This window comes from Bdellovibrionales bacterium (genome assembly GCA_041662785.1).
In the GTDB taxonomy this organism is placed as follows: domain Bacteria; phylum Pseudomonadota; class Alphaproteobacteria; order UBA9219; family UBA9219; genus UBA8914.
In genome coordinates this window covers 1-57671 of the sequence record JBAZRW010000008.1, presented here as the reverse complement: position 1 = coordinate 57671, position 57671 = coordinate 1, and the positions used below count along the sequence as shown (strand labels likewise).

Here is a 57671-nt window from a genome sequence, read left to right as displayed (position 1 = left end):
GCCAAGCTTGAGTCTTTGGTGGATGAGCTAGTGCAACGCACCGTAGAACCCTGCCGCAAGGCGCTGGCCGATGCGGGGCTTAAGGCCTCTGAAATCGACGAGGTCATTCTTGTCGGCGGCATGACGCGCATGCCCAAGATCATCGAAACCGTCAAAAAGTTCTTTGAGCGTGAGCCGCATCGCGGCGTGAACCCTGATGAAGTCGTCGCGATTGGTGCAGCCATTCAGGGCGGCGTTTTGAAGGGCGATGTGAAGGACGTTTTGCTTCTTGACGTGACTCCGCTTTCGCTGGGCATTGAAACGCTGGGCGGCGTGTTCACGCGCCTGATTGAACGCAACACGACAATCCCGACCAAGAAGAGCCAAGTCTTCTCAACCGCCGAGGATAGTCAGAACGCCGTGACGATCCGCGTGTTCCAAGGCGAGCGCGAGATGGCTGCCGATAACAAGATGCTGGGCCAGTTTGACTTGATGGGCATTCCGCCCGCGCCGCGTGGCGTGCCACAGATTGAAGTGACGTTCGACATCGACGCCAACGGCATTGTGCATGTCACGGCCAAGGATAAGGCGACGAACAAGGAACAACAGATCAAGATCCAAGCCTCGGGCGGTTTGTCGGATGCCGACATCCAAAAGATGGTGCATGAAGCGGAAGCCAATGCGGCGGACGACAAAAAGCGCCGTGAGGCCGTGGACGCTCGCAACCATGCGGACGCGCTCATCCACTCGACCGAAAAGTCGCTGACGGAAGTGGGCGACAAGGTTGCGGCGGGCGACAAGAGCGCCGTCGAGTCCGCCATTGCGGATTTGAAGGCCGTCCTTGACAGCGGGGACGCGGCTTCGATCAAAGCCAAAACCGATGCTCTGACGCAAGCCGCCATGAAGATCGGCGAGGCGATGTACAAGGCGCAGCAAGAAGCGTCCGCCGCACCAGCAGGCAACGAAGCGCAAGCCGAAGCGCCATCGGGCGAAGGCGTCGTTGATGCGGACTTCACGGAGGTGAAGGACGAGAAGTAAGTTGTGAGACAAACCGAAACCCTTTTCTATGATCGTCGTGGCGCCCTTGTGGCGCCACAGACGCATTCAGTGATCAAGCCAAACTAGGCTCATTGGTTGGCGGTTGAAGCTTTGGTTCCCGATATTTTTGCGAAGAGAAAGACTATCTAATGTCTAAATCCGATTACTACGACTTGTTGGGATCCTCACGCGATGCGTCGGCGGATGATTTGAAAAAAGCCTATCGCAAGATGGCGATGAAGTATCACCCTGACAAAAATCACGGCGACAAAGAGGCCGAGCACAAGTTTAAGGAAATTAACGAAGCCTATGACGTGCTGCGCGATGAGCAAAAACGCGCAGCCTATGATCGCTATGGCCACGCCGCGTTTGAGCAAGGTGGCATGGGCGGCGGGTTCGGTGGCGGCGGCTTTGACTTCGCAGGCGGCTTTGGCGACATTTTTGAGGAAATGTTCGGCGAGATTTTGGGCGGTGGCGGCGCGCGTCGGCGCGGCGAGAGCCAGACGATGGGCCAGCGCGGCGCGGATCTGCGCTATGACATGACCATCACGCTGGAAGAGTCCTTTAAGGGCTGCGAGAAAAATATCAAGGTCGCCTCGCTGGTGACCTGCGAGACATGCAGCGGCAGCGGCGCGGCGGCAGGCTCTTCGCCCGTGACTTGTTCGACCTGCGAAGGGCACGGACAGGTACGGATGCAACAGGGTTTCTTCACGATCCAACGCACCTGCCCGACGTGTCAGGGCGCGGGGCGCGTGATTAAGGATCCTTGCCGGAATTGTCATGGCACAGGCCGCCTGCGCAAGGAGCGCACGCTGGCGGTGACGATACCGGCGGGCGTTGAAAGCGGCACGCGCGTTCGTTTGTCGGGTGAGGGCGAGGCGGGCGCTCATGGCGGCCATGCTGGTGATTTGTATGTCATCCTTAGCGTCGCGGGACATCCGCTTTATCAGCGCGATAGCGCGAACCTTCATGTGCGCGTCCCCATTCCGATGACGATGGCGGCGCTCGGCGGCTCGGTTGCTGTTCCCGTGATCGATGGGACGAAGGCTGACGTCGAGGTTAAGGCGGGCACGCAAACAGGCCATCAGGTTCGCCTGCGTAGCAAGGGGATGAGCATCCTGCGTTCTTCCTCACGCGGCGATTTGTATGTCGAGCTGATGGTGGAAACGCCCGCGCATCTCAACAAACGGCAAAAGGAATTGCTGGAAGAATTCGCTATCGAATCCGAAAACAGCAAGACTCACCCCGAAAGCGAAAGCTTCTTTGCCAAGGTCAAGGATATGTTCGGCGTGTAGCTCGTTCATCGCTATAGTTAGGATTCAGGATTCAGAAAGCGGCACGGCCTTTCCCTATTCGTCATCCCTCACACCAATCTCGTCATCCCAAGACCCCGCTACGCCAAGGCTTCGCAGGGCAGGCATTTTCTCTTCGCGCCCCTTGCGCGAAAGAAAATGGACGTGGGATCCAGCCTCGCTCTCCATAAGCGATAAACAAAGACAGTGAGGATGGAAAAAGAGGCTGGATCCCAGATCAACTTTCTTTCGTCTCACAAGAGTGAGCCGAAGAGAAAGTTTTCTGGGATGACGGGGGGAGCGACTGAGCGCACATGATCAGACTTTCATCCTGTGACCGGATAGCCTTCAGCCAAGCGGCACTCCCCACCTCCATAACCAGCCAACGGAGGCTTGGAAGGGACGCCTTGCACACAAAAGGTGCAGAGGCCAACAGGGTTAATTTTGGGGTCGGGTTTTAATAGAAAAGTGACTGTTGCTATAGCCCACATTTTAAACGCCTCTCACGACGCTTAGGATGAGCGTGGGTGCGTTATTTCGATGTCTCGGCTGGGTATATAGCCAGCGAATTTCACCGAACTCCACGGGCTCCTATCGCGCTCTGTGGCCATGTTCAAAAATGCCTAAAAAACGAGCAGGATAGCTCCACTTTTACATATGCCGGACTTGCATTTTGATGGGCCCTTCGGCGCGGCCATGAATAAACTGCTCGATATAGGCGTTACCGGAATTGTCGATCTCGGACTTATGACCCTGCCAGATAATCTTGCCCTCATGCAACATCGCGATGCGATCCGCGATTTTGCGGGCACTAGCCATATCATGCGTGATGGACAGCGCCGTAATGCCGCGCTCGCGCACACATTTGACGATCAGCTCATTGATCACGTCGGCCATGATGGGATCAAGGCCCGTCGTCGGCTCATCAAAGAAAACGATTTCAGGGTTGGCAACGATGGCACGCGCCAGCGCCACGCGCTTTTGCATGCCACCTGATAACTCGGCAGGCTCCAACTCACCAACATCGGCGGCAAGGCCTACAGAGGCCAGCGTTTCAATCGCGCGTTCTTTCGCCTGCGCGCGCGGCATATGTTCAGCCCGCAACAGCTTAAAAGCGACGTTCTCCCATACCAGCAAGGAGTCAAACAGGGCGGAGCCTTGAAACAACATCCCGAACTTGGCCAGATGCTCATCGCGGGCCGCACCGGAAAGGCCGACGGTTTCCTGCCCATCGATTTTGATCGAGCCTTTATCGGGGCGAATAATGCTAAGGATCGATTTCAGCAAAACGGATTTGCCCGTGCCCGATCCGCCGATAACGACCACAGACTCTTGCGGCGCGATGGAAAGATCGATGCCGCGCAAAACCTTTTTGCTGCCAAACGATTTGGTGACGTTTTGCAGCTCAATCTTCGGGGTGAGGGCGTTAGTTTGTGGCAAAGAGAATCCCCGTCATCAAATAGTTGGTGATCAAAATCATGATCGAGGCCGACACGACGGCATTCGTTGTCGCCGCGCCGACGCCTTGCGCCCCGCCTTGCGAGTTGAAGCCGTTATAGCATCCCATCAGCGCGACAATCGCGCCGAACATCGCCGCCTTCCAAAGGCCAGAGGTCACGTCGCGGAACTCCAGATACTCCCATGTTTGGTTGAGATAGTTGGCGGCGTTGAAATGAAGCCCGTAAACGCACACCAAAAAACCGCCGAAAACGCCGATAATATCAGCCACCAGAACCAACAGCGGCATCATAAGGGTGGCAGCGACAAAGCGCGGCACGATCAGGTATTTGTAGGGGTTTGTTGAGAGCGTGGTTAAAGCATCAATCTGCTCGGTCACGCGCATTGTGCCCAGCTCAGCGGCAATCGCCGCGCCAATGCGTCCCGCGACCATCAGGCCCGCCATAACGGGGCCAAGCTCTCGCGTGATTGACAGGATGACAACAGTCGGGATGGCGCTTTCGGCATCAAAGCGCGAAAAGCCGGAGTGGCTTTGCAGCGCCAGCACCATGCCCGTGAACAGCGCCGTCAGCCCCACGACAGGCAGCGAGTAATAGCCGATATCGACAACCTGACGGCCAATTTGCCCCCAGTAAAAGGGACGCGTGACCGTGTGGCGCAAGGTCTTGGCCATAAACCAAGCAAAATGCCCCGTCGCGTTAAAGAAGCGGATAAGCGTACGGCCAATAAGAGCGAGAAATTTCATGGCAGGGAGAAGCCTTCGCCGGTGATTCTGAAAGGATTACTGGCAGTATAGCGGGCTTCTTAACCGTGTCAATGCGGTGCAAGGGGAAGGGGGGGAAGCATTTAGGATTCAGGATTCAGGGAGGATAGCGTCACCATTTTCCCCTTTATCGTCATCGCGAGGAGCCGAGCGTAAAGCGAGGTGACGTGGCGATCCATCTCCTGAAACGGCGGATAGGGACATGGGTAGAAAGCATAGGTGATGGATCCCGCCCTCCGGCGGGATGACTGAGGGGTAACACTAAAGGGGGAACCGCGCCGCGATCCCCCCTAAATCCTGAATCCTAAATGCCGAATGCTAGAGCTTACGCAGCCTTAGGAGCCTTAAAGTTGCCCTTGTTGCGGGGCTTATTGACTTTCCAAGCGGGCTTGGCGCTGCCGCCATCTTTCTTCTTAAAGTCGCCGCTCTTGCCCTTATAGCCGCCTTCAGCGCTCTCTTTGCCCTTGTAGCCGCCTTCGGCGCTCTTGCCTTTGTAAAAGCTGCCGCCGCGACCTTTATAGCCGCCGCCAAACTTCTTACCAGCTGGCTTCTTATCGTCCGTGGGGATCGACGGATCGTCATGGCCGTGGATCAAACGATGGATCGCCCGCCACTTGCTGCCGTCCGCAGGGGTCAAAAGGTTAAGCGCACAACCTTCCGCACCCGCACGAGCCGTGCGTCCAATGCGATGGATGTAATCTTCGGGGCATTGCGGCAAGTCATAGTTGATGACGTGTTCGATATGCGGGATGTCAAGGCCTCGCGCCGCAACATCCGTGGCGACAAGAATACGATACTTCTTGTCACGGAAGCTTTGCGTGACGCGATCTCTGCGACGCTGTTGCAAATCGCCATGAAGGCAATCGGCCTTATGCTCTGAAGCGTTGAGCTTCTTGGCGAGCTTTTCCGTCCCGTACTTTGTCTTCACAAAGATGATGACCGAACCCACGCGTTGCTCCAGTTGCGTCAGCAGATGGCCATACTTATCGGTGTCCGTGGTGTGAACCAACTCCTGCTTGATATTCGCGGCGGGCGTGGTGGTTGAGCCTACGGCAACGCGCATAGGATTACGCATATACTTGCTCGATAGCTTGACGATGTTGGCGGGCAGCGTGGCCGAGAACAAAAGCGTCTGGCGGTTGGACGAGACATGCGTCAGGATCTTATCGATCTGAATGCCAAAGCCCATGTCCAGCATGCGATCCGTCTCATCCAGCACAAGGAAGTCCGTGTGGTTGAGTTTAAGCGATTTGCGTTCCAGATGGTCGTTGATGCGTCCGGGCGTGCCGACGATCAGGCGCGGCATATGGCTAAGCTGCTTAAGCTGCTTGAACATGGAATCGCCACCGATCAAAAGAGCGGTCTTGATGTTGGGGACGGGGATCATCGGCAACAGGGCCGCTTCGACCTGCGTCGCAAGCTCACGCGTCGGCAGCATGATCAGCGCCGTCGCTTCGGGGTTGTTCATCAAATGAACGATGAGCGGCAGGCCAAAGGCTGCCGTCTTGCCCGTTCCCGTTTGGGCGGAACCCAGCACGTCACGCCCTTCAAGCGCGAGCGGAATGGTTTGTTCCTGAATGGGCGTAGGGGTCGTGAAGTTCATGCGCGCAAGCGCAAGAAGAAGCTTGGCCGGAAGGCCAAAGCTGTTGAAGTCTTGAGTCATAGGAGTTCCTTTGAGTAAATGTATGTCTTACGTGTTGATGTTTGCGTCTTATAAAAACGATAAGGGGGAAGACCTGCTGGCGCCCAGTGCGAGAGCCTCTTATGCAGGAGTCCCATTTTTAAAATCGAAAAAACAGAACTCATTTTCCTTCTATACTACGTCAACTTGAAACCCCCCAAAGGGCAAAAGCCTTTTGGGGCTTTCAAGCGGACGGACTATAAAACACTTAAGGTGACCTACAAACTTTCCGCAAGCGGAAAGCCCATAAGCCACCTTAAGCGATAATCGTTTCGAAAAATCCGAAAACGGTCTCTTAGCCTTCGATAACCTGAAGGTTCGCAGCCGAAGTCTTGCCGCGCTCTGTTGCCAGCTCGAAGCTGACTTTTTGACCTTCGCGAAGCTCGCGAAGACCGGCGCGTTCAACGGCGCTGATGTGAACAAAAACGTCCTGACCGCCTGCTTCTGGTTGAACGAAGCCGTAGCCTTTAGTGGCGTTGAACCATTTTACTGTACCTTGAGCCATAGTGTGTATCCTTTAGTGTTGCGTGTGCAAGCGTCACCATAACGCCTCGAGTGAAAGAGACTACTGCGGCAAACGACGCTCTTAAAGGAACGCATAGGCAGAGAAGTCAATTTTAAACTCAACAAGGGTCTTAAAGGATTTGTGGATAAAGCGCAAGAGGATTCCTTTATTCCGCAGGAAAGAGACTGGCGTTAACCTTTTATGCCTCGCGTTTTCCATAAAGAAACACCAATTCCACTGCCCAAAATGGCGAAAGTGATGCCCAAAGACCAGCCTACAGGGAACTTTTCCCAGCCCAGCATATCGGCAATAAAGATTTTGCCGCCGATAAAAATGAGCACAACAGACAGGGCATACTTCAAATAGTGGAAGCGTTTGATAATCGCCGACAAGACAAAATACAACGACCGCAACCCCAAGATGGCAAAGATGTTGCTGGTGTACACGATAAAGGGATCGGTGGTGATAATGAAGATGGCTGGCACGCTATCCACGGCAAAGATCACATCGGCAAACTCGATCATCACAAGGCAAACAAACAAAGGAGTCATCCACCAAACATTGCGGCCATGCTTACGCGAAGGCTGCTTTACAAAAAAATCATGCCCATGCAGCTTTTCCGTGATGCGAAAATGACGACGCATAAATTTAAGAAGGAAGTTGTCGCCGATGTCAGCGGGCTTATCCCCCGTAAACAGCATCTTAACGCCTGTCCCCATCAAGAAAACGGCAAAGACGTAAAGAATCCACTCAAACTCATGAACCAGCGCCGCGCCGATGCCGATCATAAGCCCGCGCATAATAATCGCGCCCAAAATGCCCCAAAATAGCACGCGATGTTGATACAGGCGCGGAATGTGAAAAAAGGAAAAGAGCATCGCCATCACAAAGACATTATCGATGGAAAGGGTCTCTTCGACGATATAACCCGTCATATATTCGATGGCTTTGGCTTGCCCCATCTCATGCCAAATCCAACCGCCGAACAGAACGGCAATGATCAGATAAAAGGTGGAGAAAAGAAGGCTCTCCTTAACCTCTATTTCATGCTCCTTGCGGTGCATGACGCCTAAATCAAAAACCAATAGCGTCACAACAACAGCCGAAAACGAAAGCCACATCCAGACAGGCTGCGAAAGGAACATCATCGAAAAAAAATCAGGAGAGATCATGGGGAGACTCGCTGGCTGTTAAAGGTTGGGTGAGAAGGTTCTATAGGCCTTTCCCATTTTGCTAAAGACCTTTCTTTGGCCTTTACTTTCGTTTATCCTCCGCCCATCTTCTTAAGATACTTTTAATCATTGTTATGAATGCGTTACACCCTTCAAAGGAGCACAGTTAATACCGCAAGAGTTTGCAACAAAAAAGAAACCAAATGGAATCCCCGCCTTCGCGGGGATGACGCTAAAGGGAAATATCGCCTTAAAAACCCCGTCATGCCCGCGAAGGCGGGCATCCCATTTTCTTGTTTTTCTTTTCCATAAACCCAACTCTTGAAGTGCGATGAGTATAGAAATCACTTCAACCCCAAGAAATCCTCTAGCCAGTGAATGTCATAGTGGCCGTTGATGAAGTCGGACTGGGAGATGATGCGGCGGTGGAGGGGCAGGGTGGTGTCCACACCGCCAATCACGAATTCCTCTAGCGAGCGGCGCAGGCGCAGCAGACACTCATTGCGAGACGCGCCATGCACGACCAGCTTGGCAATCATGCTGTCGTAATAGGGCGGGATTTTATAGCCATCATAAAGGGCGCTATCGACGCGCACGCCAAGCCCTCCGGGCGCATGAAAGCCTTTGATCGTGCCGGGGGACGGCATAAAGGTTTCCGGATTCTCGGCATTAATGCGGCATTCAATCGCGTGACCCGTGAAAACGATTTCCTCTTGCTTATAGCTAAGCGGCAGGCCAGCGGCGACACGGATTTGCTCACGCACCAAATCGATGCCCGTGATCATCTCGGAAATCGTGTGCTCAATTTGCAAGCGCGTGTTCATTTCGATAAAATAGAACTTACCGTTTTCGTACAGAAACTCCATCGTGCCAACACCACGATAGCCCATATCACGCACAACCTTGGCCGCAATCGCGCCGATCTCGGCGCGTTCATCGGCGTTAAGGCCCGGTGAGGGCGCTTCTTCGATAACCTTTTGGTGACGACGTTGCAGCGAGCAATCGCGCTCACCAAAATGGACAGCGTTACCATGCGTATCGCCGATCAGCTGCATCTCGATATGGCGCGGCTTGCCTAGATACTTCTCCATATAGACTTCGTCGTTGCCGAACGCGGCGCGCGCTTCGCCACGCGCCAGCCTATAGGCCTCTTCCAATTCATCGGGGCTATTCGCGACCTTCATGCCCTTGCCGCCGCCGCCCGCCGATGCCTTGATCAAAACCGGATAGCCCGTTTCTTTCGCGACTTCACGGGCTTCCTCAACCGTTGGCACAGCGCCCTCTGATCCCGGAACCGTCGGCAAGCCCAGCGCCTTGACGGTTTTCTTGGCCGTGACCTTATCGCCCATCATGCGGATATGCTCTGGCGTGGGGCCGATAAAGGCGAAACCGTGTTCTTCCACCATCTCGGCAAAGTTGGCGTTCTCGGACATAAAGCCAATGCCGGGATGGATCGCGTCCACGCCTGTGATCGCTGCCGCCGTCAGGATGGCGGGAATGTTGAGATAGCTATCGCGAGCGGCGGGCGGCCCGATGCATACGCTCTCATCGGCCAAGCGCACATGCATGGCATCGGCATCCGCTGTCGAGTGAACGGCAACGGTATGAATGCCCATCTCGCGGCAGGCGCGATGAATACGAAGGGCGATCTCGCCACGATTGGCGATCAGGATTTTTTCAAACACAGGGCTAATCCTTTTATGATTATCCGATCACAACCAGCGTCTCGCCGAACTCGACAGGCTTGGCGTCGGTGACGAGAAGCTCAACAATCGTGCCGCTGGCGGGGGCTTTGATCGGGTTCATGACCTTCATGGCCTCAATAATCAAAAGCGTGTCGCCCTGCTTGACCTTATCCCCGACCTTGATAAAGGCGGGCGCTCCCGGCTCTGGCGACAGATAAACTGTGCCTACCATCGGCGAGGTCACGGGCGTTCCCACTGCCACCGCGGGGGCTGCAACAGGGGCAGGGGCAGCCGCAGAAGCGACGGGCGCGGCAGCGGCGGCCATAGGCGCAACAATCTGCTGCACAGGCGCATGAGCGCCCACGCAACGGATGCGCTTGTCGCCTTCGGCGAACTCAATTTCCGTCAAGCCAGTTTCCTTAAGAAGCTCAGCCAGCTTGCGAACAAATTTCATATCCAAATCAAAAGTGCTCATTTTTTCTTTCCTCGTTTATTGAATAATCTTGCTGGCTAAAGCGCGTAGCGCCAGCATATAGCTATCGGCGCCAAGACCACAAATAACACCCGTTGCGACGGGCGAGATGTAAGAATGATGGCGGAACGTCTCACGCGCAAAGACGTTCGATATATGAACCTCAACAATCGGCACGCCCGTCATCTTCAAAGCGTCCATAATCGCCACCGACGTGTGGGTATAGGCGGCGGCATTGATTACAATGCCATCAAAAGACGCGGTGATCGCTTCTTGAATCCATGTCACAAGCTCCCCTTCATGATTGCTTTGGCGGCAATCAACGGAGAGACCGACTTCATCTGCCGTCTTGGCACAAAGCGCCTCAATCGCGGCTAGGGTGAGCGAGCCATAGATCGCAGGCTCCCTCACGCCAAGCATGTTGAGGTTAGGGCCATTTAAGACCAGAATACGCGGTTTCTTGGACACAATATCCCGCCTTGATAAGGTTACTTCTTGGCCTTGCGCATATCGGCAACGGCTTCCTTCAGTTGCTCAGGCGACAACACCCCCGGATAAAGCTTATCCCCGATGATAAAGGCAGGCGTTCCTTGGATATGTAGAGATTCAGCCAACGCATGATTGGTTTTGAGTATCTCTTTGATCTTGTCGCTTTCCATGTCCTTGATCATTTTATCAACATCTATACCGACACCTTTGGCCAGCTTCTTGATAACTTCTTCGGACAGACGTTCCTTTGACCCCATCAAAGCGTCATGAAGGGCTACATATTTTCCCTGCGCCACGCTGGCCAACGCGGCCTTAGACGCAACGACGGAACCCTCTCCCAAAATGGGGAAATCTTTGTAAACAAGGCGGACATTCTTATCTTCGGCAAGGAACTTGACCAAAGTTGCCTGTCCCATTTTGCAATAGCCACAGGTGTAATCGAAGAATTCGACAATGGAAACATCGCCCTTGGGATTGCCACCAACAGGAGAAGAGGCATCGCTATAAATCTTGTCATGGTTCTTGGCGATAGCGGCTTGACCCTTGGCTGAGCCTTCTTTTTCCATGCGCTTTTGAAGCTCTTCAGCCGCTTTCATGACAATTTCCGGCTCTTTGTTGGTGAGCAGATTACGCACCACGGCCTCAATCGCCGTCTTTTGGCTATCGGTAAAGTCGGGGGCAGCCTCTGTTGCCATGCACAAAGAAGGCAGAACGCTGAGTGACAAGGCAAGAAGGAGGGTTTTGAAGGAAGACATGAAGAAGCTCCGCTAAGAGTTAACGATCAAACCGTGGAAGGGGCACAAGACCAAGTTTTTAGGCATAAGTCAATCGTTGCGGTTATGCTCGACATTAAGCTTAATATCTTGAGCCCTTAGCCAATAAGGAGAGCCTTTTGACAGCGTTTTCAAGGCTCTGGCCGCGTATTGTCCAGCCTCTTTGTCTTGGCCTTTTGAGATAGCCTCTTCGGCAAGAGCATAGGAAACAAGACCTTGATACTGGGGATCCTTCGTTATTTCGGCTTTGCGAGTCCACGCCGCCGCCAAGAAGCGCCATGTCTGCCCGTCGCGTTCCTCTAGGCGGTTGGCCTCGGTCAGCTGCGTGATCACTAAATCAAGAACGCTGTCCTTTTTACTCTCAAGCAAGGCATGCGCATAAGCGACATGCAGAAGTGCTGAATCTGGCACAAGATCAACCGTTTTTTTATACAAAATGACCGATTCAGCGACGTGCCCATTTTCAAACAGCATTTGGGCTTTAAGCTCAATGAAAAAGGGGTTCTCCGGCTCCTCCTTCAAAAGCGTTTCTACAACAGCCAAAGCGCGGGGCAGCTGGCTGGTGCGATAAAGCGCGATGGCGCGAGCATAGCGAGCGGGAAGGCGCGGATCCTTATCGGTATAGCGCAACAAAGCCGTTTCAGGCTGCAGATAGCCAAGGAGCTTCGCCTTCATCCGCTCATGCATCATAAGAAATGCGGAGCCAAGGGTCTTGTCCGCCAGATCGGGGCGAGATTGAAGATGATGTTCGACATTGTTGACGCGGTCTTGGGAAAGGGGGTGGGTGCGAACATATTCGATTTGACGGTCAATGGGCAAAATATCCTGCCCCGCCAACTTCTTCATAAACTCTAGCATTCCCTTAGAGCTTTGCCCCGTGCTGTCCAAAAAACGCAGCGCCGCCGTGTCGGCAAAAGACTCCTGCTCACGCGAATAACTCATCAGGTTGCGCTCGGCTATCTCTTGCGCGCCGCCAATCGCGCCCACAGCAACCTCGCCCTTGCCGCTGGCGATCCCCGCCGCCAAGCCAACCAGCATCCCGATAATGGCCTGCGCCGAGGCGTTTCGCATAGCCTGTGCGCCACGCGCCAGATGGCCTCCCGCAATGTGGGCCGTTTCGTGGGCGATGACGCCTTGCAATTGCTCTGGCGTGTCACAGGCTAGTAAGAGGCCTGTATAAATGAAGATATTAATACCACCCGCCACAAACGCGTTAATCTCGCCGTTTTGAATAATCAGGATGCTAACGGCTTTGGGATCAAGGTCAGCCACCCGAAAGATAGGCGTGCCAAGAGCGCGAAGGTAATGCTCAATCTCCGCATCGCGAATAAAAATCATCGATTCTTGTTCTTCCTTCGCGAACAGCCGCACAGGCGCAAGCGTCAGGCACACGATGAGGGCGACGGCGACAAGACGGCGGGCGACACTATAGAGGGGGCAGGATGGGTTGTTCTTTTGCATCATTCACACCTCCGAAATTCGACTTTAGGGAGTCTTAGAACAAGACTTTGTCAAGAAACGGGCAGCCACAGAACATCATCAATGACTTCTGTTCCCGCACAGAGCATCACAAGGCGGTCGATGCCCAGCGCTATGCCAGCCGAGGGCGGCATGCCCCATTGTAGGGCGGCGATAAAATCAGGATCAATAGGGAAACGCTCGCCGTGGAGTTTTTCCTTAAGGTCCATGTCGGCCTGAAAGCGGCGAAGCTGCTCATCCGCATCCGTCAACTCACCGAACGCATTCGCGATCTCATAGCCCGCCATATACAATTCAAACCGCTCAGCTAAACGCGGATCGTGGGGCAGGGGACGCGCGAGCGCCGCCATGCTGATGGGATAGTCGCACAAAAAGGTCGGATGATCCTTGCCTAAGAACGGCTCAATCTTTTCGCCCATGACGCGGAAGAACAAATCCTCCCAAGTGTCATCGGGCGCGGTGCGGATATTTAAATGAGCCATCGCTACGCGAAGCAACGCCGCATCCGGCGCGGATGGATCGGGCGCGGTTGCCAGCAAATCAATCCCTGTATAACGCATGAAAGCATCGGGAACGCTCAGGCTCTCCCACGCGGCAAAGGGATCACACGTCATACCGTTTGCCGTAAAAACCGTTTTGCCCGATGCGGTCGCGCAGGCGCGGGTCAGCGCGATACAGTCGTCCTTGATCGTAACCGTGCCCGCGTTTGCGCGATACCATTCCATCATCGTGAACTCAGGGTGATGGCGGCTTGACCGCTCGCCGTTGCGATAGACGTGCGCGATTTGATAAAGCCGAGGCTCTCCCGCGACCAATAGCTTCTTCATCGCAAACTCTGGGCTGGTGTGCAGATAAAGCGTTTGCGACGGATCGCCATGCGGGCTTTTCAGCTCAGTCTTAAAGGCCTGCAAATGGACTTCGTTACCGGGGGAAACTTGCAGCGCAGGAGTGTCCACTTCGGCAAAGTCTTGGCCTTCGAAATAACGGCGAAGGGCGCGGATGACCTTTTGCCGCACGTCCAAATACGGTCTGCGCCGCGCATAAAGATCAGGATGCCAAGAGGGGGTCGCCATTTAGGCTTCTTTGGTCAGCAGCGATAATTCGCATTGTTGGCCTTCGCTGTCATGGTCAGTCAGGCTGATAGGATACTCGCCGGTAAAGCACGCATCGCAATACTGGGGCTGCGCGTTATTCCGGCCATTTTCGCCAAGGGCGCGATAAAGCCCTTCGGTAGAAATAAAGGCCAAAGACTCCACCCCGATAAAAGCCGCCATTTCCTCCACCGTATGGGCATGAGCAATGAGCTTGTCCGACTCCGGCGTATCGATGCCATAATAACAGCTATGCTTGGTTGGCGGGCTAGAGATGCGCATATGCACCTCGCTAGCGCCAGCCTGACGCATCATCTTGACGATTTTAACCGATGTCGTGCCGCGCACGATGGAATCGTCCAAAAGGACGACGCGCTTACCTTCGATCAGCTTGCGGTTCGCGTTGTGCTTCAGCTTCACGCCGATATGGCGAATACGATCCGTCGGCTGAATGAACGTGCGGCCAACGTAATGGTTGCGGATAATCCCCATCTCAAACGGAATGCCGCTTTCCTGCGCAAAGCCAATGGCTGTCGGCGTTCCCGAGTCAGGAACAGGCACAACAATATCCGCCATAACAGGGGATTCCTTAGCCAGCTCACGACCGATATTCTTGCGCGCCTCATAGACAGACACGCCATCAAGGTAAGAATCGGGACGCGCAAAATAGATATATTCGAAAATGCAGAAGCGGCGTTTGATGTTACCAAAAGGCTTGATGCTTTCGATAGTGTTGCCGTTCAGGATCACGATCTCGCCCGCCTCAACATCGCGCACAAAGGTCGCGCCGATAATGTCCAAAGCACAGGTCTCACTGGCCAGAACATAACCGCTTTCCAGCTTGCCAATCACAAGCGGACGCACGCCATAAGGATCGCGCACGCCGATAATCATACCCTCGGCAAGACAAACAAGAGAGTACGCGCCTTCGATCTGTTTCAACGCGTCAATAAGGCGATCAATAATCGTGGCTTGCTTGGATAGCGCAACCAGATGGATAATGACTTCGGTGTCCGTCGTTGCATGGAAAATGCAGCCGCGCTTCACAAGGTCTTTACGAAGGGCATAAGCGTTGGTGAGGTTCCCGTTGTGCGCGACGCCAAAGCCACCGAAATCGAAATCGGCGAAAAGGGGCTGCACATTGCGCAAGCTTGTCTCGCCCGTGGTGGCATAGCGCACATGACCGATAGCCGCGGAACCTTTAAGCTTGCTGATCGTGGTTTCCGAACTGAAATTCGCACCGACTTGACCCAGCGCGTGCTTGGCGTGGAAATGCTCGCCGTCAAAGCTGACGATGCCCACGGCTTCCTGCCCGCGATGCTGCAAGGCGTGAAGGCCGAGAGCCGTCATGGCGGTGGCGGACTCGTTGCCGATAATGCCAAAGATGCCGCATTCCTCATGAAGCTTATCGTCATCAAAAGGATCCGTCGTCAGGGAAAGGGTCATGGATTTGCGTTCCGATCATAGAGATTATTCATTTTATCGCGTGTCTCGTCGCCATAGGAAGCGCCGTTGCCTTGTTCCTTGCTGACGGAAGGAACAGGGACGGAAATGTCCTCAAGACGCTTGGCGTTCTCGGTCGCTTTTTTTGCCAACTCACGTCCTTTTTGAAGCTGCTCCGAGGCTGCCTTTTCTGGATTTTCCGGAGTCATGCTTTTGATAACATCGACGCCATAGGCCAGCGCCGGTTTGGCCTTGGCCTGCGCCAGCCAGACGGGCTGCTTGGCCTCGTCATTGCTCCAAACATAGGTCGCCCCCAAATAAAGAAGGCACATAATGACAAAGCCACGAATAAGTCCAAACACGAACCCCAGCGAGCGATCAATGGAGCTAAGGGTCGGCGTTTTGACAAGGCTCGTCAGATAATCGCCCAGCGGAACCAGCACGACAATCGCGATGCAGAAAAGGCCGATAGCGGTTGCCGCATCGGCCAGCATAGCGTTCTTGATATGCTCTTCAAGAAAAGGCCTTGCCATCGGATAAAAGGAGAAAGCAAAGACCGAGGCCAAGACCCATGTGCCCAGCGAGAGAACCTCACGGATCAGGCCACGCCTGAAGGCAAAGATTCCGCTGGCCACCAGCACAGCGGCGGTGAGCATATCAAAGATGTTGAATTGTGTATGTTCCATGGGCATCTCGCTCGTGATTAAGACCTTAAGTAGACGCATCACCATTTTCGTCATTCCGGCGAAGGCCGGAATCCAGTGCGCGGCAGATGCCGCGCATATGAGTCTAATACCTCGCAGACGCTCGGCGTCGGTCTACGCTGCTACGCAGCTTCGACCCGACAGGCTGGATCCCGCTTTTCAGCGGGATGACGGCTTTGGTTCTGTGGATCAACCGACGGCTCATGCTCTACCACATGATTCCCGCTTTGCTAAGAGCGCTTATGAAGAAATTACTTTCTTTTGTCCATTTTTTCGCTCTGAAACAGCGGTAACAGGCCTGACAGGCGGTTAATCTCGGTTCTCCCGATGCCGCTGGTGGGCTTGGCTTTGCCCTTATCATCCACTTTCGGCAAAATAGCCTGTGAAAACCCAAGCTTAGCGGCTTCTTTTAACCTAAGTTCCGGCTGGGCGACGCGGCGCACCTCACCCGACAGGCCTACCTCGCCAAAGACCACGGCTTCGGCAGGGACAGGCACGCCCGTCAGCGAAGAGAGCAGGGCGGCAGCCACGGCTAGATCGGCGGCTGGCTCCGTCACTTTCAGGCCTCCAGCTACGTTCAGGTACACGTCATTATTGCCAAACGTCACGCCACAGCGGGCCTCTAGCACCGCCAGCACCATGGCGAGCCGTCCGGCGTCCCAGCCGATCACGGCTCGGCGCGGCGTGCCATAGGAGGACGGGGCGACCAGCGCCTGCACCTCTACCAAAACGGGGCGCGTGCCCTCTAGCCCTGCAAAAACGGCGGCTCCCGACGTATCGCCGTGGCGATCCGCAAGGAACAAGGCCGAGGGATTGTGAACCTCTAAAAGCCCTTCCTCTTGCATCTCAAACACGCCGATCTCATCCGTAGGGCCAAAGCGGTTTTTGACGGCGCGAAGGATGCGGAACTGGTGGCCGCGCTCACCCTCAAGGTACAGGACGGTGTCCACCATATGCTCAAGCACGCGGGGGCCCGCGATGGTTCCCTCTTTGGTGACATGCCCCACCAGAATAACGGCAATATCGCGCTTTTTGGCGATACGGATCAGCTCTTGCGCCGAGGTGCGCACCTGCGCGACCGTTCCGGGGGCGCTGTCAATCGTATCGACATACATGGTCTGAATGGAGTCAATGACAAGAATATCGGGCGCGTCCGCGTGATCCATAGAGGCGGCAATATCCCTCACCGCCGTCGCACTGGCCAAATCGCAATTCACGTCGGCAACGCCTAGGCGCTCGGCGCGAAGGCGCACCTGATCAATGGCTTCTTCGCCAGAGATATAGGCCACGCGCGCGGCCTTCGCCAGCCTGCACACAACCTGCAAAAGAAGCGTGGATTTGCCGATGCCGGGATCGCCGCCCACCAACGTGGCAGAGCCCGGAACCAGCCCGCCGCCGACCACGCGATCAAACTCGCCCATACCAGAGAGATGGCGGGGCAGGTGGCGCTTCTCGCCCTTCAGCGGCACAAAGGCGATGGTGCGCCCCTTGTGCTTGCCCCTTGCGCCGTCATGCAAGCCCTTGGGAGGGCCATCAGCCACGGCCTCTTCGACAAGGCTGTTCCACGCGCCGCACGCCTCGCACTTGCCGCCCCATTTGGGGAACGACGCGCCGCAAGTCTGACATACAAAATGAGAGGATGATTTGGCCATGGGATGATGATGTTCTTTTTATGGTTTTTTTTAAGACTACAGCTATGTGCCTGCGAAAGAAATATATATGGTTTACCCCCACCAAAACAAGGTGTTAACCATAATGATGAGTTGCGCCGTGGGTGTTTTTGGCGTACTCCAGAAAGGTTGAGAGAATGATTCTAACGATCAAATGAGATGACACGCGCGGAAAAAACTGGATCCCCGCTTTCGCGGGGATGACGATAGGGGGATTAAGTTAAACACAAATCCCGTCATGCCCGTGAAAACGGGCATCCCGTTTGTTTTCTTGCACCACAAGTCACTTCATTCGCTCGGTGGTATGATTCCCATTCAACTTCCGCCGCCCTCGTTGACAGAAAAGTGGTCCGCCATGCAGCATTTAAACCCCTATCGCTTTTATGAGCTTGCCTCAAAGCTTCATGGACTCTTTCTCAATACCACGCAAAACCGCGTGACGGAGATGTTCACGCCTTTGACGGATGCCCAAAACGTGCTGGACGGGTGGATTAAGGGCGAGTCCTTCGCTCTTGAAACCTCGAAAAGCGATGCGGCGCGTCTTCTCAGCAAGATCAGCAACCTTTTCAGCAAGTATTATATCGACGCTTCCTCTAAGCAGCTTAAGACTCCCTCTGGCGAAGACCGGATCGACGCGCATGAAATGGCGCTTTTGTACAGCTTGGTTGAGAAGTTCGAGCATGCCTTGGCGGCAGAGTTGACGCACGCCCCGACCTATATGGCCAGCAAGCGCGGCATCTATTCGACGTATGACCTCATCGAAAACGCCTATGAGTGTTTTTCCCCCGCGATGCGCGATGTCTTGCCAGAAGCGTCTTTGACCGAGTTTAATCTGGCTGGACGCGCCTTGGCTTTTGGCCTTGGAACCGCCGCCGCCGTGCATTTGCTGCGCGCGATTGAACTTGTTTTGAAGCGCTATTTTGAGATGTTCTCAGGAACGACCGTTGCGAAAACAGAGCGATCCTACAGCATTTATCTCAAGAAATTGGCCATCCTTTCAGATGACGAGAATAACGAACACCGACCTAACAAGCGCCTCCTTCAAATGCTAGCCCAGATCAAAGAACATTACCGCAATCCCCTCATTAACCCCGACAGCGTCATTACCGTTGAACAATCCACCTCCCTGTTTGCCCTTGCGACAGCCGCGATCACACTCATGGGGGAACAGATTACTTTCTGTCTCACCCATAAAGAAGAACCTCAACAAGCGCCCCCCTCCAAGGCAAAAGCCGCCAGCGCTCCTTCCGAAGAGAAAAAGCCTGCCAAAGAAAGTAAGGACGATGCGGATGAGGAAGAGAGCTATGACTTCCGCCCCAGCAAAGCTGGCTAACAAAAGCAGAACCGACAAACATTTAGTATAGAAGGATTGCTATGACGAAAAAAGAGCTTGGAGCATTGATGATTGCAATAGGTTCAGCTTTTGGAGGAGGTTTCCTGCTAAATAACATTCTCTATCAAGACGGTTATTTAGTATCCAAAGCGGCAGAAAATAAGTTCAAAGACGCACAACAACAGATCAATAATCACGTCTTGCAGTCTGGTTCTGGCGTGTGGACTTGTTTTATAGCTGGAAAGAAGCTTACCATTGACGGTGGGGTCGCCAACAATCAGGCAGACCTACGCAAAGTAATTGAGGCGGGATTGACGGATGGCTCCTGCCGCGCACGCCTTACCGCCCAAAATGTCAAACCAGCAGAAACGGCTCCTTCCCCACGTTAGGGAGAGAATAAACAGCTTGTGTATCCCACTCAACACGAGCGTCATTCCCGCGAAAGCGGGAATCCCGTTTGTTTTACGAATTCTCCGTCAGTGCAGCCCCTTTTCGTCAAACATCTTCAAAAAAACGGGATCCCCGATCTTCGCCTTGCTGACGCAAGGCTCGTCGAGGATGACGATAAGGTAGAGAAGGGAATACTGGATACTGAAATCCCTATAGCTTCCTTGCCTCTTCGACCAACAAAAGCGGGATTCCGTCTTTGATCGGGAAGGCGAGGGCGGCCTTATCGCTAATCAGCTCTTGCTTAGCCGCGTCATAGCGAAGCGTCGTTTGCGACACGGGGCACACCAGCATCTCAAGAAGCTTGGGCGATACGGTGCGAATGTTGGTGGGCGCGTCATCGTTCATGGCCTTGAGCCTCCTGCAGTTACGAAAAGAGAAGGGTGGAGAGTTTCTTGCGTCCCTCTACCGTCGCGGGGTGATCAAAGCCCAAAGCCTCAAACAGTTTGACCACTTGCTGACGTGCGCCATCGTCCTTCCACTTTCTATCGCGCCGGACAATCTCAAGAAGTTCATCGATAGCCGTTTGAACGTCCTGCGCGGCATAGGCCGCCATAGCCAGATCAAAACGAGCCTGATGATCGTTGGGGGCTTTGGCTAGTTTGTCTTTTAACGCTTGCAGTGAGCCTCCGGTCTTTTTCGCCTGTGCTGCCAGATCCAGCGCCGTGCGAATTGGATTCAGTATTTTATGGCCAGCCAAGGCAGGCGCGGCGCTTTCAAGCACCATCGACGCCTTTTCCGTTTGGCCGAGCGCCAGCATACAGCGCAAGATTCCCGCAAAGGCCTCAACCTGATCGGGGGCCTCATGAAAAATATCCGTATAGATAGAGAGAGCGGTTTCAGCGTCACCCTCTTTTAATAGCGTGGCCGCTTGTAAAAGGGCTTTATCCAAACCATCACTGTCCCCGCCACCCGCGCCCGTTGTTTGGATAAGCTGCGCCAACCACTGCTTGATTTGCGATTCAGGCAGAGCGCCCATAAAGCCATCAACAGGCTGACCTTTATAAAAGGCGAAAACGGCAGGAACAGACTGAACCTGCATTTGCGCCGCGATTTGCTGGTTCTTGTCGATATCAATCTTGGCCAGCTTGACCGCGCCCTTTGTCTCACGCACCACTTTTTCCAACGTGGGCATAAGCTGTTTGCACGGCCCGCACCAAGGCGCCCAAAAGTCCACAATCACAAGCTGCGTGCGCGAGGCGTCCAGCACCTCGGCCTTAAAGTTGCTAAGCGTTACATCCACGCTGGTAGGGGCGGTGGTTTCTGTCACAAGCGTATCATTCATAAGTTAATCCATAAGAATAAGGGGGAGCATTCGAGGGATTATGCGCTAGGCCTTTGCCTTTTAGCAAATAAGAAGCCTTTAGGGTCAAAAAACATCAAAAAAGGGTCAAAAAGGGGTATCTAAAGGCTTGCAATGTCCGTTTCATTCTGTATTATCGGCGCACTTTCAGAAGCGGGTGTAGCTCAGTGGTAGAGCACGACCTTGCCAAGGTCGGGGTCGCGAGTTCGAGCCTCGTCACCCGCTCCAGTTTGGACTCCGGCCTTCGCCGGAGCGATAGCTTTCCTAGGCTCGTCACCCGCTCCAAAAGACATAAAAACATCATAAAACGGGCGCACAAATCAGGCGCCTTTTTTTGTGCTTATATCCTTCGAGAATGAAGATTTGGTTTTTGCAGACAAAAAAGAAACAAGAAAACTGGATCCCCGCTTTCGCGGGGATGACGCTAAAGGGAAATGCGGCCACAAAAAACACTGTCACTCCCGCGAAAGCGGGAGTCCCGTTTGTTTTCTTTGTCGCTCCCTCACTCTTGAAGAGTTTTGAATATAAACAGAAAAACCCCATGCGCATTCACACAGCCCTTTTCTTTCTTTCCTTGGTCCTGATTCCAAGCACGTCATGGGCGCAAGGCGATGCGCCTTTAGTAGGCTTGTGGGAAACGGAAGATCACGATGCCGTTGTGCAATTCTATGCGTGCGAAGATCGCTATTGTGGACGCTTTTACTGGCTGAAAGACGATACGGCAGAGAATCCCTCTCTTGACGATCATAACCTTGACCCCGACAAAAGGAAAAAGCCGCTTTGCGGTCTGACGTTCTTGGGCGGTTTTTCTCCGCAGGAATCGGACAACTATACAGGTGGGTGGATTTATAGCCCGCGTCACGGAAGCACCTATAGCGCCGCCCTGCATTTAGTGGATCAAAACACATTGGCAGTGCGCGGCTATATGTTCTTTTCTTTTCTGGGTGGCGGCCAAACATGGACGCGCACTGAATCGATTTCCCCATGCCCTCTCATTCATAAGTCCCGCCCTTAAAATTTATGACAAATTGTTTTTACTTCCCTATTGAGGCCAATTTTTATTGCGCATGTATGACAAACATCGTTTTTCTTATATAAAAAACGATGAAAATAATAAAAAGCATAGTTTTGTGTGTAGGAAATACACCGCTGGTTAAGAAAATAGGGGAATACTAAGCTTATCGCGGCTATGCCGTAAGCATTGGGTGTTGTGATGAAATACGATGTCAGCTCTACCCCTGAGGTTATGACCATCGTCATGGAAGGTGATTTTACCTTTCAAGATTCGCATTTTTTCAAACAAATCCTGAAGGCTGTTAAAAAGGACGGCGCGGGCAAAGAAATCAGAATTCATATGGGGGAGCTTAGCTCTATGGATTCAACCGCTTTACGCCTTTTTATGCTGGCGCATGATCTCTCTAAACAACTCCACAGTTGCCTTTTCTTTGACCAACCCAAGGGACAGGTTTTGCGGTCATTAAATGAAGCCGCGCAATGGAATGTCCTGAACATCGCGGCCTAAAAACAGTACTCCTCATATTAAACTTTGACTGCGACCTCTAATTCATTGGAATGGTCGCCTTTTTCATTTTTTTACGCTGCCTTTGTTTTTAAAGGACCCAATTTTTTAACTAAAGTCCTGAATTTCTTTGTCGAAAATCACTTTCTGGTCTTGCGCGAATCAAACGAAAGGGCTGATATGGTGCGCATGATTCCTTTCCTGATCATCACACTAGGGTAGGTAGCCCGCGATGTTTCGGGGAAAGTGACAAACGTTATGGAGGACGAGAAGATGATCAATTTGTCGATGGCTGAACCTGACAACATGCTACGCCCCCGTATTACAGTCGTTGGGGTTGGCGGCGCAGGCGGAAACGCTATCAACAACATGATCCGCTCCAGCCTTGAAGGATGCGACTTCGTCGCGGCGAACACGGATTCTCAGGCGCTTGCCCAATCGCTCGCGGGTCGTAAAATCCAGCTTGGTATCAACCTCTCACGCGGTCTTGGCGCGGGATCACGTCCCAACATCGGCTGCGCGGCAGCAGAAGAAGCGCTCCCCGATATTATGTCGCTGCTTGATGGCTCGGATATGCTTTTCGTAACAGCGGGCATGGGCGGAGGCACAGGGACAGGCGCAGCGCCCGTCATTGCGCGTGCCGCGCGTGAGGCCGGCATTCTAACGGTTGGCGTTGTCACCAAGCCTTTCCACTTTGAAGGCAACAACCGTATGCGCATGGCAGAAGAGGGCATCGCCGAGCTGCAAAAATATGTTGATACGCTGATCGTTATTCCGAACCAAAATCTTTTCCGCATCGCGAATGAACGCACCACCTTTGCCGAAGCCTTCCGCATGGCGGATGAGGTTCTGCACTCTGGCGTGCGCGGCATTACCGATCTGATGGTCATGCCCGGCTTTATGAACCTTGACTTCGCCGACGTTAAAACGGTGATGGGCGAGATGGGCAAGGCGATGATGGGCACGGGCGAGGCCGACGGCGACAACCGCGCGATCCTTGCGGCAGAAGCGGCCATTTCCAATCCTCTGCTTGACGATATTTCGATGAAGGGCGCACGCGGCGTTCTGATCAACATCACGGGCGGCCTTGATATGACCTTGTTTGAGGTTGACCAAGCCGCCAACCGCATTCGCGACGAAGTGGATCCTGAGGCTCAAATCAAGGTTGGCTCGACCTTGGGCGACAATCTGGATGGCCGCATTCGCGTTTCTGTTATCGCAACAGGCATTGATGTCGATCAAAGCACCTTTGTCGGTGATACGCGTGGTGCCAACACACACTCAAGCGCGGTGAAGCCAGCAGTTCGTGTCATGCAACAAAGGGAAGAAGTGCGGCCTGCCGCCACGGTTTCGTCGGCGAAAGTGACAGCTCCTGTAGAGCCCGTCGTGCAGGATGAGCCGACCGTTTCCGCAGGGCCAACAACGACCTACTTCACCATGCCCACTTCTGTATCGCCAAGGACAATGACTGCCGTTAAGGCTTCCTCTATGACGACCCGACAAGAGGAGGAGGCTGCTCCCTCGGAGCATAAACACACCTCTTCTGAAACGACCATGGGCTATGGGGCAACCGCCTACAAAACGAGCGTCGCGCCGTTGCCGGTACGTGAGATTCCACCCGTTCAGCAGGCGGGGCGGCAGCGTACCGCCACCACAACATCGACGGGCCCGACTTCTTCGCGTAGCAGCGGAGCCGAGACAGCCAGCGATATGCGTATTACGCAACTGACGGCAACCACCACACAGGCCGCTGCACCAAGCGGCATGCCCATTAATCAGCGGGCTCAATCTCTCTTCCAACGGATCACAGGCTTTGGCCTTGTACGCCCTTCGGCGACGCAAGACATGGAAGATGATCTAGACTTGGAAGAGGTTGGAAAGCGTCAGTCTGATTTAGACATTGATCCATCGGATCGTCAGGCTTTGTCGAACGGCGATTCCGATCTGTTGGACATCCCCGCCTTTTTAAGACGGCAAGGCAACCACTAAAGCTTTATCGCCAAGGTTTGTTCTAAAAAAAAGGGGGGCTTATAGCTCCCCTTTTTTTGCCTCTTGCCATAGGGCCTCCATCTCATCGAGAGAGGCCTCGGCAATGGGCTGGCCACGCTGACGCAAAGAATCTTCGATGAAGCGAAAGCGACTTTCAAATTTTTGATTAGAACGACGCAAAGCACGTTCAGGGTCAATCTCCAAATGACGCGCCAGAGTAACCACGACAGAAAGAACGTCTCCAAGCTCCATTTCTAAAGCGTCGCGGTTTGTGTTGGCTTTAATTTCCACTTCCAACTCATCCGTTTCCTCACGGATTTTTGCAATAATGTCCGTTGGATTTCCCCAATCAAAGCCAACACGCGCCGCGCGTTGATGAAGTTTTAACGCACGCGATACAGCGGGCAGGGCGGTATTCACATCATCCAAAACGCTGTGTGCCCTAGCCTCGTCCTTGGCTTTTGCGGCTTTCTTGGCGGCCTTATCAGCTTCCCAATTCTTTAGAACGTCGGCGGCTGTTGAAACGCCTGCGCGGTCACCAAACACATGCGGATGGCGCTCAATCATCTTGTGCGCCTCACGCGCCGCAACATCATCAAAGGAGAAGAGGGCCGTTTCCTGCGCAATTTCGGCCTGAAAAACGATCTGAAGGAGGAGGTCGCCCAGCTCCTCGCACAGGTGGTCATGATCGTCATTTTCGATGGCTTCGACGACTTCATAGGCTTCCTCAAGCGTGTAACGCGCCAGCGATTTAAAGTCCTGTTTGATGTCCCACGGACAGCCAGTTTCAGGGTCGCGAAGCTTACGCATCACGTCAAGAAGCTGATCGATGCCTCTGGTTTTTTGAGAAGTTTCGTCACGGACTTCCGTCAACATCTCTTTACTCATCCTTGCTTACCCTTTCTTTGCACCGACCAAAACGCGCCATAGAGTTGTCGCATAAGATATATTATGTTAAATTACATGTTAGGGAGCGAGGCAAAGGGGAAAGGTGATAGAACGCCCCATAACACCTTATTTCATGCCCGATTCAATCAAAGGATCAATGCAGGCCGCGATTTGCGCTGCCACAGGGGCCTGCGCCTCGGCGGCGTTGATAACGGCCATACGCAGCGGTTCTTGCGCGGCTAACGTCAAAAAAGCTTGCCGCAAAACGTCATGGAAAGCCGTGTCTTGTTGCTCATAGCGATCCTGCGCCGCGCCGCTACGGGCGTTCATGCGCTGCAAGCCAGCCTCAACCGGCAGATCCAAAACAAGCGTCAAATCGGGCCAAAAATCGCCCGCTATTTGATGATAAAGCGCGTCTATCACGTCCACGCCAAGCCCCAGACCAATCCCCTGATAGGCCCGCGTGGAATCGACAAAGCGGTCAGAAATAACCCAATGGCCAGCCTCTAGCGCTGGCCAAACCGTTTTGGTCAAATGCTCACGCCGCGCCGCCATAATAAGAAAAACTTCCGTCAGCGGATCCCAAAAACCTTGATGTTTGGATAGCCAAAGCCGCCGAATATCTTCGGCCCCTGCCGTGCCGCCAACCTCACGCGTCGCAAGCGCCTTGATCCCACGCTGCGCCAGATGATCGACGATCAGGTTCACTTGCGTGGATTTTCCAGCGCCCTCGCCACCTTCTAGCGTTATAAAGCGACCGCGCCCCATAGGCTTTTATTCCTTGCCAAGCTTGCGTTTGATTTTGTGCCATAAGGCGTCAAAGAATCCCAGCGTGGGAACATCCTTGGCCGCGACCAGCGCGACTTCTTGAGCTTCCATATTCGTGCCCGTGATAGTGGCCTTGCCGATTTTCTGACCCTTTTGGATCGGGGCTTGCGTCTCGCTATCCATAACGACATTCACCTTCACGCTGTCCTTCAGCGCGCGCGGCAAGCTTTTAGAAATCGTCTTTTCCGGCACGACAGGAACGGTTGTCTCAACGCCCAGCCAAACCTTAGCCTCACCGACTTTTTCTTCCGCGTTAATGATGTTGTAAAGGCCGTATTCGCGATAAGCCCACTCGATCAGCTTGGCCGGTTCATCGGCACGTTCCTGCATCGATTTCAGGCCATTCACAACCGTCATGATGCGCCGCCCATCCCGCAAGGCCGAGGAAATAAGACCAAAACCAGCCACTTCCGTGTGGCCTGTTTTTACGCCATCCACGCCCATATTCCGGTACAAAAGCGGGTTGCGATTGCCTTGTTTGATGTTGTTATAGGTAAATTCCTGCTCGGAATAATAGTGATAGTATTGCGGAAAATCGCGGATCAGCGCCAGCGCTAAGATCGCCAAATCCCGCGCCGAGGCATAGTGCTGTGGATCGGGCATACCCGTCGCGTTCGCAAAATGCGAGTGTGTCATCCCCAGAGCTTGCGCCTTGGCGTTCATCAGCTCGGCAAAGCTTCCCTCACCGCCCGCCACGGCCTCGGCCAGCGCTACGGCAGCATCATTGCCCGACTGGATGATCACGCCACGCACAAGATCCTCAACCTTGACCTGCTCGCCCACCTTGATGAACATGCGCGAGCCTTCTTGCTTCCACGCGGCTTCGCTCACCGTGATCATGGAGTCCATGGATAATTTGCCATTCTTGATCGCCTCAAACACCAAATACATCGTCAGAACCTTGCTCATCGACGAGGTCGGCATGGGCGTGTCGGCATCCTTGGCGAACAGGACATCACCCGTTAACGCTTCGATCACGACAGCCTGCTTGGCCAAGGTTTCAACAGGCGCAAGGCTGGGGACAGCCACAGTCGTCGGTGCAGGCGCAGGCGTTTGCGCAGAAGCGGGAGAAATCGCAAAAAGAAAAAAGGAAAGAAGGTAAAAGGCCACGGTACGTTTCATCTGAATCTTCATCTTTGAGAGAGTCCTTCCAAGCTGTTTTCTAATCGACAATAATGCGAGCGCCCTGAGCCCCCGCACCAACGACCTTTTTAAGGGTTTTATCGGCCAGTGCGACGGAATCAATCGGCCCGACTCGGACTCTATAGTATTTGACGCCCTTGACCAAGGCCTCGACAACGTTAACAACGCCCGTTTTCTTTAAGCTTTGCTGCAGCCTCTGCGCATTGCCGCTATTCGTGAACGCGCCCGCCTGCACAAATATCTGGTTCTTACCCGTCACGGGCAGCTGCACATATTCGGCCACAGGCTTGACCGAGGCCATCGTCATCGACGTCGGCGCAGGTTGAGGCGGCGGCAGCGCATCAAGCGGCATGACCTCAACCGAGGCATTCGATGACGTGAACGGTGAAGACGTTGTTGGCTGATGAGCCTGCTGGGCCGAGGCGACGATTTGATCCGTTGTCTTTGTCGATGAACCGCCATAGGAGCGCATGGCATCGGCGATGGCTTTGCTTTCATCGGCTAAAACTTGCACGCGCACTTTGGCCGTCCCTTGCCTTTCAAAACCCAAAAGCTGCGCGGCGCGTTGCGAGACATCGATCACGCGCGCGCCAGAAAACGGCCCGCGATCATTAACGCGCACAACGATAGAGCGCCCATTCTCAAGGTTGGTGACCCGTGCGAGGCTGGGCATCGGCAAGGTTTTATGCGCCGCCGTTAACTCATTCTTGTTATAGGTTTCGCCGTTGGCGGTTTTGAGTTCATGAAAGTCCGCGCCATACCATGAGGCAATGCCCGTCTCGTCATAGCTGTAATCTTCTTTGGGGTAATACCAGTTATCTTTAATTTGATAAGGCTTGCCAACTTTGTAATAGCCCGCGGCTCCGGGTGTTCCTTTGGGAGAGTAATGACTTCCGCGCCCTCCCCCACAGGCTGACAGAAAGCCCAGCAATAGGACGCACGCGATGCGTAGGACAAAACGACGTTTTGATGCGCTAAAACGGAAGGAAAAAAAAGAAAACGGGATTCCCGCTTTGCCCTTTCGCCCGCCGCAAGAGCGGCGGGACGAGGGCGCGGGAATGACGGGGTTATTGTTTTTTTTCAATCCAACACTTGTCATCCCCGCGAAAGCGGGGATCCCGTTTAGTTTAGATAGTTTTTTATATTGAAGCATTTTTGGTTTGTTTCCAAATTTTCAGCAACCTATTTAGGCTAGCCCCTAGTGCGCTCTAGCGCATTCGAAAACAGGCCAACCGCAGTGGCAAAGTAAGTGGAGCGATTCCACTTCATCAACGCAAGGAAGTTATCATAGACCAGAAAGCTGCGTCCACCCACGCCATCGGGTTGTATAAGATAGGCTTTTTCTTGATCGGCGGTCAGGGCATGACCAGAAAAGTTACGAACGCCCTCCTTTTTCCACACGGCCAAGTCTTGAGGCGTTTCCAAACCCAGCAGATTGGCGGGAACGGGACGGAGGGTAATGACCTCTTTGCCCCAGCCGATGCCACGCTTCCATCCCTCAGCGGCCAGATAGTTTGCCATCGAGGCAAAAACATCGCCAAGATTGTCCCCGATGTCGCGCCGCCCGTCGCCATCGAAATCCACGGCATAACGCCGGTAGGTGGAGGGCATAAACTGGCACTGCCCCATCGCGCCCGCCCATGAGCCTTGCTGCAAAAACGAAGGCTCACCGCCCTCCTCATCCATGATGTGCAAAGCCTCAACCATTTCCTTTTTAAAGAAGTCGGCGCGGCGGCCTTCATAGGCCAACGTCGCCAAAGAATTGATCACGGAATTATCGCCGCGATTATCGCCAAAGCTGCTCTCGATCCCCCAAAGGGCAACAATCGTTGACGCCGGAACGCCATACCGCGCCGCCACAGCATCCAAGACCACACGATTTTCATCCAACAAGTCACGCCCCTTGCGAAGCCGCGCCTCGGGCAGCGTATTTTTAAGATATTGCGCGAGGGTTACTTTGTGTTCGGGCTGCTTGCAGTCAAGCTCGATCACGCTTTCATCAAGGGTCAGCGTCGGCCAAACCTTTTCCAAGGTCGCGGGCGCAATGCCCTGCGCGATCATCTCTGGCGCCAGTTGGTCTAGCCACGCACGGAATCCCTGCTGGTCCTGCGCGAAAGCGGGGTTCATAAAGGGAGAAAGTAAGAAAACAAAAGAAAGCGCTTTTAGAAGTTTTGCCGTCTTAAAAGACATGATTTCTGCGCCCTTTGTGTTGTTTAAACTTCCATCCCCAAAGCGGATTTGTACAAATCCAACAATTCCTCTTCTTCGCGACGCTTTTCAACTTCCATCTTACGAAGGCTAACGATTTTGCGGATGATTTTAATATCAAACCCTACACTTTTAGCCTCGCCATAGACATCTTTAATATCTTCCATAACAGCGGCTTTCGATTCTTCAAGCTTTTCAATACGAAGAATAAAAGAACGCAGACGCTCGCTGGAAACTTCGCCGGAAGATTCTTTGGTCATGGTGAACACTCCTGAATGGTATAAGGAAAATAAGAGCCGTTTTCTAATGCCTTCGACTTCAAAAAGAAACCTTTTTCTTTTTTTCTAATTATTAAGAACTCGAAAAGGATAATGTTGTTAGAATGATATGTCCCGACTCGCTCCCTAAAGAGAAAACCCTATGCCCTTCATCCTCCGCGATACATCAGGGAAAGTTGTTCGCGCCTCTGTTCAGTCCATTCATGGCGCAGAGATGGTTCCTTATGACCATCCGGATCTAACCTCTTTTCTGGAGCAAAACGGTCAAGACCCCAAGAAAATTGAAGAAGCTCTATTCGAATTACGGCGCACCGACGCCGAAATGTCCCGCGCCGTCGAAGATGTCGTGATGGCTCTCTTGAAAAAAAGCGTTTTAAAAATGACGGATTTACCAAAGCCTGTGCAAGACCGCATGGCTTTTCGCGTAAAATTGCGCGTGATGATCCAAGATTCCTTTGATCAGGCTTCAGGGCATAACAGCGATGCGTTCTCGTTCGGCTCTCCGGCAGATTCCACGCGCACCTATTCCTCAAACCCTTATGAAGTTCATTAATGAAAAAGATAGCCAAAGCATTTTTCATGGTAGGCCTATTGATCCTTTGGCTGTTTTTCTCAATCGGCGTCGGGGTTCTTTTTCTGGCGGCCAAGGAATCGATGGGCTGGAACGTCTTTACCTACACGGGCTTTCATGCGGTGTCTCATTGTTTGCAGCAAGAAATCTCCCGTGCCGTTGGCAAGCCTTAAAGGCCACGGCCTTCTTCACCATAAATTAAGCAAAACGACATAAGAAAAAGGGGGTCTTATGTCGTTTTTTGTTGTTCAGCGCTTGCGATTCGGCGTTTTTTCGCCAATAGTGGGCAGGATCTAACAGGGAGTTTTTCTATGCGCCGTCCTCTTATCGGTTTTTTTGCTGTTTTGGCTCTTGCCGCTTGTTCCACCTTCGTCTCGACAGCCGAGTTCTGGCGTCCGATCAGCGAACCCAATATCCTGATGCCGCTGGAAAAAGCGCAAAGGAAGCTGGATTTCGATCTTAGCCAATGCACCTGCGGCATTTACCCTGCCAACGTCCCGCAGCCTGAGTTGGTACAATTCCAACCGGAAAAGCAGCGCTACGCTGAAACAGCGATTGTTCGCACAATGAAGGGCAGCAGCGCAGAGTGCAAGCAACAACCCAGCCTTGTGGTTGCCGAGTGCATGCGCGCGCGTGGGTGGGAGGTCACCTCTTGCTCTGGCCGCATGCCTTTAGCGGGCGGTGGCGCTCTTTGCGCAGCCGCGACGGCGGAATAAGCGGCCATGATCCCTCGTTATGCGCGTCACCAGATGACGCAGATATGGGAGCCTGAGAACAGGTTCCGTATCTGGTTTGAGATTGAAGCCCATGCTTGCGACGCTCAGGCCGAGCTTGGCGTGATTCCCGCTTCTGCGGCCAAAGCCGTTTGGAAAAAGGGCAAGTGGGACATTGCGCGGATCGATGAGATTGAGAAGACGACACGCCATGACGTGCTGGCCTTCCTGACCGATCTGGCGGCGTCTATCGGCCCCGATGCCCGCTTTGTGCATCAAGGCATGACCTCCAGCGACATTTTGGACACCACGCTCTCCATTCAAATGAAACAAGCCGCCGATCTTCTGATCGAAGGGCTTGACCACGTCATCGCGGCTTTGAAAAAGCGCGTGGATGAAACCATCGACATCCCGACAATTGGCCGCAGCCACGGCATTCATGCCGAGCCGACCAGCTTCGGCATCAAGCTGGCCAGCCACTACGCCGCCTTTGCACGGGCGAAAAAACGCATGATCGCCGCGCAAAAAGAAATAGCGACCTGCGCGATCTCTGGCCCCGTGGGGAGCTTTGCTACGGTCGATCCACGCGTCGAAGCGCACGTCGCCAAGAAAATGGGTCTGGCGGTTGAGCCGATATCAACGCAGGTCATCCCGCGTGATCGTCACGCGATGTTCTTTGCGACGATGGGCGTCATCGCCGCGTCGATTGAGAATTTCGCGATTGAAATGCGCCACCTGCAACGCAGCGAAGTGCGCGAGGCCGAGGAACCTTTCGCCAAAGGGCAAAAAGGCTCTAGCGCCATGCCGCACAAGCGCAACCCCATTCTGGCCGAAAACCTGACGGGTCTTGCCCGCATCGTTCGCGCAGCGGTTACGCCCGCGCTGGAAAACGTCGCGCTATGGCATGAACGCGATATCTCGCATTCGTCGGTGGAGCGCGTCTTTGCCCCCGATGCTACGATTGCCCTCGACTTCGCCCTCACCCGCCTCACCGGCCTTATTGACGGCATGGTGATTTACAAGGAGCGCATCAAGGTCAATCTGGAATCCCTTGGCGGCCTTTATTTCTCGCAGCGCGTTTTGCTGGCGCTAACCCAAGCCGGCATGAGCCGCGAGGATTCCTATGCCCTCGTGCAAAGCACCGCGATGAAGGTCTGGGACGATATTCAATCTGGCAAACAGGCCTCGTTCGAAGAGCGCATCAAGGCCGACCCGACCATTCAAAAGAAGGTCGATCACAAAACGCTGAAGGCCTGCTTTGATTTGAAATACTACACGCGCCACGCCCGTAAGGTATGGAAACGGGTCTTAGCGGCGGGTTAAGGGCGTTACGCCTCAAGGGCGTGGGCATGGGATTCGTAATAGTCCTTTTCGGCGGAAAGGACGGTCTGCGCCATTTCCTCGGACTGCTGCCAACGGCGGTGCAAGATATTCAAATAATCGTCTTTGGATTCCGTTGGGCTTTGGGAGGGGTGAGGCTGTACTTGATGGCGGCGGTACTCTTCATAGGTACGCTCAGCCTTCAATTCAAAGTACGTCACTAACTCTTCAATTTCGAGGCGGTTGAATTCCTCCAGCGTTAAGGCCTGACGCACCAATTCGGTAACATAAAGGCCGTAACGCTGTTGAAGCTCGTCAAGCAACATTACATGGACCCATTGGCAAGAGTAACTTTCAGGCCGTCGAGTTCCTTCGTGAAGAAAATCTGACACGCCAACCGTGAATCCTCTGTCACTTCAAACGCGCCGTCCAGCATGCCGATTTCTTCCTCGCTTGCGGCAGGAATCTTATCCTTCCACGCAGGATCGACATAGACGTGGCACGTCGCACAAGCGCATGAGCCGCCACACTGGGCCAGCATGGCAATGCCGCCTTCGCGAATAATCTCCATCACGCTCCACTCCTCAGTCGCGGGGAGTTCGTGAGCCTTGCCTTCGATATCCGTACAAAAAATATGCATCTCTTTTCTCTCGTTTATAGTTACTCGTCTTTACCCAGCTGCTTGTGCAGGTTGCTGGATGATGTCGTGTACTGGAAGCGATAGCGCCGATCAGGATGGACATAAGGGAACGCCTTTTTGGCCATCAGCGCCGCCTCATGGAAGCCCGACAGAATCAACTTCATTTTACCAGGATACACGTTTATGTCGCCAATGGCAAAAACACCCTGCAAATTAGTTTCAAAGGTCGCCGTATCGACGGGAACCAGCTCGTTTTCAAAGGTTATCCCGAAATCGGCCACAGGCCCCAGCTTCATGGTTAGCCCGTAAAAGGCCAGCATGGCATCACAAGGCATCTCAACGGGATCCTTGCCCTCTTCCTTAACGGTGACGCCCGAAATCTGGCCGCCCTGCCCGCTGACGCCCGTGATGGCGGCAATTTTAAGGTCCATCGCACCGGAAGCCACCAAAGCGCGCATTTTGCTGACAGAGTCAGGCGCGGCGCGGAACTCGTCACGGCGGTGAATAAGGGTCACATGCTTGGCCACAGGCTGCAGGTTAATGGCCCAATCCAGCGCGGAATCGCCGCCGCCAGAGATCACCAACGTCTTATCGCGGAAGGCTTCCATCTTGCGAACGGCATAAAAGACGGACGTGCCCTCAAACGCCTCAATGCCCTTGAGCGGCATCTTTTTCGGCACAAAGGAGCCGCCGCCCGCCGCCAGAACGACCACGGGAGCCTCTAGCGTCGTGCCGTTATCCGTCACCACGCGCCACTTGCCTTCGGCGGTCTTTTCCATCTTCTCGGCCATCTGGCCAAGGTGGAAGGTGGGGCTAAAGGGCTTGATTTGCTCCATCAGCTTATCAACCAGCTCCGAGCCCGTGCAGACGGGAACGGCGGGAATGTCGTAGATGGGCTTTTCAGGATAAAGCTCAGCGCACTGGCCGCCCACGCGATCCAGAATGTCGATCAGATGGCACTTCATGTCGTAAAGGCCAAGCTCAAACACGGCGAAAAGGCCAATCGGCCCCGCGCCAATGATAATCACGTCGGTAGAGATCACGTCTTGGGTTGCTTCGGTCATTATAAGGCCCTTGTGGTAAATGCTGCTGTGACAGCGGTCATAAACCACACGCCCGCCCACTTCAAGAAAAAGGTGAATGTTTACGGCTGCGGAGGGGTCACTCCGTTTCCAACGCGCCGCTTAGGGTGCTGGGGCGCTAGAGGAACCGTTTTTTCTGTTTGTGGCTCCATCCGTAGCAAAACAGTTCCGGATTTCAAGGGCAGCACAACCGAATGCCCAGAGGCCAAGATGTCCAGCATCGTTTTGTTTTTCCCTGTATCAACAGACCCAAAAGGGTTGTTTTCCAAAAACACGGGGGCATTGGATGTCTGGGGGGAAGGCAAAGGATCGCTTTTTCTGTCTTGAGGCTGCGCCTCTATCTTCTGCGAAGAAGGCGGTGATTGACGCCTGTTTTTCCAAAGCGCAATGGCCTTTTCCCCATAGTAATCTATGATCTTTACGGCCTCGCTCGCAGCAACATTGACAAGAAAGGCGATGGCTACACCTGTCATAACAAGCGTTTTGAAAGAACCAGCCGCCATCATTCTAAAGGCTATGTATTTTATGTAGGGGCTTGCTCTTAGCGTCTGCGGTTCAAAATCATCGGTAGGAATGCCGTGCCGACTAAATTCTTTCTTTATTTTCTGCTGCCAGCCGGTCAATAAGCTCTTCTGTTCCTTCTTTTTATTTTGGGATTTTTTATTGGCCTCAATTTTCCGCTGTCGTGTCGTTTCTTTTATGTAGGCGCTAACGCTCCATCTATCATCTAAAATAGCATGCGCTGTATCATGTGACATACTGCCATTAGGAATCTTGCCACTAACATCCGCAATGAAACGATCCATTGCAAAGCGAGCGGCTCCATTTTGGGCTCTATTCTTAGATAAAAAAGTCAAAACAATTTTATTGTAAAGATCGTCTGGAATAGAACGAATGGTCATGTGGTATCCTCCCAATATGGAAGCAGTATAATATGAACTGGGTTATTTATTGATTAATTGAAGCCGTTTTCTTGCTTATTTTCCGAAGAAAAAGCCACCTGCTTAATTGAGGTGGCTTATATCTTTTTCTGAATGAACATCAGGGGGCTGGATTATTAAGGCCTCTCCTTCTGTTTGTATCAGCTATAAGTTTTCTCAAAAAGCGATCATGTGCCGCCGCAGACTCTTTTTCCACCCGCTCATCAATCTTACGATAGCGCTTAAGCAGCTCCTTTCTGTAGCTTTCAGGCATTGGCAAAGCATTCACTTCCGCTATATCCTCGGGTAAGTTCTCTCGCCGTTTTCCAAACAAGTTAAATGGATTGAACAAAGACATCGCTTTAGCCTCTTGAAAATTATCTGCGTGCGCGATGCTCATTCTACATCCTTTCCTAAAAAAAGAATAGCGCTCTAATCCACACCAACAGCCTATCGCTATAGGGTTGATAAGCCGTTAATAATCATAGTTAAAAAAGGATTTATTTGCAACAAAACCGCCGATGAAACTATTTTCATCGGCAAAGGTGCATCGCCCCGCATCACGTCCCCGTGAATCGTGGTTCGCGGCCTTCGATATCGGCACGGACGGCCTCGCGGAAGTCGAAGCTGCGTGAGCTTGCGCCGAAATAGGAATGCTCAAGACCCAAGTGAGAGTTCAAATCCTGCTCAAACGCGCGGCTCGCCAGCTTTTTGATCGCGCCATAGGCCTTGGTTGGCCCCGCGACAAGGTGATCCAGCCATACCAACGCCTGCTCATGCAAATCAGCGTCTTCGACGACTTTGTTGACGATGCGAAGGCGCTCGGCACGGTCGGCATTGAACTCCTCGCACAGCATCATAATCTCAACCGCACGGGTGATGCCCAGCTTGCGCGCAAGGAAGAACGAGACGCCGCCATCCGGGGTCAAGGCGTATTCGGCAAAGCGCGTGTTAAACCGCGCTCTTTTCGAAGAAATCACCAGATCGGATGCCAACATAAAGCTGAACCCCGTCCCCGTCACATAGCCATCGATCACGGAGAGAACGGGCTTGTCCATCACATGAAGCTCACGGATTGCCGAGTGATAGGGGAGGATCAACTGATTAGCCTTGTCCAAGGCATCGCTCATGTTCTCCTTGTAAAAACTCATATCAAGGCCGTCCATGTAGTTGTCGGCCGCGCCGCGCAACATAACAGCGCGGACGCTGTGATCCGTGGTGGCGTTCTTTAAAATCGTGAAGAGCTGCTGCGCCATATCCATCGTCAGCGCGTTGGCATGATCGGGGCGGTTAAAGGTTATAATAAGAGCCTGCCCCCGCCGCTCGGTCAAAACTTCGTTCAGTGCCATAACGTATCCCCCTTTAAATAATAAGAAGACTCACTTTGCCCCTGTTAGAGACGCATTTCAAGTCATCTTGCAACAAAGAACGCGACCCCCTATCCTCCACCCATGGAAGTGCTTTTCGAATATACCCAGATTGGGGCGATTATGAAGGTGACGGCGGTTGACGCCCAGACCGGCACGGAAGTCGTGATCCAAGGCCCCGCCTCTATGCCCCAATCGGTTCTACAACGCACGGCGCTAACCAAGTTGCGCTATGTTTTGGACAAAAAGGGGAAGGAAACGGGGCGTTAACGTTGTTTCCCGCCCCCTTCACTCTTTAATTGCCAAGCTTAATGGGTTGATGTAAGAGACCAACTGCGCATGAAACGACTCGTTGAGTAAGAAACCAAACGGGATTCCCGCTTTGTCCTTTCGCCCGCCGCAAGGGCGGCGGGACGAGGGCGCGGGAATGACAGGATTTGTATTTTAATTTAACCCTTTATCGTCATCCCCGCGAAAGCGGGGATCCCGTTTTCTTTTTTCTTTACGCGTCAGTTCATACGCTCGTTGGTATAAGAGACCAGCTGCACATGAAAAGGAATTAAAGACTCCAGAACCGCAGGTGTCTTTTATTCTATACGGAAGTAGCGGACGAATTAAATCACCCTCCCCTTGCGGGAGGGATTGAGAAGGACACCCACGCGCGAAGGCGCGTGAAAAAGATAAGGTTCAACCGCGATCAACCCCGCTGTTGAATGATGAATACGGAGAGGTGGCAGAGCGGTTGAATGCGACGGTCTCGAAAACCGTTGTGCGTGTAAACGTACCGGGGGTTCGAATCCCCCCCTCTCCGCCATTTATGCTATGCAGGGGCAATTGCCCCTGCATAGCATAAACAGACCGCAGGATTCGAACCCCCAAGGGGGTTCGACGACAAGCCAGTCAATAAGGTGGGCGCGAACGTGTACGCGCCCACACAAAAATAAAGGGTCATGGCGAAGACGCGATGGAGGCCGCGAAGCGGACGACATCAATCCCCCCCCTATAAACGTCGCCCGATTGCCCTCCACCCGTCATTGCGAGGAGGCCGTAAGGCCGACGTGGCAATCCAGCTGCGCGGCGTCTGCCGCGCAAAAGAGTCATACGCCTCGCAGACGCTCGGCGCTGGATTGCTTCGTCGCGTCCGCTCCTCGCAATGACGAGGCACAATGGAAATTATCCGATTTGACTATGAGCCGAAACTCTCTAAAAGTTATGGTAGCTGTTGACTCGGTCAAGAGCCACAAAGCCAATAGGTGTGGCGTTGTGGTTGTATATCGACTGGTAGGCATGAGAAAAAATGTTTAAGGAGGACTTGGTTATGGTTGGTAGAAACATCTTGAAAGTGATTCTGTTCATCGGAATTTTCGTATGCACAGCGCCTCTTGCTGCGCAAGCAAGTAATGTCAGCGAACTAGAGGTCATAACTAATGCCGCTGATAAAATCTGTGGCATAGTGCCAACAGTTGGGAAGAACGCAAATATTGACGCTAAAGCAAACATAAAAGCCGAATTATCCAAACTTGCAAAGAAACTTGCGGATATGGGGACTTCTGTATCTGCCGGTTATGCAGATACGACCTATGAAGGCCTTGCACAAAAGGATTTGCCTGCAGCGCTCAAAAACAACAGTGATTGTAAAATCAAGGTTGTTGAAGTTCTCAAGGGTTCCGTTTCTGCTAACTCCGTACCAACAGGCTCCACCGCAATTTATATTGGCCCCGGTTCCCAAAACATAACAACGGACAGCAATAATATTTCCGGATACAAGAATGGAATCGTTGACCATGGAAAAAATAATAAACACTTCAACAATGATATCCATAGATAGCATTTGTCGCGCCGGTTACCTCTGCCCCGCCACTTATACCAACGAGCTTATGAACCGACGCGTAAAGAAAAAAGAAAACTGGATCCCCGCTTTCGCGGGGATGACGATAGAGGTTTCAAGTTAAACACAAACCCCGTCATTCCCGCGCAAGCGGGAATCCCGTTTGGTTTCTTACTCAACGAGTCGTTTCATGCGCAGTTTGGTATTATTCTAAGGCCCTACCCACCATGACCTATCGCGGGATCATTATCGAAGTGTCTCTTAGCGACAAGGCTGTGATCGCCAGCATGGCTCTTGTTGCGACGAAGGTTGAGGCGGTGACGCCCCAGCACAAAACGCCACAGGCGTTTTGGACCGTGCGGTGATTAGACCGTTTATTCACCGCATATATTGCGGCGAATTATCTTGATTTTGCGGTAAATAGGGTCTATAATCACCTTAAATAATGCGGTGAATAACCCATCCCTTGTAAAAACAGGACATGATCTATGTGGATACACGAACATCAAGACTGGCCGAAATTTACGTGGGATGCTCAGGCTCTTGCTTCCAAGTTAGCGGATGTGCGCCATCGCCAAGGACTTTTGCTTGGACGGATGGAGGGGCTGGGTTTTGCTCTCAAGCGAGAAGCCAGCCTTAACACGTTGACGAATGACACGGTAAAATCATCGGCTATTGAAGGCCAAACACTTAACCCAGAAGAAGTTCGTTCCTCCATTGCGCGTAGGTTAGGGATCGACATCGCGGGTCTTGTTCCGGCTAGTCGCAGTGTGGAAGGCATTGTCGAGATGATGCTGGATGCCACGCAAAACTTTTCAAAGCCTTTGACGAAGGATCGTTTATTCGATTGGCACGCGGCCTTGTTTCCGACAGGACGAAGCGGCATGCACAAAATCACGGCTGGCAGCTGGCGCACAAAAGAAGCAGGGCCGATGCAGGTTGTCTCTGGCCCGATAGGCCGAGAAAAAATTCATTTCGAAGCACCAAGAGCAGATCGGCTAAACAAGGAAATGAAAGCGTTTCTAGCGTGGTTTGACAGCGGCCACGATATTGATCCGGTTTTGAAGGCGGGTATTGCGCATCTGTGGTTTGTCACGCTCCATCCGTTTGAGGACGGGAATGGCCGCATTGCCAGAGCTATTGGCGATATGGCGCTTGCGCGCGCCGATGGAACGCCAGATCGCTTCTACAGTCTGTCTTCTCAAATTGAAGCTGAGCGCAAGAATTATTACGCACAGCTTGAAAAACAGCAACGCAGCACAGCGGATATAACGGGCTGGCTTAGTTGGTTTTTGACTTGTCTAGGGCGTGCGCTTGCGAATGCTGATACGACCCTAGGCACTGTTCTCTTTAAGTCGCGTCTTTGGGTTAGAATCAATCAAAACCCCGTCAACGAGCGTCAGCGCCTTGTCATCAATCGGATGCTTGAGAACGATTTCAAAGGATTCATGAATACCTCTAAGTATGCCAAACTTGCCAAATGTTCGAATGATACGGCGCTAAGAGACATTCAGGACTTAAAGGAACGAAGCGTCTTTATTCAAAACTCAGGCGGTGGACGCAGCACCAGTTACAGGCTGCCAGATGAAGTTGAATAAGGCATGGCCTCTCGCTGGGCATTCCCGCGTATCAGCTGGATTTCTCCTCTGCCGTTGAAGAATGGACGCGGGCGCAAATATAAAAGGCACAATGCGCATTCTTTTGGCAAGCAGGGGAAGCTTGTGCTATAGGCTTTCGCATGATCACTGACCCCGACCTTTACACCCTTACCCTCACCTGCCGCCCCGATCAGATCGAGGCGGTGGAGGCTCTGTTTGAAGACGACGCGCTAGCCATCAGCATTCTGTCCCCGCCGCGCTGCGCCGCCGCGCAGGTTGAGGCACTGCTGGACGGTGAGCCTGCGCCCGCGTGGGTTGAGGAACGCTTGCACGGGATGGACAATGCGCCGTCCTATACCATCGCGCCCGTTGGCAATCTGGATTGGCTTAAAAAGGTGGCACAGGATTTTCCGCCGCTTCCCATCGCGCGATGGACGGTTTATGGCGCAGCGCACCGCGACAAAATAACGGATTTCAGCGCGGCCTTGCAGATCGACGCGACCTCGGCCTTTGGCACGGGTGAGCATCCCACCACACGCGGCTGCCTAGAGGCGCTGGATCGCCTGTTGAAGGACAGCACGATTCCTCAACCCCACAGCATGCTGGATATGGGCTGCGGCTCTGGCATTTTGGCGATGGCGTTTGCCAAGACCGTGGACAGCGGCATTGCGCTGGGCGTCGATATGGATGAGCTGTCCGTCACCATCGCGAATGAAAACGCCGCGATCAACGGCGTGGCAGAGCGCACAACCTTTATCGTCGGCATGGGCTATGCCCCGCCGCTTGTGGCGCAGGGCGCACCGTATGATTTGATCATGGCCAACATCTTTGCCGATCCGTTGTGTGCCATGGCGGGCGATTTGAAAAACCATTTAAAGGTTGGGGGCCACGCCATCCTCTCTGGCCTTTTGAACACACAAGCTGACGCCGTCATCGCCGCGCATCTGGCGCAAGGTTTGACTCTGACCGACCATCAAAAGCTAGGCGAGTGGTCTGTGCTTGTGCTGACTTCCCTTTCCTAATCCTCCCCTTCGTCATCCCCACTCTTGTGATAAGACTTATGTTTGAATTTAACCCACGCTGTCATCCCCGCGAAGGCGGGGATCCAGCTGCGAGCGATAGCGAGCGCATAAAGATAAATGGTAGGCGAGAAAGCCTTCTTTTGTTTTTGACTTATATGCCGCGCAGACGCGCGGCACTGGATCCCCGCCTTCGCGGGGATGACGACTGGGGTGCGGGATGACGTCGTTGGTGTGCAGATGACGACGGTTGAGAAGAATGATAACGGTAGGCTTGCGCTAACGCACCCGATGTGATCAAAATTGGGGCATGACTCATCTTGCCCCCCTCGCTCCCCTCGCCTCGCCCTTTCATGATCGTTTGCAGGCGCTTCGCACGTCCCTGAAAACGCAAGGACTGGACGGCTTTCTTGTGCCGATGTCGGACGAATACCAAAACGAATACGTCGCGCCCTATGCCGAGCGCATCAAGTTCCTGACGGGCTTCACGGGCTCCTCCGCGTTTGTCATCGTGCTGATGGATCGCGCCGCCTTTTTCACGGACAGCCGCTATACCCTGCAAGCACAGAAACAGCTTCCGGTGGGCCTTTATACGCCTATCGATGTCGCCAACAAAACGCTTGGCGCGTGGATGGAAGAAAACCTTCTCTCGCAGATGACGTTGGGCTTTGACCCCACACTTCATTCCACCAAGCAGATTGAGCGGCTAGAGGCCGCCGCCCTGAAACGGGGCGCGCGGCTTAAGCCCGTTCAGGAAAACCCCATCGATGCGCTGTGGCAAGACAGGCCGCTCGCGCCGTGCGAGCCGATTGTGGCGCATGACACGACCTATGCCGGCAAGGCCTCTACCGTGAAGCGGCATGAGCTGGGCGATGAGCTGCAAAAGAAAAACCTGAACGCCGCCGTGATCACCGATCCTGCCTCTGTCGCGTGGCTTCTTAACGTGCGTGGCGGGGACGTTCCCTATACGCCGCTGCCGCTCAGCACCGCTATTCTTCGCGCAGATGGCAGTGCCGAATGGTTTGTGGAGCCGCGCAAAGTCGCGCATAGCCTTGATCGAACCTTGGGCGCTGAAATCACGCGCCATGCACAAGACGATTTCCCCGCCGCTCTGCGCCGCCTTGGCGAGGCCAAAGCGCGGGTTCTTGTCGATCCCGATGAAACCTCGCACGCGACCATCGCTTTGCTGCGCGAAGCGGGCGCAACGCTGGTGCAAGGAAGCGATCCCTGCATCCTGCCCCGCGCGTGCAAAAACAACACCGAGATCGACGGCATGCGCGCCGCGCACAGGCGTGACGGCGCGGCTCTTGTCAAATTGCTGGCATGGCTGGATCAAAACGCGCCGCAAGGCGGCCTCACCGAAATCGATGTCGAAGAAAAGCTGACCGCGTTTCGCGCCAGCGGCACGCTGTATCGCGGCGCAAGCTTTGCCACCATCGCGGGATCGGGGCCGAACGGCGCGATTGTGCATTACCGCGCCCAGAAAGAAACATGCTGCACGCTGGATCAGGGCAGCTTCCTTTTGCTGGATAGCGGGGCGCAATATCTGGACGGCACGACGGACGTGACGCGCACCATTCCCATTGGCGAGGTAACGCCGGAAATGCGTGATCGCTATACCCGCGTGCTGAAGGGGCATATCGCCATGGCCTCCATCCGCTTTCCCGAAGGTACAAGCGGCGCTGAGCTGGACGTTTTGGCGCGGCAATATCTGTGGGAGGTCGGCCTTGACTATGGCCACGGGACGGGTCACGGCGTCGGCAGCTATCTTGGCGTGCATGAAGGGCCGCAAAGCCTCTCGCGGCGCGGGACGACGGCGCTCGCCCCCAATATGGTGCTATCGAACGAGCCGGGATATTACAAAGCCAAGCACTACGGCATCCGTCTTGAGAACCTGCAATATGTGATCGAGCTGTTTGAGATCAGCAACCCTGAGATGAAGATGCTGGGGTTTGAGCCTTTGACGCTTGCGCCGTTCGACCGCCGCGCCATCGCTCTCGACATGCTTTCGCCAAAGGAGACGGCATGGCTGAACGCCTATCACGCCCGCGTGGCCAAGGCCCTGCGCCCGCAGTTGGACGAGGCTTCAGGCAAGTGGCTTCAAGCGGCAACGGCGACCCTGTAAAAGGGCGTTAGGGAAAATCGATTTAAATGAGCCTAGAGCGCGTTAATAGATTTTTTGGCAGGGTATGTGGCCGAGGAGTCGAAATAACGCACCCACGCTCATCCTAAGCGCCGTGAGAGGCATTATAAATGAACATTTCACCCCTATTATCGGAAACACGCCTTAAACGACCTTTTAAGGCGGGTTTATAGGCACAAAAATGGTCTTGAAAGTAATAGACGTAAATAAACAAATTCAGCCAAAGTGTTTTGACTCTCAGAAATCAAGAAAATTGACAGACAAGCTATTTTGATGCTCTATTATGCGGCTCAAGGTGATTTGCCCCTCTAAACTTCAGAAAAATGAGCGTCAAAGATATTGTTACATATTAACACCTTAGAAGGCGAAGAAAGGGTTTTGTGGCATATATGGCTATACCAATCTCAGAGTTAAATTTCGAAAAGGCTGTTCACTATCATTACGATATGTTTCCGCCAGCTTCCCTTGATTACGGAAAGCTTGTCGAGCCGCTGGGGCGCGCCGTGGCTGCAATTGCGCGTTTCGATCAGATGCTTAAAAACATGCATAATAGTGAGTTTTTACTCGCGCCATTGCGCAATCAGGAAGCCGTTATCTCCTCACGTATGGAAGGAACGGTAAGCACAATGGATGAAATTTTAAAGTATGAAGCAGACTATACCGAAGAGAATGAAAACCCTGCCAACGTACGCACGGAAGTGGTTGAGACAATTATGTATCAACGCGCCTTGCGTGCCGCACAGCAATCAATGGAAGACGGTCATAACATTTCAGAATGGCTTGTTCGTGGATTGCACAGCAAATTGCTTTCCTATGGGCGTGGCGCGGGAAAGTCTCCCGGACAATATAAAAATGAGCAAAATTACGTTGTTGATAGGACAAAAAGAAATGTTTTATTTGTCCCTATAAGCCCTGAAAAGTTGACGGATGGGATGCAACAACTTAGCCTCTATATCGCAGAGGGCAACGAGCAAATACTAATTAAGACCGCTCTCGCGCACGTCGAGTTTGAAGCTTTGCATCCCTTTAAGGATGGAAACGGTCGTTTGGGCCGCATGATTATTACACTCATGCTTTGGAAAGCTGGTGTTATCTCTGCTCCCCATTTTTACGTCAGCAGTTATTTGGAAGAAAACAAAGCCCTGTATGTAGACAGGCTCAAAGAGGTGTCTGAAAAAGGCACGTGGACGGAATGGTGCGTGTTTTTTTTGGGTGTTTTGGAGAATCAAGCCGTGCGGAACCTAAAAATTGCCGAAGACATATCCGGCTTGTATGAAAACATGAAAACTGTCTTTGAAGAGAAACTCGGAACACGCTGGCATTTGAGGGCGCTGGATTTTGTTTTCACAAACCCTTACTTTAGAAACAATAAATTTACGGGTATGAGCGGAATCCCTGAATCTACGGCGGCAAAATTCACACGCATATTAATTGATAACAAACTGCTCATAACATTAGAGGAGGCATCTGGCAGACGCCCAGCCATGTATGCGTTTGAGCCGCTCTTAAAATTAGTACGTGTGTAACCCTGACCGAAAAGTATTACCCCCACAGCCCTGCCGCGCCGCGAAGGCCAGCGACGGGGCCATGGACGGCAGGAACAAAAAGCGTCTTAGGATTCTTCGCAATGCAGTACTTCCCCCACTTTTGCGGAACCTTCTTATAAAGATCGGGCATGCCGTTCAGCCCACCGCTCACCACGATGATATGGGGATCATAGGCGTGGATGACCGTCACCATCGCTTTGGCCAGCATCTCATAATAATGATCAAGGACAGCCAGCGTCGCCTCATCGCCTGACCTTGCCAGTGTGGCAATCTGCGGATTGTCGGCCTTCTTGCCCGTCATCGCGGCATAAAGGCGCATCAAGGCGCTGCCCGCCACCGTCGTTTCGATGCAGCCCACCTGCCCGCACCCGCATTCAATCGGCACGCCGTCGGATTCTTCGCGGTAAGGCAAGGGCAGATGGCCAACCTCGCCCACCAAGCCATTCGGGCCGGACACAATCTTTTGGTTCACGACAAAGCCAGAGCCGATCCCTGTGCCAATAATCAAACCCAGAACGGTGGAATAGCCTTTGCCCGCGCCGTCAATCGCTTCGGCAAGCGCCATGCTGTCAGCATCGTTCGCGATCCGCACCTCTTGCTCTGTCGCGGCGGCGAGGTCATCGCGAAACGCTTTTTCACGCGCACAGGAAATACCCACCGAGAAAAAGGCGCCCTGCGCCTGATCGATCATGCCCGCGATGCAAACGCCAAAACGCTCCACAGGCGCTGAGCGCAGCTCAACCCCCGCCACGACACTCGCACACGCTTTGATGAAGGCGTCGTAGTCTTTGGGAGTGGGAACGCTTTGCTGGCAGATCATCGCGCCATGCGAGTCAAACGCCGCGCCCGCGATTTTTGTGCCGCCGATATCAAGCCCGATAGAGATTGTCATACGTCCCTCTGGTTATGGATTTTCACAGACATTATTGTCAGACCAAATGATTTCCAAGAGATAGAAAAAATGAAACGGGACCCCCGCTTTCGCGGGGGTGACGCTGATGGGTTAAAATTAAACACAAAACTCGTCATTCCCGCGCCCTCGTCCCGCCGCTCTTGCGGTGGGCGAAAGGGCTAAGCGGGAATCCCGTTTTTTTGGGAAATAATTTTGTCTAACTATAAAGCATAATACGCCAAAGAGAAAAGGGGCAAAAGAAAAGGATGTTGCCCCGAAAGACAACATCCTTTTTCTTTTTTTCGCTTTTTAGAGAATTCAGCCAGCCGTCAACGTTTCTGACGATTTGACACTACGCTTGATTATTGTTCTGCGTGCGAGGTTGCTATAAGACAAAGCGGCCGCGACTGGTTTATGAATCGTTGCCAAAAGCAAAAGACGCGGATCTTTTTTATCTAAAACAAACCCCTTCTCTTTCTTCAAGTCCCTGACGATAGAATCACAGGCACGATCAATGCAACTCAGTTTCTCGTCCACCACGGAACGTAGTTCGTCAAAACCGTCCTGAAATCCGATTTTTTGAAACCTCTTTTCGGAAAAATAAACAGATGCCTCGCCTTTTTCAATAAGCTCGGTCAAAGAGTCCATCATATGCAATAAAGGTTTAACGGCTTCATCTTCTTGAATTTTCTCCATCATCGCCAAACGGTGATCAAGAATAAAATCATAAGCTTCTTGTGCGTTTGTACGTTCTCCACCACAAACATTGTCCCACGTTTCTTTTATCTCCATAATCTCACTGAGATATTCCACTGCACTCACAGGATTAAAGAATTCTGGTTCACCCAATTCCTCCTGAGGAATCATCTCCGATCCCTCCTGAAAAACCGATATAGCAAATTGGGTTGGCGAAGTGTCCATAAGACACAAATTTTTAAAAGCCACTTCATCTAGCTCCAACGTCATAAGATATTCCTTTCAATGATCGTGCGTTTGATAACTCTTCATACCACCACATTTCCGATAGATATAGTTTCATATGTCCACACTATGAAAGAGCTTATATTTCGCTATCGATACAAAGTGAGGCAAATAGGCAATAATTGCCCACTTTCTTAATAAAATTTTTACTTTTGCAGGGTTAAGCCTTGTTAACCTTAAAAAAAGCAAGTACCCAATCTGGGCACGATCTTCCATCGTGATTCTACGTTTTTTCGCTCAAGGAGTCGCCTCGACGTGAACGCCTTTATCCAGACCTTACGTAATCTTGGCCCCATGCGATTGGGAGCCATCGCGCTTGTCGCATTTAGCCTTCTTGGCTTTTTTGGCTTTATCACCTCACGCATTTCCTCCTCACCCATGGCGCTCCTTTATACGGAACTGGATACACAGGACGCTGGCGCCATTTCTCAAAAACTAGACGCGATGAAGATCCCCTACGAAGTGGCCCCCAATGGCGGCGTGATCCGCGTCCCAGGCGAGCAAGTCGGCAAGATCCGCATGATGATGGCCGCCGAAGGCCTGCCCAAGGGCGGCTCGATTGGTTATGAGATTTTTGACCAAAAAGAAGGCTTTGGCACGACAAGCTTTGTGCAGAACATCAATCATCTGCGGGCGTTGGAAGGCGAGTTGGCGCGTACCATCAGCACCATGGGATCCATCCAAAGCGCGCGCGTTCATCTGGTTCTTCCTCAACGTGAACTTTTTAGCCACGGCACGCAAACCGCCACCGCCAGCGTCTTTTTGAAAACACGCGGCGGCGCGGCTTTAGCGCGGGAACAAATATCGTCTATCCAACACCTTATCGCGGCCGCCGTGCCTCAACTACAACCCAACCAGATTTCTATCGTGGATGATAAGGGAAACCTGCTGGCGCGGCCTTCGGATAATTCGGCAGGCACAGGAACAGGATCGGACAATCAGGACGAGATGCGCTCTCACTTTGAGCAAGCACAAGCGCGTAAGATTGAGGATCTTTTGTCACAGACTCTTGGCTTTGGTAAAGTGCGCGCCCAAGTCTCTGCCGATCTTGACTTCGACCGCATCACGACAAGCTCGGAAATCTTTGATCCGGAAAGTCAGGTCGTTCGCTCGCAGCAAAGTACAACCGAAGATTCCAGCGCTTCCGATGGGGGCTCGGGCAGCGTGTCCGTCACCAACAACATGCCCGGAGGCCAAGCGGCAGGCGGCGGTGAAGGCGCGAACAAGACAAACCGCGCCGAAGAAACCATCAACTATGAGATTAACAAAACCGTTCGTTCACAAGTGCGTGAAACAGGACAAGTTAAACGCTTGTCCGTCGCTGTCGTCGTCGACGGCAATACAACCACGGCAGCCGACGGGAAAAAATCCTATCAACCCCGCACCACAGAAGAGCTTGACCAGATTAAGGCGTTGGTGCGCTCTGCCGTCAATTTTGACGCGACACGCGGCGATACGGTTGAGGTCGCCAATATGCCTTTCGTCCAAGCAGAAGGGGGAGAAACGGATGCTGCCTCTTCCGATCTGATCATGGGGATGCCCAAACTGGACTTGCTACGCATAGCCGAAACCTTGCTTCTTGCCTTTATCGGCTTGATGGTTGTTTTGCTGGTCGTTCGCCCTATCCTCAAACGCCTCTTTGAGTCAGCCGGTAATTTGGGCGGAGACAACCGCTATCTAGCGTCGAACAGCGGGGCGACGGCTCAACTCGCCCCCCCCTCGCAAGGTTCCTTTACCCAAAGCCTTCAAGACGAAGGACAAGAGGATAGCGAGATTGAGAAAATGATCGATATTTCTCGCGTTGAAGGCCGCGTCAAAGCGTCCTCGCTCAGAAAGGTCGGGGAAATTGTGGACAAGCATCCGGAAGAGGCCGTGTCCATTTTGCGTAACTGGATTTATCAAGAAAGCCGCTAAGGAACCTAAAAGATGGCAGGCGTTCGCGTTCGTGAAGATGTAAGAAGCCTTTCCGGTTCGGAAAAGGCCGCTATTTTGATCCTCTCCTTGGGGGAAGACTACGCCGCGCGCGTTTTCTCTCACATGAATGATGAGGAAATAAAAGAGCTTTCCCAAGTCATGGCCAATCTTGGCAATGTCAGCTCTAGCCTTGTGGAAAAACTCTTTGTCGAGTTCGTCGAACAAATGTCGTCAACAGGGTCTTTGGTCGGCACGTTTGAATCCACGGAACGCCTTTTGATGAAGGTTTTGGATAAAGGGCGCGTCGATAACATCATGGAGGATATTCGCGGCCCTGCGGGACGCACCATGTGGGATAAACTGGCCAACGTGAATGAGCTTGTCTTGGCCAACTTTTTGAAAAACGAATACCCGCAAACGGTCGCCGTGGTCGTCTCTAAAATCAAACCCGATCATGCGGCGCGAGTCCTCTCGCAACTGCCGGAAAGCTTTGCGATGGAAGTCGTGATGCGTATGCTGCGCATGGAGTCGGTGCAAAAGGACGTGCTTGACGATATTGAGCGCACGCTTCGCAATGAGTTTATGAGCAATCTGGCCCGTACCAACCGCCGCGATCCGCACGAAGCGATGGCCGAGATTTTTAACAACCTTGACCGCGCGAGTGAATCAAAATTTATTACCTCGTTGGAAGAGAGAAACCGCGACTCCGCCGAGAAAATCAAAAGCTTGATGTTCACCTTTGAAGATCTGCTTAAACTGGACAGCAAAGCCATTCAAAGCGTTATGCGCACTGTCGATAAAAGCAAGCTTCCCATCGCGCTTAAGGGTGCTTCGGAAGCGCTTAAGGACCTTTTCTTTTCCAACATGTCCGAACGCGCAGGCAAGCTGGTCAAAGAAGATATTGCTGCTCTGGGCCCCACGCGCCTGCGCGATGTCGAGGAAGCGCAAACAAGCATTGTCACGGCGGCCAAGGATCTGGCGGCACGTGGCGAAATTACAATCGCCAAGGACAACGGCGAGGATGAACTGGTCTACTAAAAAGGATACAGAAGAAGTCGATGTCAACACAAACAGCAGAAGCGGCCAGCACCCAAGTGCGCAAATACCTTTTCGACCTTACCTTCGATAATGAAGCGGGCTGCTGTGCGCCTGAACGACAAAAAACAAAGCAGACTTTCTCTCAAGAACAGTTGGAAGCCGCCCAGAAGGGAGCCTATGAAAAAGGCTTTAGCGAGGGGCAAAAAACGATGGCCGAAGACCAGCAGCAATATATGAACACGCTGCTTTCCAAAATCGACCAAAACACCAGCCATTTGATTACCGAAAGCCTTGGCGAGTGGCAGCGCCAACTGGCCCAGTTACAGGAAATCGCGCTTGTCATCGCCCGCAAAATTATGCCTACCTTTGTCGCCCGCCATGGGCTGGAGGAGGTCGAGTCCATTGTTGCCAAAATCGTCACGGAAATGAGCCACGAACCTCGTTTGGTTTTCCGCGTCAACGAAGCCCAGTTTGACGATGCCAAAACACGCATTAACGCCATTGCGGAAAGCGCAGCGTATGCTGGTAAGCTTGTTATTCTTGGCGATCCGGATCTTGGTCCATCCGAATGCCGCGTCGAATGGGCAGATGGCGGCATTGAGCGCGACATCAGAGCGCTGTGGCAAGATATTGACCGCGTGATGGACGAGGTTCAAACACTTGAACCCGCCTCGCTTGAAACGACAACAGAGACCGCGCCCCCACCAATACAAGCAGAACGGCCGCCCGTTGAGACGGCCCCCACCGCTATACAAGAAAAAAGTGAGCAAGAAGCGCTCCCCCCACAACCCCAACAGCCTGACCTTGGAGAACAGAAATGACCGATGAAAGCTTGACCCTCTCTGAATTAGAGCCTTCCGCCGGTGAAGCTCCCAAGGATGGCGCGATGGCGACCATTACCGATCTGGAAGCCGTTTACGGCATTCCTGTCGAAGTCGCCGCCGTTTTGGGCAAAGCCACCATGCCTGTCAGCAGCCTTTTAAAACTGGGGCGCGGCGCGGTGATCGAGCTGGACCGCAAAGTTGGCGAAGCCATCGATATCTATGTCAACAATCGCCTTGTCGCACGCGGCGAGGTTGTTGTGGTCGAAGACCGCCTTGGGATCACGATGACGGAAATCATCAAGGCAGAACGCACGTCATAATTTTCAACAACGGTAGGACGCCATGAGACTTTTGATCGTAGGCCATTTACAAGGACATATATCAACCGCCGGACGCCTCGCCAGTCAGCGCGGCGCGAAGGTTTCGCATATCGAAAGCGTCGATGGCGCTTTGAACGCTTTGCGAAACGGCCAAGGGGCCGACCTTGTCATGTGCGATGTTGAGATGGAGATTGGCCGTCTGATCGAAAGTTTGCGATCAGAGCGGATCAACGTCCCCGTCGTCGCTTGCGGCATTGGCACGGACGCAGGCGCAGCCGTCAGGGCCATTCGCGCTGGCGCAAAAGAATACATTCCCCTTCCCCCCGATGCCGAGCTAATCGCCGCCGTCTTGCAAGCCGTGGCCGAAGAAGACGCGACCTTTATCGCGCAAGATCCCATCATGACGCCCATCCTTGAGATGGCGGAACGCATCGCGGCCAGCGATGCTTCGGTTTTTATTACGGGTGAATCCGGTACGGGCAAAGAAGTGATGGCGCGTTTTGTCCATCGCAAAAGTCGCCGCGCCAATGCCAACTTCGTGTCCCTGAACTGCGCCGCGATTCCTGAAAACCTTCTGGAATCCGAATTGTTCGGCCATGAAAAAGGCGCGTTTACGGGCGCGGTCGCGCGGCGCATCGGCAAGTTTGAAGAAGCGAACGGCGGCACGCTCCTTCTTGATGAAATCAGCGAGATGGATTTGCGCCTGCAAGCCAAACTGCTCCGCGCCATTCAAGAGCGCGAGATTGACCGCGTCGGCGGCTCCTCCCCTGTCAAGATTGACATTCGCCTGATCGCGACCTCTAACCGCAACCTCGAGGACGAAGTCCGCGCCAAACGTTTTCGCGAAGACCTTTACTATCGCCTAAACGTCGTGAACGTGCCTATGCCCGCCCTGCGCGACCGCCCTTCCGATATTGCGCCGCTGGCCTCCTACTTCGCCAAAAAGTACGCAACGGCCAATGGCCTTCCCAACCGTGAGCTATCGGAGGGCGCTTTGGGACGGCTGCAAGCCCATTTGTGGCGTGGCAATGTGCGCGAGTTGGAAAACACGATGCATCGCGCCGTCCTGATGGCGCGCAGTTCGCAAATTGAGCCAGAGGCGATCATGATTGCAGGGCAAGGCCTTGTCCCCGATGTTACGTCTCCGGCCGCGCTGGCCGCGCAAGCCGCCACAGGCAAGATGGCCCCCCCCGCTGCAACCGGTGGCTCACCGTTAGTGGGAAGAACGGTTGCGGACGTTGAGCGCGACCTTATCATCGACACGCTTCAACATTGCCTTGGCAACCGCACGCACGCGGCCAACATCCTTGGCATTTCGATCCGCACGTTACGGAACAAACTAAAGCAATACAGTGAAACGGGAGTCGCCGTACCGCCTGCCATAGGCGAAAACGAACAGGCCGCGACGTAAAGAAAGCCCCCTAGAAACCTATGAGCGAACAAACCAGCACAACGACAGACGCGGCAACCGAGGCCGGATCGCTTGATTTCCTAAACGGACTTTTCAAGCGTGGCGAAGTATGGCTGGCCGCTGGCCTGATGACCATTCTGACGGTTTTGGTTTTGCCCATTCCGCCCTTTGTCGTTGATATTGGCCTGTCGATCTCGATCACCTTCTCCGTCACGATTTTGATGACCGTCCTGTTTATCGGAAAGCCTTTGGACTTCAGTTCCTTTCCGACCGTTCTTCTCCTCTCCACCCTTTTGCGCCTCTCCCTTAATCTTGGCACAACGCGCCTTGTCCTCACCCACGGCAATGAGGGAACAGACGCGGCAGGCCACGTCGTCGGCGCTTTTGCCGATCTTGTCATGGGCGGCGATTTTATTATCGGCGTAATCGTTTTTTCGATCCTGACCATCGTCAACTTTGTCGTGATCACCAAGGGGTCGGGGCGTATTGCCGAGGTCGCCGCGCGTTTTACCTTGGACGCCATGCCCGGTAAGCAAATGGCCATCGATGCCGATTTGTCCTCTGGCCTTATTGACGAAGACTCCGCCCGTAAACGACGCAAAGAGCTAGAAGATGAAGCGGGCTTCTTCGGCTCGATGGACGGTGCGGCCAAGTTCGTGCGCGGTGATGCCATCGCAGGCCTCGTCATCACCTTCATCAATGCCATCGGCGGTATCACCATCGGCACGTTCCGCCACGACATGCCCATTCTTCAGGCCGCCGACACCTATGTTCGCCTAACGATTGGTGACGGCCTTGTGACACAGATTCCTGCGCTGTTGGTTTCCGTTGCGGCGGGTCTTCTTGTTTCCAAAACAACAACCCAAGGCTCCACCGATCAAGCCCTGTTTGCTCAACTTAGCGACTATCCAACGGCGCTTGGGCTAAGTTCCGCGCTAATGGCGGCGCTGGCTCTTGTGCCCGGCATGCCTTTTCTTCCCTTTATTATCTTGTCTGGCATAGCTGGTTTTGGCGCCTATTCAGCAGGACAACGCAACCTGAACAAAGCGGCAATCAAGGCCGCCTCCGTAGCCGCCGCCGCCGCCCCTGCCCCCGTTGCTGAGGATCCCATTGGCCGGACGCTTTCCATCGACATGATCCGCCTTGAGCTTGGTTATGCTCTTCTGGCCCTTATCAACAGCGAAGCGGGACAAAAGTTGACCGATCAGATCAAAGGCCTGCGCCGCCAGATGGCGGGCGATATGGGCTTTATCATGCCGTCCGTCCGCATTCAGGATAATTTGCAGCTTCCCCCCAACACCTATGTTTTACGCATCAAGGAGATTGAGGCGGGACGCGGTGAGCTGCGTCCCGGAATGCTGCTGATCATGGATCCCAAAGGCTCCCCCATTACGCTGCCGGGAGAAAACACGATGGAGCCGACCTTTGGCCTTCCCGCCATGTGGGTCGATGCGACGTACCGTGAGGAAGCTCTGTTCAAAGGCTACACTGTCGTTGATCCGCCGACGGTGATCACCACGCACCTGACAGAAATCATCAAGGACAATATGTCCGAGCTTCTCTCCTACACCGAGACTCAAAAACTTCTGGACGAAATGAGCAAGGAACAGCAAAAGCTCATCGCTGACGTCATCCCCAGCCAAGTGACCATCAGCGGCCTTCAACGCGTTTTGCAAAATCTGCTGGCCGAGCGCATCTCTATTCGCGATTTACCATCCATCCTTGAGGGCATCGCCGAGGCCTCTGGCCTGACGCGCAATCTAGCGCTGATTTCCGAGCATGTGCGCTCGCGCCTCGCCCGCCAAATCTCCAGCGCGAATACGAACGAGATGGGCTATATTCCCCTCCTCACCCTCTCGCCGGAGTGGGAGCAAACCTTTATCGAATCGCTGACGGGCGACGGGGACGACAAACGCCTTGCGATGCCGCCCACCAAGCTGCACCAGTTTATTCAGGCTGTCCGCCAAGCCTATGACAAACATGCCATGATGGGAGAATCGCCGATCCTTTTGACAAGCCCCACTATTCGCCCGTATGTTCGCTCTATTATGGAGCGGTTCCGTCCCTCGACGGTGATCGTTTCGCAAAATGAAATCTATGCCAAGGCCAAAATCAAGACGCTAGGACAAGTTTAAATGAGACTTAAATCCTTTTATGGCACGACCATGACCGAGGCTATGCGCCTTGTTCGTGAGACGCTGGGCGATAACGCGATCATTGTGGCGACCCGCGATGATGAAGGCGGTGGCGTGCGCGTCACAGCCGCCATTGACGATCCCGTGTTGCAGGAAAACACGGTTGCATCAACCCTTGCGGCACAAACTATTGATTCTGAATCCATCGAGACCATTGCCGAGGCCATGATCGCGCATAATGTGCCGTCCGTTCTCGCCGAGAAAATCGTGGCAACAGCGACGCAGTACGCCAACGATGATCCTTTACTTTCGATTGGTGCGGCTTTTGATACGCATTTTCACTATGCCTCCCTTTACGATGAAAAGGAAAACAAGCCGCTTGTCCTAATTGGCCCCCCCGGAGCAGGAAAGACTTTGTGCGCGGCCAAGATGGCAACCTTGCTTACTCTGGCGAAAAAGAAGCTTGCCGTTATCAGCACCGACACCGAACGCGCAGGTGGCATGGCTCAGCTGGGCGCTTTTACACGTCTTCTTGAAACAGACTTGATGGAAATCGAAGACGCCCACGCTTTGCGCGATGCGATTGCCATGCAAAAAGCGGATACGGCCATCATCGTAGACACGGCAGGATGCAATCCGTTTTCCGAGGTGGGCAAACAAAACCTGACGGCCATCATCAAGGCCACGGGCGCAAGCCCTGTCCTCGTCCTCCCTGCTGATCTGGACGCTTTTGAAGCCGCCGAAATGGCCAAAGTTTTTTCCGCGATGGGGGCCAAAAGCCTGCTCCCCACGCGCCTTGATATGACACGCCGCCTTGGCGGCATGCTGGGCGTCGCGCATGAAACGCGCCTTCCCCTATGCGCCTTTAGCGCGTCGTCCAAAGTCACGGACGCGCCGCAGCCCCTTAATCCCGTATCCTTGGCACGGTTGATCTTGGCCACACCGCAAGAATCCGCTGCCAAAGCCCGCCTTTCTTCATAGGAGAAGACATCCATGACCGATCCTATCCCCCTTATGCCAAAACCCGTCGCACAAGCGCCCTTTACCGCGCTGCGCTGTCCCAACATGCTAGCGATTGCCAGCGGCAAAGGCGGCGTCGGCAAAACGTGGTTTTCGATCACGCTGTGCCATACGTTGGCAAAGCAGGGGAAACGCGTTCTTCTGTTCGATGGCGATTTGGGTTTGGCGAACGTTGATATTCAACTGGGCCTCGCCCCCGAAAAAGATTTGGGCCACGTTGTCGAAAACAAACTGCCGATGGCACAGGCGATCACGCGCTATGACGAAGGCGGCTTTGACATTCTGGCGGGACGCTCTGGCTCTGGCACTATGGCCACGCTCTCCACCGAAAAAATAAACGCCATGCGCGGCGAGCTGATCGCGCTGGCGCAAAACTATGACTACGTCTTTGTTGATCTGGGCGCGGGCGTGGATCGCGCCGTCCGCCAGATGGCGGGGCCTGCCGCGCAAACCTATGTCGTCATCACGGATGAGCCAACCTCGCTCACCGATGCCTATGCGTTTATCAAGCTTTCCCGCGCCGCAAACCCACAGGCGGAAATGAAAATTGTGATCAATCTGGCCGCAACGCCCTATGAGGGGCGCAGAACCTATGACACGATTTGCAAAGTGTCTGAAACGTTCCTTGGCTATACGCCGCCGATGGCGGGCGTCATTCGCCGCGACAGCAAGGTGCGCGATGCCATTCGGGCGCAAACGCCGCTTATGACACGCTCACCGAATTGCGAGGCGGCGCAAGACGTCGGCGTTATCGCCGCGCAACTCTTGTCGGACTAAGGGCGCATGGGCGGGCCATCCTTCCCTTCCCTGCCGCCCTCTTTTTTGATGCCTTTGCCTACGCTTGCGTCACCTTCTTTGGCGCTGGCCGCACAGGTCACGCAAGTGCCGCCGGATTTGGCGCAGCTGAATGCGCCGCTGACCATCAACGGCACGATCCTCTCTCTTTTCGAAAACGGCAACCTGACGGTGAAAACCGATCAAGGGATTGTCGAGTTGGCCTTGCTAAAAACGCAGACCGAGACGCTGAAGCTTGTTCAGGATTTTGTCACCTCAGCGACACAAGACCCAACGCAGCCCCAAAAATCCGTTGAGCTTGTCCTTCAAGCCGGAAGCCCGACAAAGCAAGCCATGCTGATTTTGCCGCAAGGCGAGACACAAAAGACTGCGTCCAAAGCGGAAGCCACTCTTCAACCCCAAGCCATCGCAAAAACAGAAGCGCCATTTCAAAAAGGCCAGACGCTTACCGTGACCGTTTTGCCCGATGAGATTGACCGCGACTCGATAGCCGTTAAAAGCAAGACGGCATCGCAGGCGACTTTCACCGCCAAAACGGCTGAACAGCCACAGGCTCCTCACGCAGGCGAACACGCAGCGAGCGGCAACATCGATAAAACCGCCAAGGCCATGATGCCGCACGCGTCGGAAGAAAGCGTCACGCCACCAACAATGGCGGGATCAACCGCAAAGGGGGCGGCGCATTCTCTTGCCCCGCAAACGCTGCGCCTGCGGATCGATCAGGTTATCACGCCGGATGAGCCGTGGCCGCACGATATCCGCCCTGAACAAATCAAGGCGACGATTATCAGCAAGAGCCACAGCGGCCACGCTTTGATCGAAAGCGAAGGCAAAACCATCTTCGTTCACAATGCCGGAGGTCTGCCAGCAGGTACAAAAATCGTAGCCACGCGGCAAGCGGGGGGCGCTTCTGGCACGACACCGCTGCCTTTTTCTCAAGAACAAGACTTTACGCCCATGCGCGAGTTTGTCTCGGCGCTTATTCAAACTGACCTGCCAGCAGCGGCGCACTTTATCCAAACGCGCCTACCCAGCCCCACGCATCACTTGGCAGGGACGGCCATGTTTCTGTTATCCGTTTTGCAAAGCGGCAAGATTGATGAATGGCTGGGCGAACCTTTGATCGTCAAGATGGAAAGAGCAGGCAAGAAACAGGCAACCAGCGATCTAATGAAAGCCATGGAGGAGCCGAGCCTTTCACCCGTGCGCGACGCACAAGTCGGCGAGTGGCGCGCCTATCCCCTCCCCTTGCATCACGGGACGGCGTTTGAAATGCTGCGCCTTTATGTTCATCATGACGCGCAACATGGCAGGCGCGACGAGGTTTCAGCCATTCAAGACAAGCGCACGCGCTTTGTAATCACGATGAACATGTCCAACCTTGGCTCTCTTCAACTGGACGGGCTTTCGCAACATAAAAAGCTGGATTTGGTGATCCGCAGTGAAGCGCCCCTGCCGGACTCGCTCACGCGGGAACTTCGCGATACGACCGTCAAAACGTTGGAGGCCACGGGTCTGATTGGCTCGATCCTTTTTCAAACGGGACGGCAAAACTGGGTGGTGTTTCAAAGCGCCGAGCAAAAGGAATGGGTGACTTAATACTCGATGCCCCCCATCGTCATCCCAGAAAACTTTCTCTTCGTCGTAGCGAAGCAAGACGAAAGAAAGTTGATCTGGGATCCAGTCGCTCTTGCCATCCTCACCACAGTTCGTTCATCGCCCAGTCCCCTAGGTCCCGCATCACGCGTCTGACGCTATCGCGTCATCCGCTGCCTGCCCCGCGAAGCCCGAAGGGCGTAGAGGGGTGCGGGATGACGTAGAGAGAGTGAGAAAAAATGACGAGTGATACCAACAAGCGAATGAAGTGACTCGTAGAGAAAAAATAAACGGGATGCCCGCTTTCGCGGGCATGACGGTGTTTTTTATGGCGATACTCCCCTTTAGCGTCATCCCCGCGAAAGCG

The 57671-nt window shown here is 53.5% G+C and carries 58 protein-coding genes and 2 tRNA genes (1 of these 60 running past the window's edge); 29 read left to right on the top strand and 31 right to left on the bottom strand.

The window, feature by feature from the left end:
* Positions 1 to 1017, top strand: the 3' portion of a protein-coding gene (gene dnaK / locus WC612_06790) for a molecular chaperone DnaK (GenBank protein MFA6280479.1). 891 nt of this gene lie to the left of the window's left edge; the window shows 1017 of its 1908 coding nt (coding positions 892–1908); the start codon falls outside the window, past its left edge; the stop codon is at positions 1015 to 1017.
* 149 nt (positions 1018 to 1166) lie between these two features.
* Positions 1167 to 2312 carry a molecular chaperone DnaJ gene (gene dnaJ, locus WC612_06785; GenBank protein ID MFA6280478.1) on the top strand — a complete coding sequence of 382 codons (1146 nt, stop codon included), beginning with the start codon at positions 1167 to 1169 and terminating at the stop codon, positions 2310 to 2312.
* A 54-nt stretch (positions 2313 to 2366) separates the two neighbouring features.
* Here dnaJ and WC612_06780 read toward each other — a convergent pair whose 3' ends face one another.
* The 15 genes from WC612_06780 to radA form a co-directional block, all read right to left on the bottom strand.
* Positions 2367 to 2567 carry a hypothetical protein gene (locus tag WC612_06780; GenBank protein ID MFA6280477.1) on the bottom strand — a complete coding sequence of 67 codons (201 nt, stop codon included), beginning with the start codon at positions 2565 to 2567 and terminating at the stop codon, positions 2367 to 2369.
* 393 nt (positions 2568 to 2960) lie between these two features.
* Positions 2961 to 3749 (bottom strand): ATP-binding cassette domain-containing protein, encoded by a 789-nt coding sequence (locus WC612_06775; protein ID MFA6280476.1) that lies wholly within the window; start codon positions 3747 to 3749, stop codon positions 2961 to 2963.
* Positions 3736 to 4512: an ABC transporter permease gene (locus WC612_06770; GenBank protein MFA6280475.1), complete on the bottom strand. Its 777-nt coding sequence runs from the start codon at positions 4510 to 4512 to the stop codon at positions 3736 to 3738. The genes WC612_06775 and WC612_06770 overlap by 14 nt, the downstream gene beginning before the upstream one ends.
* A 343-nt stretch (positions 4513 to 4855) precedes the next feature.
* A complete protein-coding gene (locus WC612_06765; protein ID MFA6280474.1) occupies positions 4856 to 6193 on the bottom strand; it encodes a DEAD/DEAH box helicase in 1338 nt (445 codons plus the stop codon).
* Between the two features lie 313 nt (positions 6194 to 6506).
* On the bottom strand, positions 6507 to 6716 hold the full coding sequence (locus WC612_06760) for a cold-shock protein (protein MFA6280473.1): 210 nt from the start codon (positions 6714 to 6716) through the stop codon (positions 6507 to 6509).
* Positions 6717 to 6907: 191 nt separating this feature from the next.
* The gene (locus tag WC612_06755) at positions 6908 to 7888 is read right to left on the bottom strand and encodes a TerC family protein (protein MFA6280472.1); all 981 of its coding nucleotides are present in this window, start codon (positions 7886 to 7888) and stop codon (positions 6908 to 6910) included.
* Positions 7889 to 8232: 344 nt separating this feature from the next.
* Complete coding sequence (gene accC, locus WC612_06750; protein MFA6280471.1) at positions 8233 to 9573, bottom strand: acetyl-CoA carboxylase biotin carboxylase subunit; 1341 nt, start codon at positions 9571 to 9573, stop codon at positions 8233 to 8235.
* A gap of 19 nt (positions 9574 to 9592) precedes the next feature.
* Positions 9593 to 10048: an acetyl-CoA carboxylase biotin carboxyl carrier protein gene (gene accB, locus WC612_06745; GenBank protein MFA6280470.1), complete on the bottom strand. Its 456-nt coding sequence runs from the start codon at positions 10046 to 10048 to the stop codon at positions 9593 to 9595.
* 15 nt (positions 10049 to 10063) lie between these two features.
* A complete protein-coding gene (aroQ, locus tag WC612_06740; protein ID MFA6280469.1) occupies positions 10064 to 10513 on the bottom strand; it encodes a type II 3-dehydroquinate dehydratase in 450 nt (149 codons plus the stop codon).
* Positions 10514 to 10533: 20 nt separating this feature from the next.
* On the bottom strand, positions 10534 to 11289 hold the full coding sequence (locus WC612_06735) for a DsbA family protein (protein ID MFA6280468.1): 756 nt from the start codon (positions 11287 to 11289) through the stop codon (positions 10534 to 10536).
* A 69-nt stretch (positions 11290 to 11358) separates the two neighbouring features.
* Positions 11359 to 12771, bottom strand: a complete 1413-nt coding sequence (locus WC612_06730; GenBank protein ID MFA6280467.1) for a M48 family metalloprotease — start codon at positions 12769 to 12771, stop codon at positions 11359 to 11361.
* 47 nt (positions 12772 to 12818) lie between these two features.
* A complete protein-coding gene (gene epmA / locus WC612_06725; protein MFA6280466.1) occupies positions 12819 to 13859 on the bottom strand; it encodes an EF-P lysine aminoacylase EpmA in 1041 nt (346 codons plus the stop codon).
* Positions 13860 to 15323 carry an amidophosphoribosyltransferase gene (gene purF, locus WC612_06720; GenBank protein ID MFA6280465.1) on the bottom strand — a complete coding sequence of 488 codons (1464 nt, stop codon included), beginning with the start codon at positions 15321 to 15323 and terminating at the stop codon, positions 13860 to 13862.
* Positions 15320 to 16006, bottom strand: a complete 687-nt coding sequence (locus tag WC612_06715; GenBank protein ID MFA6280464.1) for a CvpA family protein — start codon at positions 16004 to 16006, stop codon at positions 15320 to 15322. Before WC612_06715 ends, purF begins: the two co-directional genes overlap by 4 nt.
* A 269-nt stretch (positions 16007 to 16275) precedes the next feature.
* The gene (radA, locus tag WC612_06710) at positions 16276 to 17676 is read right to left on the bottom strand and encodes a DNA repair protein RadA (GenBank protein ID MFA6280463.1); all 1401 of its coding nucleotides are present in this window, start codon (positions 17674 to 17676) and stop codon (positions 16276 to 16278) included.
* 373 nt (positions 17677 to 18049) lie between these two features.
* Between radA and WC612_06705 the strand changes: the two genes are divergently transcribed.
* Positions 18050 to 19027, top strand: a complete 978-nt coding sequence (locus WC612_06705) for a hypothetical protein (GenBank protein ID MFA6280462.1) — start codon at positions 18050 to 18052, stop codon at positions 19025 to 19027.
* 41 nt (positions 19028 to 19068) lie between these two features.
* Positions 19069 to 19416 carry a hypothetical protein gene (locus tag WC612_06700; GenBank protein MFA6280461.1) on the top strand — a complete coding sequence of 116 codons (348 nt, stop codon included), beginning with the start codon at positions 19069 to 19071 and terminating at the stop codon, positions 19414 to 19416.
* A 211-nt stretch (positions 19417 to 19627) separates the two neighbouring features.
* On the opposite strand, the gene WC612_06695 is transcribed toward WC612_06700, so the two are convergent.
* Both WC612_06695 and trxA read right to left on the bottom strand, forming a co-directional pair.
* Positions 19628 to 19822 carry a Trm112 family protein gene (locus tag WC612_06695; GenBank protein MFA6280460.1) on the bottom strand — a complete coding sequence of 65 codons (195 nt, stop codon included), beginning with the start codon at positions 19820 to 19822 and terminating at the stop codon, positions 19628 to 19630.
* 19 nt (positions 19823 to 19841) lie between these two features.
* Complete coding sequence (gene trxA / locus WC612_06690) at positions 19842 to 20759, bottom strand: thioredoxin (protein ID MFA6280459.1); 918 nt, start codon at positions 20757 to 20759, stop codon at positions 19842 to 19844.
* Positions 20760 to 20930: 171 nt separating this feature from the next.
* On the opposite strand from trxA, the gene WC612_06685 reads away from it, so the two are divergent.
* The 4 genes from WC612_06685 (at position 20931) to ftsZ (ending at position 24285) form a co-directional block, all read left to right on the top strand.
* A tRNA-Gly gene (locus WC612_06685) sits at positions 20931 to 21005 on the top strand.
* A 313-nt stretch (positions 21006 to 21318) separates the two neighbouring features.
* Positions 21319 to 21792: a DUF2147 domain-containing protein gene (locus tag WC612_06680; protein MFA6280458.1), complete on the top strand. Its 474-nt coding sequence runs from the start codon at positions 21319 to 21321 to the stop codon at positions 21790 to 21792.
* Positions 21793 to 21990: 198 nt separating this feature from the next.
* On the top strand, positions 21991 to 22299 hold the full coding sequence (locus WC612_06675; GenBank protein ID MFA6280457.1) for an STAS domain-containing protein: 309 nt from the start codon (positions 21991 to 21993) through the stop codon (positions 22297 to 22299).
* Between the two features lie 243 nt (positions 22300 to 22542).
* Positions 22543 to 24285, top strand: coding sequence for a cell division protein FtsZ (gene ftsZ, locus WC612_06670; protein MFA6280456.1), 1743 nt, complete (start codon positions 22543 to 22545; stop codon positions 24283 to 24285).
* Positions 24286 to 24324: 39 nt separating this feature from the next.
* On the opposite strand, the gene mazG is transcribed toward ftsZ, so the two are convergent.
* The 6 genes from mazG to WC612_06640 form a co-directional block, all read right to left on the bottom strand.
* Positions 24325 to 25173, bottom strand: coding sequence for a nucleoside triphosphate pyrophosphohydrolase (gene mazG, locus WC612_06665; GenBank protein MFA6280455.1), 849 nt, complete (start codon positions 25171 to 25173; stop codon positions 24325 to 24327).
* A 126-nt stretch (positions 25174 to 25299) separates the two neighbouring features.
* Positions 25300 to 25941 (bottom strand): dTMP kinase, encoded by a 642-nt coding sequence (tmk, locus tag WC612_06660; protein MFA6280454.1) that lies wholly within the window; start codon positions 25939 to 25941, stop codon positions 25300 to 25302.
* A 6-nt stretch (positions 25942 to 25947) separates the two neighbouring features.
* Positions 25948 to 27123 (bottom strand): D-alanyl-D-alanine carboxypeptidase family protein, encoded by a 1176-nt coding sequence (locus tag WC612_06655; GenBank protein MFA6280453.1) that lies wholly within the window; start codon positions 27121 to 27123, stop codon positions 25948 to 25950.
* Between the two features lie 40 nt (positions 27124 to 27163).
* Complete coding sequence (locus WC612_06650; protein ID MFA6280452.1) at positions 27164 to 28228, bottom strand: septal ring lytic transglycosylase RlpA family protein; 1065 nt, start codon at positions 28226 to 28228, stop codon at positions 27164 to 27166.
* A gap of 107 nt (positions 28229 to 28335) precedes the next feature.
* Entirely contained in the window at positions 28336 to 29334 is a 999-nt protein-coding gene (locus WC612_06645) for a lytic murein transglycosylase (protein MFA6280451.1), read from the bottom strand.
* A 23-nt stretch (positions 29335 to 29357) separates the two neighbouring features.
* A complete protein-coding gene (locus tag WC612_06640; protein MFA6280450.1) occupies positions 29358 to 29612 on the bottom strand; it encodes a DUF2312 domain-containing protein in 255 nt (84 codons plus the stop codon).
* A gap of 160 nt (positions 29613 to 29772) precedes the next feature.
* Between WC612_06640 and WC612_06635 the strand changes: the two genes are divergently transcribed.
* The 4 genes from WC612_06635 (at position 29773) to purB (ending at position 32237) form a co-directional block, all read left to right on the top strand.
* Positions 29773 to 30183: a hypothetical protein gene (locus tag WC612_06635; protein ID MFA6280449.1), complete on the top strand. Its 411-nt coding sequence runs from the start codon at positions 29773 to 29775 to the stop codon at positions 30181 to 30183.
* Positions 30184 to 30209: 26 nt separating this feature from the next.
* A complete protein-coding gene (locus WC612_06630; GenBank protein ID MFA6280448.1) occupies positions 30210 to 30374 on the top strand; it encodes a hypothetical protein in 165 nt (54 codons plus the stop codon).
* Between the two features lie 138 nt (positions 30375 to 30512).
* The gene (locus WC612_06625; protein MFA6280447.1) at positions 30513 to 30917 is read left to right on the top strand and encodes a lipoprotein; all 405 of its coding nucleotides are present in this window, start codon (positions 30513 to 30515) and stop codon (positions 30915 to 30917) included.
* A 6-nt stretch (positions 30918 to 30923) separates the two neighbouring features.
* Positions 30924 to 32237, top strand: coding sequence for an adenylosuccinate lyase (gene purB, locus WC612_06620; GenBank protein ID MFA6280446.1), 1314 nt, complete (start codon positions 30924 to 30926; stop codon positions 32235 to 32237).
* Between the two features lie 5 nt (positions 32238 to 32242).
* Here purB and WC612_06615 read toward each other — a convergent pair whose 3' ends face one another.
* From WC612_06615 to WC612_06590, 6 genes are all read right to left on the bottom strand, one after another.
* Positions 32243 to 32560 carry a hypothetical protein gene (locus tag WC612_06615; protein MFA6280445.1) on the bottom strand — a complete coding sequence of 106 codons (318 nt, stop codon included), beginning with the start codon at positions 32558 to 32560 and terminating at the stop codon, positions 32243 to 32245.
* Positions 32560 to 32874, bottom strand: coding sequence for a 2Fe-2S iron-sulfur cluster-binding protein (locus tag WC612_06610; GenBank protein MFA6280444.1), 315 nt, complete (start codon positions 32872 to 32874; stop codon positions 32560 to 32562). The genes WC612_06615 and WC612_06610 overlap by 1 nt, the downstream gene beginning before the upstream one ends.
* A 20-nt stretch (positions 32875 to 32894) precedes the next feature.
* A complete protein-coding gene (locus WC612_06605) occupies positions 32895 to 33938 on the bottom strand; it encodes an NAD(P)/FAD-dependent oxidoreductase (protein MFA6280443.1) in 1044 nt (347 codons plus the stop codon).
* Between the two features lie 80 nt (positions 33939 to 34018).
* A complete protein-coding gene (locus WC612_06600) occupies positions 34019 to 34858 on the bottom strand; it encodes a hypothetical protein (GenBank protein ID MFA6280442.1) in 840 nt (279 codons plus the stop codon).
* A gap of 139 nt (positions 34859 to 34997) precedes the next feature.
* A complete protein-coding gene (locus tag WC612_06595) occupies positions 34998 to 35276 on the bottom strand; it encodes a hypothetical protein (GenBank protein MFA6280441.1) in 279 nt (92 codons plus the stop codon).
* 160 nt (positions 35277 to 35436) lie between these two features.
* On the bottom strand, positions 35437 to 36225 hold the full coding sequence (locus tag WC612_06590; protein ID MFA6280440.1) for an enoyl-CoA hydratase-related protein: 789 nt from the start codon (positions 36223 to 36225) through the stop codon (positions 35437 to 35439).
* A 102-nt stretch (positions 36226 to 36327) separates the two neighbouring features.
* On the opposite strand from WC612_06590, the gene WC612_06585 reads away from it, so the two are divergent.
* From WC612_06585 to WC612_06550, 8 genes are all read left to right on the top strand, one after another.
* Positions 36328 to 36513, top strand: coding sequence for a hypothetical protein (locus tag WC612_06585; GenBank protein MFA6280439.1), 186 nt, complete (start codon positions 36328 to 36330; stop codon positions 36511 to 36513).
* A 454-nt stretch (positions 36514 to 36967) separates the two neighbouring features.
* Positions 36968 to 37057, top strand: a tRNA-Ser gene (locus WC612_06580).
* A 504-nt stretch (positions 37058 to 37561) separates the two neighbouring features.
* Positions 37562 to 38071, top strand: coding sequence for a hypothetical protein (locus tag WC612_06575; GenBank protein ID MFA6280438.1), 510 nt, complete (start codon positions 37562 to 37564; stop codon positions 38069 to 38071).
* A gap of 227 nt (positions 38072 to 38298) precedes the next feature.
* Entirely contained in the window at positions 38299 to 38436 is a 138-nt protein-coding gene (locus WC612_06570) for a hypothetical protein (protein MFA6280437.1), read from the top strand.
* Between the two features lie 123 nt (positions 38437 to 38559).
* Positions 38560 to 39669 (top strand): Fic family protein, encoded by a 1110-nt coding sequence (locus WC612_06565; protein MFA6280436.1) that lies wholly within the window; start codon positions 38560 to 38562, stop codon positions 39667 to 39669.
* 140 nt (positions 39670 to 39809) lie between these two features.
* The gene (locus WC612_06560) at positions 39810 to 40691 is read left to right on the top strand and encodes a 50S ribosomal protein L11 methyltransferase (protein ID MFA6280435.1); all 882 of its coding nucleotides are present in this window, start codon (positions 39810 to 39812) and stop codon (positions 40689 to 40691) included.
* Between the two features lie 307 nt (positions 40692 to 40998).
* Positions 40999 to 42813, top strand: a complete 1815-nt coding sequence (locus WC612_06555; protein MFA6280434.1) for an aminopeptidase P family protein — start codon at positions 40999 to 41001, stop codon at positions 42811 to 42813.
* A gap of 407 nt (positions 42814 to 43220) precedes the next feature.
* Positions 43221 to 44357 (top strand): Fic/DOC family N-terminal domain-containing protein, encoded by a 1137-nt coding sequence (locus WC612_06550; GenBank protein ID MFA6280433.1) that lies wholly within the window; start codon positions 43221 to 43223, stop codon positions 44355 to 44357.
* Positions 44358 to 44373: 16 nt separating this feature from the next.
* Here the strand turns inward: WC612_06550 and WC612_06545 are convergent, their stop codons facing one another.
* Positions 44374 to 45270 (bottom strand): ROK family protein, encoded by an 897-nt coding sequence (locus WC612_06545; GenBank protein MFA6280432.1) that lies wholly within the window; start codon positions 45268 to 45270, stop codon positions 44374 to 44376.
* Positions 45271 to 45588: 318 nt separating this feature from the next.
* Entirely contained in the window at positions 45589 to 46236 is a 648-nt protein-coding gene (locus WC612_06540; GenBank protein MFA6280431.1) for a hypothetical protein, read from the bottom strand.
* A 270-nt stretch (positions 46237 to 46506) separates the two neighbouring features.
* Between WC612_06540 and fliF the strand changes: the two genes are divergently transcribed.
* The 9 genes from fliF to WC612_06495 are packed head-to-tail and all read left to right on the top strand — an operon-like array spanning position 46507 to position 57307.
* The gene (fliF, locus tag WC612_06535) at positions 46507 to 48165 is read left to right on the top strand and encodes a flagellar basal-body MS-ring/collar protein FliF (protein MFA6280430.1); all 1659 of its coding nucleotides are present in this window, start codon (positions 46507 to 46509) and stop codon (positions 48163 to 48165) included.
* A gap of 12 nt (positions 48166 to 48177) precedes the next feature.
* Positions 48178 to 49203, top strand: a complete 1026-nt coding sequence (fliG, locus tag WC612_06530; GenBank protein MFA6280429.1) for a flagellar motor switch protein FliG — start codon at positions 48178 to 48180, stop codon at positions 49201 to 49203.
* A 20-nt stretch (positions 49204 to 49223) separates the two neighbouring features.
* On the top strand, positions 49224 to 50024 hold the full coding sequence (locus tag WC612_06525) for a FliH/SctL family protein (protein MFA6280428.1): 801 nt from the start codon (positions 49224 to 49226) through the stop codon (positions 50022 to 50024).
* The gene (gene fliN / locus WC612_06520) at positions 50021 to 50347 is read left to right on the top strand and encodes a flagellar motor switch protein FliN (protein ID MFA6280427.1); all 327 of its coding nucleotides are present in this window, start codon (positions 50021 to 50023) and stop codon (positions 50345 to 50347) included. The genes WC612_06525 and fliN overlap by 4 nt, the downstream gene beginning before the upstream one ends.
* Positions 50348 to 50369: 22 nt before the next feature.
* Positions 50370 to 51758, top strand: coding sequence for a sigma-54 dependent transcriptional regulator (locus tag WC612_06515; protein MFA6280426.1), 1389 nt, complete (start codon positions 50370 to 50372; stop codon positions 51756 to 51758).
* Between the two features lie 20 nt (positions 51759 to 51778).
* The gene (gene flhA / locus WC612_06510) at positions 51779 to 53893 is read left to right on the top strand and encodes a flagellar biosynthesis protein FlhA (protein ID MFA6280425.1); all 2115 of its coding nucleotides are present in this window, start codon (positions 51779 to 51781) and stop codon (positions 53891 to 53893) included.
* Entirely contained in the window at positions 53894 to 54874 is a 981-nt protein-coding gene (locus WC612_06505) for a hypothetical protein (GenBank protein ID MFA6280424.1), read from the top strand.
* A 12-nt stretch (positions 54875 to 54886) separates the two neighbouring features.
* On the top strand, positions 54887 to 55690 hold the full coding sequence (locus WC612_06500; protein MFA6280423.1) for a MinD/ParA family protein: 804 nt from the start codon (positions 54887 to 54889) through the stop codon (positions 55688 to 55690).
* Between the two features lie 6 nt (positions 55691 to 55696).
* The gene (locus WC612_06495; protein MFA6280422.1) at positions 55697 to 57307 is read left to right on the top strand and encodes a hypothetical protein; all 1611 of its coding nucleotides are present in this window, start codon (positions 55697 to 55699) and stop codon (positions 57305 to 57307) included.
* Positions 57308 to 57671 lie beyond the last annotated feature (364 nt).

Coding starts and splice junctions, on each gene's coding strand:
- WC612_06565 (MFA6280436.1), top strand. CDS start 38,560: ATGTGGATACACGAACATCAAGACTGGCCGAAATTTACGTGGGATGCT.
- WC612_06515 (MFA6280426.1), top strand. CDS start 50,370: ATGAGACTTTTGATCGTAGGCCATTTACAAGGACATATATCAACCGCC.
- WC612_06625 (MFA6280447.1), top strand. CDS start 30,513: ATGCGCCGTCCTCTTATCGGTTTTTTTGCTGTTTTGGCTCTTGCCGCT.
- WC612_06495 (MFA6280422.1), top strand. CDS start 55,697: ATGGGCGGGCCATCCTTCCCTTCCCTGCCGCCCTCTTTTTTGATGCCT.
- fliG (MFA6280429.1), top strand. CDS start 48,178: ATGGCAGGCGTTCGCGTTCGTGAAGATGTAAGAAGCCTTTCCGGTTCG.
- purF (MFA6280465.1), bottom strand. CDS start 15,323: ATGACCCTTTCCCTGACGACGGATCCTTTTGATGACGATAAGCTTCAT.
- WC612_06600 (MFA6280442.1), bottom strand. CDS start 34,858: ATGACCATTCGTTCTATTCCAGACGATCTTTACAATAAAATTGTTTTG.
- WC612_06505 (MFA6280424.1), top strand. CDS start 53,894: ATGAGACTTAAATCCTTTTATGGCACGACCATGACCGAGGCTATGCGC.
- accB (MFA6280470.1), bottom strand. CDS start 10,048: ATGAGCACTTTTGATTTGGATATGAAATTTGTTCGCAAGCTGGCTGAG.
- trxA (MFA6280459.1), bottom strand. CDS start 20,759: ATGAATGATACGCTTGTGACAGAAACCACCGCCCCTACCAGCGTGGAT.
- WC612_06545 (MFA6280432.1), bottom strand. CDS start 45,270: ATGACAATCTCTATCGGGCTTGATATCGGCGGCACAAAAATCGCGGGC.
- WC612_06560 (MFA6280435.1), top strand. CDS start 39,810: ATGATCACTGACCCCGACCTTTACACCCTTACCCTCACCTGCCGCCCC.
- WC612_06605 (MFA6280443.1), bottom strand. CDS start 33,938: ATGACCGAAGCAACCCAAGACGTGATCTCTACCGACGTGATTATCATT.
- WC612_06540 (MFA6280431.1), bottom strand. CDS start 46,236: ATGACGTTGGAGCTAGATGAAGTGGCTTTTAAAAATTTGTGTCTTATG.
- flhA (MFA6280425.1), top strand. CDS start 51,779: ATGAGCGAACAAACCAGCACAACGACAGACGCGGCAACCGAGGCCGGA.
- WC612_06760 (MFA6280473.1), bottom strand. CDS start 6,716: ATGGCTCAAGGTACAGTAAAATGGTTCAACGCCACTAAAGGCTACGGC.
- WC612_06550 (MFA6280433.1), top strand. CDS start 43,221: ATGGCTATACCAATCTCAGAGTTAAATTTCGAAAAGGCTGTTCACTAT.
- WC612_06700 (MFA6280461.1), top strand. CDS start 19,069: ATGACGAAAAAAGAGCTTGGAGCATTGATGATTGCAATAGGTTCAGCT.
- WC612_06705 (MFA6280462.1), top strand. CDS start 18,050: ATGCAGCATTTAAACCCCTATCGCTTTTATGAGCTTGCCTCAAAGCTT.
- WC612_06675 (MFA6280457.1), top strand. CDS start 21,991: ATGAAATACGATGTCAGCTCTACCCCTGAGGTTATGACCATCGTCATG.
- WC612_06500 (MFA6280423.1), top strand. CDS start 54,887: ATGACCGATCCTATCCCCCTTATGCCAAAACCCGTCGCACAAGCGCCC.
- WC612_06735 (MFA6280468.1), bottom strand. CDS start 11,289: ATGTCTTCCTTCAAAACCCTCCTTCTTGCCTTGTCACTCAGCGTTCTG.
- WC612_06570 (MFA6280437.1), top strand. CDS start 38,299: ATGACCTATCGCGGGATCATTATCGAAGTGTCTCTTAGCGACAAGGCT.
- purB (MFA6280446.1), top strand. CDS start 30,924: ATGATCCCTCGTTATGCGCGTCACCAGATGACGCAGATATGGGAGCCT.
- WC612_06695 (MFA6280460.1), bottom strand. CDS start 19,822: ATGAACGATGACGCGCCCACCAACATTCGCACCGTATCGCCCAAGCTT.
- mazG (MFA6280455.1), bottom strand. CDS start 25,173: ATGAGTAAAGAGATGTTGACGGAAGTCCGTGACGAAACTTCTCAAAAA.
- WC612_06635 (MFA6280449.1), top strand. CDS start 29,773: ATGCCCTTCATCCTCCGCGATACATCAGGGAAAGTTGTTCGCGCCTCT.
- WC612_06595 (MFA6280441.1), bottom strand. CDS start 35,276: ATGAGCATCGCGCACGCAGATAATTTTCAAGAGGCTAAAGCGATGTCT.
- WC612_06555 (MFA6280434.1), top strand. CDS start 40,999: ATGACTCATCTTGCCCCCCTCGCTCCCCTCGCCTCGCCCTTTCATGAT.
- WC612_06770 (MFA6280475.1), bottom strand. CDS start 4,512: ATGAAATTTCTCGCTCTTATTGGCCGTACGCTTATCCGCTTCTTTAAC.
- WC612_06655 (MFA6280453.1), bottom strand. CDS start 27,123: ATGAAACGTACCGTGGCCTTTTACCTTCTTTCCTTTTTTCTTTTTGCG.
- WC612_06730 (MFA6280467.1), bottom strand. CDS start 12,771: ATGATGCAAAAGAACAACCCATCCTGCCCCCTCTATAGTGTCGCCCGC.
- WC612_06590 (MFA6280440.1), bottom strand. CDS start 36,225: ATGGCACTGAACGAAGTTTTGACCGAGCGGCGGGGGCAGGCTCTTATT.
- WC612_06630 (MFA6280448.1), top strand. CDS start 30,210: ATGGTAGGCCTATTGATCCTTTGGCTGTTTTTCTCAATCGGCGTCGGG.
- WC612_06585 (MFA6280439.1), top strand. CDS start 36,328: ATGGAAGTGCTTTTCGAATATACCCAGATTGGGGCGATTATGAAGGTG.
- radA (MFA6280463.1), bottom strand. CDS start 17,676: ATGGCCAAATCATCCTCTCATTTTGTATGTCAGACTTGCGGCGCGTCG.
- WC612_06610 (MFA6280444.1), bottom strand. CDS start 32,874: ATGCATATTTTTTGTACGGATATCGAAGGCAAGGCTCACGAACTCCCC.
- epmA (MFA6280466.1), bottom strand. CDS start 13,859: ATGGCGACCCCCTCTTGGCATCCTGATCTTTATGCGCGGCGCAGACCG.
- WC612_06765 (MFA6280474.1), bottom strand. CDS start 6,193: ATGACTCAAGACTTCAACAGCTTTGGCCTTCCGGCCAAGCTTCTTCTT.
- WC612_06755 (MFA6280472.1), bottom strand. CDS start 7,888: ATGATCTCTCCTGATTTTTTTTCGATGATGTTCCTTTCGCAGCCTGTC.
- WC612_06645 (MFA6280451.1), bottom strand. CDS start 29,334: ATGTCTTTTAAGACGGCAAAACTTCTAAAAGCGCTTTCTTTTGTTTTC.
- tmk (MFA6280454.1), bottom strand. CDS start 25,941: ATGGGGCGCGGTCGCTTTATAACGCTAGAAGGTGGCGAGGGCGCTGGA.
- WC612_06615 (MFA6280445.1), bottom strand. CDS start 32,560: ATGTTGCTTGACGAGCTTCAACAGCGTTACGGCCTTTATGTTACCGAA.
- dnaJ (MFA6280478.1), top strand. CDS start 1,167: ATGTCTAAATCCGATTACTACGACTTGTTGGGATCCTCACGCGATGCG.
- WC612_06575 (MFA6280438.1), top strand. CDS start 37,562: ATGGTTGGTAGAAACATCTTGAAAGTGATTCTGTTCATCGGAATTTTC.
- WC612_06715 (MFA6280464.1), bottom strand. CDS start 16,006: ATGGAACATACACAATTCAACATCTTTGATATGCTCACCGCCGCTGTG.
- WC612_06680 (MFA6280458.1), top strand. CDS start 21,319: ATGCGCATTCACACAGCCCTTTTCTTTCTTTCCTTGGTCCTGATTCCA.
- WC612_06640 (MFA6280450.1), bottom strand. CDS start 29,612: ATGACCAAAGAATCTTCCGGCGAAGTTTCCAGCGAGCGTCTGCGTTCT.
- fliN (MFA6280427.1), top strand. CDS start 50,021: ATGACCGATGAAAGCTTGACCCTCTCTGAATTAGAGCCTTCCGCCGGT.
- WC612_06525 (MFA6280428.1), top strand. CDS start 49,224: ATGTCAACACAAACAGCAGAAGCGGCCAGCACCCAAGTGCGCAAATAC.